This is a genomic window from Kitasatospora sp. NPDC001225, assembly GCF_053597855.1.
In genome coordinates, this window is record NZ_JBSFJC010000040.1 from 1 (window position 1) to 53772 (window position 53772).

Sequence of the window (53772 nt, forward strand, 5' to 3'; positions counted from 1 at the left end):
GGCGGTGAAGGTGCCGTCGGCGTGCACGGTGACGGCGATGGCCGCGAGTGGAGCCCAGGTGCCGGTCACGGACAGCCAGCGTTTCCAGCCGTCCGTGCGGGCCCAGGCCTCGTTCCAGGTGGTGTCCCAGCCCGAGGGGTTGTGGACGGACTGGGTGCCGAGCATCAGGAAGGGCCGTCCGCCCAGCCCGCCGGTGGGGAACGGGTCGAAGAACTTGCCGTCCATGTTGACGCCGGCGCGGATCCGCTGGTCGGCGGCCATCGTGCTGGCCGCGGAGTTGCCGCCGATGGAGTGCCCGGCCATGCCGATCCGGTCCCGGTCGATCATGCGGGCGTGCGGCCAGGCGGGGCGGGGGCCGGTCAGCTGGTCGAGGACGAAGGAGATGTCCTTGGCCCGGCTCGGGGGGACGGCCGCGATCTTGTCGTCGTTCAGGTCCTGGCAGACGGCGCAGGTCAGGGTGCGCCCGTCCGGGAAGGTGGTGCCGGAGGTCTCGTAGGTGTGGTCGACGGCGGCGACGACGTACCCCCGGCTGGCCAGGTCCTCGGCGAGGCCGGTGAGGGTGCCGCGGGGGAGCGTGAACCCGGGGGAGAGGACGACGAGCGGGTACCTGCCCGGCACCGGGCGCGCGTCGGTGCGGGCCCACGGGTGGAGGCCGGTGGCCGCCTCGGGCGGTATGGTGCCGCCCGGCACCTGGAAGTCCAGCAGCAGCCGGGCCTCCTCGGCGGTCAGGTACGGGGTCGCCGGACCGCCCGTCCCGGGGCGGGCCGGGTAGTACATCGACACCATCAACTGCCGCGCCCCCGCGGCCGGCACCCACGGGTCCGGGCGGTCCCGGTCGACGAGGTGCAGCGTGCTGCGGCCGACGGCCTGCGACCCCGTCGGCCGGGGCAGGTCGAGCTCTGCGGCGGACACCTCCGCCGAGGCGGCGGCGGGAGCGGTGGCGGTGGCCGCGAGCGCCGAACTCGCCCCGGCGATCGGCAACGGCAGGACGAGGGCGAGCACGGCGGCCACGGCGGTGCGACGGAGTCTGGTCATGTGAGAAACGGTAGGTCGCGAACTCCGATCCGACCTCGCCGTGAAGACGGAGACACCGTCATCTCCGCGGCGTAGCAACGCATCACCTCCGCGGGTGACAGGAGCCCGCGATTCCCGGCCGTACGGCGGGCAACCGGGCAGCGGGCGTACTGCGCATGCCGTACCCCGGCAGCCGTTCAAGGTGTTGCGGGCGAAGGCGTTCGCCCGCGCCCGAGCGAGGGCGGTCGCACCGGCCGGACCGGCTGCCGGTGCTCAGCGGCGGTACGCGGCCGTCGCGATCTCGACGAAGGACCGGATCAACGGGTTGGCGTCGCCCTCGTTCCACGCCGCCACCACGCGGCTCGGCGCCATGTCGGTCAGCGGTACCACGGCCAACTCCGCGGGCAGGTCGTGTCCGAGCGGGGCCAAGCCGACGCTGCCGTTCCACAGGACGGCCTGCTGGCATTCCTGGACGGTGCGCACCACGGCGCCCTCGCGCGGCCTGCCGCCGTTCCAGTACGACTGCCAGACGGGGTCGGTGCCCTGGGGGAACTGGAACCAGCGGCGGTCGTCCAGCTCAGCGAGCCGGAGTCGGCCGCGGCCGGCCAGCGGATCGTCGGCGCGCAGGACCACGCCGACCGGGTCGCTGCGCAGTGTGCGCACCGTCAGGGCGGTCTCGTCGAACGGTGCCCGGGTGAGGGCGACGTCGACGAGTGCGGCGCACAGCCCGCAGGTGGGGTCGGTCAGATCGGTGTCGCGGATGCGGATGTCGATGCCGGGGTGGCGTCGTCGGTAGGCGGCCGCCAGCCTGGTCACGCCGGGGTCGGTGAGGTTGCCGAGGATGCCGACGGTGATGGTCGCGGCGCCGGCTGCCGAGCTCACGCGGGCACGGACGCGGTCGGCGTGGTCGAGCAGGGCCCGCGCCTCGTCGAGCAGCACCGTGCCCACCGGGGTGAGCGAGACGCCGGCGGGCGAGCGGTCGAACAGCAGGGCCCCTACCTCGGCCTCCAGCTGCTTGATCGCCCGGCTGAGCGGCGGCTGGGTCATGTGCAGTCGGGTGGCGGCCCGGCCGAAGTGGAGTTCCTCGGCGACCGCCACGAAATACCGCAAGGTACGAAGCTCCACGCTGCAACGATACCCGTCGGGTATCGATACCGCAGGACGGGTCTTGGACACCCGTGAGGCCCCGGCGGTGCACTGGTGGACATGAGCGAAGAGACCACGCCCGAAGAAGCCAGAACCGAAGAAGCCACGCCCGAAGAAGCCATGGCTGAAGGAACCAGGACCGAAGAGACATGGAGCAACGGACCGCAGGTCGGCCCCGCCCTCTCGGTGGTGGGCCCCGGCGGCGGCGAGACGCTCGTCCTGGGTACCACGCGCATGCGCGTCCTGGAGGACGGCAGCCACACCGGGCACCGCCTCGCGATCGCCGAGTCCGTCCTCGCCCCGCACACCCAGGGACCGCCGCAGCACCGCCACGCCCGGCACGACGAGGGCTTCTACATCCTCTCCGGCACCGTGCGGTTCACCGTCGGGGACGAGGACCACGACGCCACCGCGGGGACGCTCGTGATGGTCCCGCCCGGTACCCCGCACACCTTCGCCAACCCGATCGACCAACCCGCCACCATGCTCAGCACGTTCACCCCCGACCTGTACGTGCAGTACTTCCGGGACCTCCAGCAGGTGCTCACCGACGGCCGGTCGCTGACGCCGCAGGCCAATGCCGAGGCGATGAGCCGCTACGCGACCGAGCCCGCCACCGACCTCGCCTGAAGCAGTCGACCGGTCCCCGTGAGCCGGTGACACGTGAACAGGAACACCGAACGGAAACCATGAACACCGCCTACTGGCTCCTCGCGGCACCGCTCGCCCTCTTCTACGCCTACGCGGGCACGCTGAAGGCGACCCGCAGCCCCGATCAGCTCCGGCCGATGATGGCCTGGGTGGACCGCGTACCGTTGCCCGCCCTCAGGGCGCTGGGGACGGTCGAAGTGCTCGGCGCGATCGGCCTGGTCCTGCCGCCGCTGACGGGCGTCGCGCGCCCGCTGGCACTGGCCGCGGCCGTCGGCCTCGTGCTGCTCCAGGCCGGCGCGGTCGCCGTCCACCTGACCGGCGGCGACCGCCGGATCGCGCTCAACCTCGGGCTCGTCAGCACCGCGGCCGTGACTGTCTGGCTGGCCGCCGGGCTCCGGTAGGGCACTGCCCTCGACCAGTGGCACCGACCCGCCCCCGGCTCAGATCGGCAGGTTCCAGCCCGGGCCGTCGTGGCTGCCGAGCCAGACGCGTTGGCCGGCTGCCGAGACCGTGATGCCGAAGGCGTCCTGGGGCGGCTCGCCCGCGCTCTGCCAGGCCTCGATGGCGGTCTCCACCTGGTCCCACAAGCGGAGCGGTCCGCGCTGGACGACGGTCCAGCCGCCTGCCGGATCGGGTACGGTCCGGGCCTGCGATCCGGTGGCCACGTCCGAGAGGATCTGCCGACCGCCCGCCCCCATCCGTTCCGCTGAGGGTGCCGCGAGCTGCGCGACCCAGCTTCCGGTCCAGGTATCGAGCTTCGCGGGGTCGATGCGGCTCGCGCGTTCCTTGCCGGGGAGCAGGGCAAGGGCCGGACGGGGTGGCCGGTCGTGGGAGCGGGCGATCATGAAGCTGGTGTAGCCGGGCAGGAACCTGCCGGTGGCCTCGCCCGGGGCGGTCACGTCGAGCAGCGCCAGGGCGTTGGCGTAGCCCCACCCGGAGAAGGTGACCAGGATCCGGCCGCCCGGCTTCACCTGGTGGAGCCAGGCCGTCGGCAGGTACCGGACCGAGCACGTCGCGATCAGCCGGTCGAACGAGCCGCCGTCCGGGTCCCCGCCGAGGCCGTCGCCGGTGACGAGGCGCGGGGCGTAGCCGGCGGCCTTGACGGCCGCGGCCGCGCGTTCGGCGACCCGGGGGTCGCACTCGATGCTGGTGATGGCTCCGTCGCCGAGGCGGTGAGCCCCGAGGGCGGTCGAATAGCCGGTCCCGGTGCCGACTTCGAGCACCCGGTGGCCGGCGTCCGCGCCGAGCCGCTGCCACATGGCCAGCACGAGCGAGGGCAGCGTCGATGACGACGAGGGTGCCCCGGACACCGGCTGCTCCCCGGCCTCCTCCGGGCATGTGCGACCGTCGAGTTGGGTGACGAGGGTCTGGTCGGCGTAGACCCCCTCCAGGTATCCGGGGTCGCCATGGCGCACGGCCCGGTAGCCGGTGGGGGCGCTCCCGTCGATCGGGACGAAGTAGCCGCAGACGAACAGCTCACGCGGTACAGCGGTGGCGGCGTCGATCCACGCGGGGTCGGTGAGCGTGCCGTTCCCGGTGAGCTGGTCGACGAGGGCTGCGCGAAGGATGTCGGACGTGGTCATTCGTGGTGACCTCTTTCCAGTTGGTCGGCGATCGCGTGCGCGATCCGATGGGTGGTCCCGGCCGGCTGCCACGCCCACTGCCCGTTCGGGTTGCACTCCAGGAAGGACCACGTGCCGTCAGTGGTGACGGCGAAGTCGAATGCCCCGAAAACCAGTTGGACGGCGGCGAGGTAGCGGGTGATGGCCTCGGCGACCGGGGCGGGGACGTCGATCGGACTGCAACGCATTCGGTCCTGGCGGTGTCGCCAGTCGAGGTCCGGGCTGTCGATGCGGGTGCCGAAGAGCCGGTTTCCGACGGCGGTCACCCGGGTGTCGAACGCCTTGGGAACCCTGGCCTGGAACAGGTGCGGACACGCTGTCACGGCCTCGGTGATGTCCTGGCCGCGGACTTCGTGCACCCAGACGGCCTGGGCCTGCCCGTCGACCGAGTACGGGGTGTTCCACAGGGGCTTGTAGACCGTTCCGGCGACCTGGGCGGTGACGAACTTCCTTGCCTCGTGGTCGTCGTCGGTGATCAGGGTGTCGGGCACCCGGAATCCGCAGCGCTGTGCGGTGGCGAGCTGAGCCGGCTTGTACTCCGCTGCCCGGTTGAGCCACGGGTGGTTCACGTAGTGCGCCCCGGGAAGTGAGGCCAGGATGCCGCCCGCCCCCCAGAACGCCTGTGAGGCGGCGAACCGGCGGTCCTGCCCGGCGAGGTCCGGTGGCCCGCCGTAGGGCGAGGGCCTGCGCACCCAGACGGATCGCACGGCCGTGAGGTCGAGCTCGCGGCTCGACGTGCGGAGGGTGCCGCGCTGAACGCCGGTGCCGTACACGGCAGTCAGCGAGGCACCCGCGTGCAGGTCGGTGCCGGGATCGAGACGGACCACCGGTACCCGGCGCTCGGCGAGCACCCGCAGGACCACATCCGCTGTCACGTCGGAGGAGTTGGTCAGCACCAGCACCGACCTGCTTCGGTTGTCCATCAGCCGGAACTCTGGTCCTGGTCGTAGGACTCGGTCACGTCGCTGTCCGTGGCCCCGCCCGGCTTGGCCCCGTCACCGGGGCTCGTGTGGGTGGGCGTGAGACCGCTGGTGCTGGTGCCGTGACTCCCCAGCTCGACCGTTCGGCCGTTCTCGTCCACGATGACGGCGATCTGCGTCTCGGGGTCGATCACGGGCGTGAACGACGGGAGCGTGGCGGTGGCCGGGTAGGGCCCCATCCTGCTGATGCCCCACGGTGCGGGCGTCTGGGTCATGCGTTTCTCCTGGTCGTGGTCCGGATCGTGTCGTTGCGGTCCCGTCCCGGCGGGGAGGGGAGTGTCAGGCCCGGGAGGGGCTCTGGCCAGGGCTCGGCGGGACTCGGGACGCTGGAGATGCCGAGGGGGCGGAAGGCTCATCGGACGCTCGCCTCGGGCGGCGAGGAGTGGGAAGTCGGTGGGGTCGACTTCTGGTGCTTGGCGGCTTGGGTGCGGCAGTGGGTGAGGGCGTAGGTGATGCGGGTGTCGGGGTGGGTGGTGGTGAGGAGTTCGCCGGCGGTGGTGAGGGTGGTCCAGTAGCGGGTGGGGTTTCCGGTGCGGGGGTGGGGGTGGGTGGTGGTGAGGGAGAGGTAGGCGGTGGTGAGGTTGCCGGTGGTGAACCAGCGGGTGAGGCCGTGGTGGTGGCCGGGGCGGAGGCTGCCGTGGGCGTCGACGGCGGTGAGGAGGTGGTCGATGATGGTGAGTTCGGTGTCGGTGAGGGACTTGGGGATGTCGAAGACGCCGAGGGCTTCGAGGAGTTCGCCGGTGTCGGTTTCGGAGTCGGGGCGGGGGTTCGCGAGGAGGGCGTCGTAGCAGTCGTTGAGGCGTCGGGTGGTTTCGGCGTGGGGGATGGTGAGGGCGAGGCAGACGGCGCGGGCGGAGGGGAGGGGCTTGCGGGTGCGGCGGGCGAGGAGGGCGTAGGTGTCGGCGGGGGTCCGGCCGCGGGAGAGGGCGTGCCGGGCCAGGGTCGTGAGGTGCACGGGGGTTGGGTCTTTCAGGCGGTAGCGAGGGCGGGGGCGGGCGCGGGGGCGACGAGCACCCAGACGAACTTGCCGATGCCGCCGGGCCGGGACGAGCAGCCCCAGCGTTCGGCGAGCTCGTTGACGAGGAACAGGCCGCGCCCGTGCTCGTCGGAGGGGGTGGGGGTGTGGAGGGACGGTCGGCCGCTGCCGGCGTCGTGGACTTCCAGCCGGAGGCGGGAGTTGACGAGGGTGAAGCGGATCTCGATGTGGCGGTCGTCGGGGGCGTCGGAGTGCTGGACGGCGTTGGCGAAGAGCTCACCGAGGAGGAGCTCGGCGGTGTCCGCGTACCGGTCGCCGGAGGGCAGCCCGGAGAGGTACGCGCGGAGCAAGTACCGGGCCAAGGGCGTGGATTCGATGCAGGAGTCGAGGCACGCGACGAACGCACGGGGCCGACGGGACGAGAGCATGGGGGAGCACCTCAAGGGGGCGGAGGGGCGTGTGAAGGATGTGAGGTCTGACCGGCTCGGTCAGCTTCGAGCGGTGGCCTTCGGCGTCTGCTGGGCCCGCACATGACGACGTCAATCCGGTCCGTAGTTATGTGACTACCCAGGGCACTCACTGTGGCCTAGCATTGGCCATGTCTTCAACTTTTCGAATTGGAAGGGAGAGTTGCTAGCGATCATGAATCGGAAGGAACTTGACCCCGACTCCTCGCCCACCGCGAAGTTCGGCGTGCTTCTTCGCCAGGCCAGAGAGGCGAGGGGCTGGACGCAGGAACACCTGGGTGGCCTTGCCGGGTACTCTTCCGTCCACATCTCCGCCGTCGAAACTGGACGGAAACCTCCAACCGGTCGATTCGTGAAGAGAATTGATGAGGCATTCGGAACGGATAAGTTCGAACGGGAGTGGCGTCAGGCTGGACAGAGGGTTCTGTTCGAGGGTTTCGACCAGTACGCGGCCAAAGAGCGGGAGTCCGTAGCCATTCGGATCTTCGAACTGGACATGGTGCCCGGCATACTCCAGCACCCGGACTACAGTGCGGCGTACGAGATGGCGCCGGTCCGGCGCGGTGAAGCCACACAGGAACAGGCGGACAAGCGGCTGCGGGTTCTGGCCGGACGCCAGCGCCTGCTCGACCGTCCTGCGACGGTCCACGTGGTCCTCGACGAGTCGGTTCTACGGCGCCAGATCGGCGGACCGGATGTCATGAGCCGCCAGCTGCAACACCTGGAGGACCTGGCGGCACGGCCCCACATCATCCTCCAGGTCGCCCCGTACACGCTTGGCGAGTCGCGCCCCTTCTCGCACTCGGTCACCTTGTTGACCCTGCCCACTCGCACGATGGTCGGCTACACCGAAACGCTCGGACGAGGCCTTCTGGAACGGGACTCCGAGGTCGTGGCCAGATGGGCCGCCCAGTACGATCGGCTTCAGGTCGACGCCCTGACCCGGCCGGAGAGCGTAACCATGATCCGGAAGGCACGGAAGGATTATGAACGGCATGCACGGTGACCATCCGACTGACGCCGCGTGGCGAAAGAGCTCCTACAGCAACGGGCAAGGCGGGTGTGTCGAGGTCGATGACTTGAACCCCGGAAGGGTGCGCGATTCCAAGGATCCTCATGGTCCTGCGCTGGTCTTCCGGTCGGACGCGTGGCAGTCGTTCGTGACCGCCGTCCGCTCCGGAGAGTTCGGCGACGTCTGACGCGTCCTGTGAACCGCCTCAGACCCCGCTGCCCGCAGATGGGCAGCGGGGTCTTCCGTTGCTGCTTTCGGGCACAGGGGCGATGTGGGCCCAGACGTACTTGCCGATGCCTCCGGGCCGGGACGAGTAGCCCCAGCGTTCGGCGAGTTCGTTGATGAGGAAGAGTCCGCGTCCGTGCTCGTCGGAGGGGGTGGGGGTGTGGAGGGACGGTCGGCCGCTGCCGGCGTCGTGGACTTCCAGCCGGAGGCGGGAGCCGGTGAGGGCGAAGCGGATCTCGATGTGGCAGTCGTCGGGCCCGTCGGAGTGCTGGACGGCGTTGGCGAAGAGTTCGCCGAGGAGGAGTTCGGCGGTGTCGCGGTAGCGGTCCCCGGAGGGCAGGCCCGCGAGGTAGGCCTGGAGCAAGTACCGGGCCAGGGGCGTGGATTCGATCTGCGAGTCGAGGCGCGCGACGAACGTGCGGGGCCGGTGGGTTTTGAGCATGACGAAGTACCTCGGGGGAGGGGTGCGTGCGAAGGGAGTGCGCCGTGCGCTGGGCTTGCCCAGGCGGCCGGACGGCGCTTGCCCGCAAGGGGGAGAGGCGTACCGGGAGTGTGACACGGGCGGCTGTGGATGGAGCGGACAGCCTCCCTACGGGCGAATCGGGAGCATTCGGGCGCCAGTGGGAGCGGACAGTGTGGGAGGGTGGCCCGGCAGTCGGCCCGTCCCGGCCGGCACGCGCGGCGGCGCGCGCCCCGGCTGCGGTGTCGGCGAGATCATGAAGGTTCCTCACGGTTGGGTTGAGTGCGATGGGCGTCACGCTGGGCGTGGTGGTGCTGACGATGGGAAACGGGCCGGCGGAGCTGACGGCTTTGCTGGACTCGGTGCGGGCCCAGGATGGCGGCAGCGACGGCGTGCGGACCGTGCTGCTCGGGCAGGGCGTGGAGCTGCCCGAACTGCCGGACTGGGTGGACCCCGTGGAACTGCCGGAGAACCTCGGCATCCCCGGCGGCCGTAACGCCGGCGTCGAGCGGCTGCGCGAACTGGGCGATACGGACGTGCTGGTCGTCCTGGACGACGACGGCCTGTTGCCCCGCACCGACACCTTCCGGTTGGTCCGGGAAGCCTTCGAGCAGGACCCGCAGCTCGGGATCGTGTCCTTCCGCATCGCGGACGAGACCGGGTTCACCCAGCGCCGGCACGTTCCCCGCCTCGGTGCCAGTGACCCGATGCGGTCCGGGCCGGTGACCACGTTCCTGGGCGGCGGCCACGCCATCCGGATGAGCGTGATCGACCAGGTCGGGCTGTTCCCGGGCGCGTTCTTCTACGCCCACGAGGAGACCGACTTCGCCTGGCGCGCCCTGGACGCGGGCTGGCACATCGACTACCGCGCCGACATGGTGCTCCAGCACCCCCGCACCGACCCGGCCCGGCACGCCACCTACTACCGCCTGACGGCCCGCAACCGGGTCTGGCTGGCCAAGCGCCACCTGCCGGCCATCCTGGTGCCGGTCTACCTCACCTCCTGGGCGGCCTACACGGTGGTCCGCCGGCCGCCGTTGTCCGGTCTCAAGGCGTGGTGGTCCGGCTTCTTCGAGGGCGTGCGCACGCCCTGTCCGCCGCGACGGCCGATGCGGTGGAGCACGGTGTGGCGGATGGCGAAGCTGGGTCGGCCACCGGTGTTCTGACAGCCGACCCAGGAGCTCGTGTGGGCGTCGGCGGGGGCGATAGCAGGTTTTGACCATGGCGAAGTACCCCAAGGGAACCAGTGTGTGCGGATGGAGAGACTCGTCGTGCCTCACGTTCCTGCTGCGACGCCATCCAGCGGCCGGGTGGCACGACTCGGCCATCTCCTGTAAATGAGACCACACCATGCACTTATGTACATGAGTAGCGAATAGAAGAGTGCCCTACTCCTGTGCATGAGTCAACCCGTCGCGAGAAGAATCTCGCGACGGGTTGAGGGAGTTGATGGCTAGTCAGTCATGGGCGGGGAACCGGTAGTCGAGAACGAACTGGTCGGCGGCCATGACGGTGTCGCATACCTCCACTACCCGGCCATCTGTAGTGATGGCATCGCGAACGAGATGGATCACTGGCGCGCCGGGGCTCAGGGTGAGCGCTCTGGTCTCGGGCTTGGTCGCGAGCCGGGCCCGAACGGACTCGGTGAACTCGGCCAGAGAGTAGCCGTGCTCTTCGAGACGGGCGTAGATGCCGCCGCCGCCAGGGTTCTCGGCGAAGACTTCAGGGATGTCCTTGGCCACATCCCACGGCAGGTACGACGTGGCTTCCTCGGTGGGTGTCCCATCGCGGAAGTACCGGCGCTTGCGAGCCAGTACCTGGGTGCCGGTGGGAAGGCCCAATCGATCGGCGATCTCAGGAGGCGCTTCTGTCGGGCCCACGAACAGCACGGTCACGGATGGGATGCCGCCAGAGGTCTCAGCCTCGGCGAGGTACGCGGCCTTGCCGGCCTTGCGATGGGCGCGGCGGAATCGGTCTGCGGACTTCCGCTGTACCGGCGGGCGGGACCGGACGAACGAGCCTCGACCGTGGTGCGTCTCGATGAGTTGAGCTGTTCGGAGTTCGGCGACAGCCTTGCGTGCTGTCCCGGACGCGACTCCGTATCGCTGCATGAGTTCGGCCTCGCTCGGCACGATCGCGCCGGGAGGCAGGGCACCCGACTTGATCTGTGCGGCGAGGTCGGCCGCTATCTGTAGGTACTTCGCTGTGGCCGACGAGGCCACCTCACCACTCGCCATAGTCCTATTCTCCTGCACATGAGTAACAGTGCAGGGAAGGCCCGGTCAATGCCACTCCACTCGGTGTCCGTCGCCGGAGTGGTGGTGCGCGAGGACGGCTGCGTGCTGGCGATTCGTCGGGCTGACAACGGAACTTGGGAACCCCCGGGTGGCGTGCTGGAACTGGGCGAGACCATCGAGGACGGCGTGCGCCGCGAGATCTACGAGGAGACCGGGATCAAGGTCGGCGTGGAGCGGCTGACCGGCGTCTACAAGAACGTGAGCCGAGGGATCGTCGCCCTCGTCCTTCGCTGCCGACCGGAGAGCGAGGCGATGCGGCTCTCGGAGGAGTCGGTCGAGGTCGCTTGGCTCTCGCCGGCCGAGGTCTCCGAACGCATGGCCGAGGTCTATGCCGTACGCGTCCTGGACGGGCTTCGGGGCGACGCTGCGCCAAGTGTCCGGGCTCATGACGGTCGTCACCTGCTGTGACAGGCCAGGCGGCGGAGGTGGTGGGCCATGTCCAGGTGTGTCTAGGAGGGTGCCCCGGACGCTCCGCGGCGGACTCACTGGTTTTGGCCGCTTCCATGGTCGTCCCGACATCCGGAAGCGGTTGGCTGACTGGCGCTCCGGGGCGATTCTCGTGGTGCGCCAGCCACTGTTCGTTGTTCGGCCGCAGGTCCAACGCGCTGTGAAGGCTCAGAGCTCGGCAGGGAATCCCAGCAGAGCTGCGATCCGGGCGGGAGTGCCAGGCTGCCCGTCGGCGAGGATGGTGGTGATGCCGAGGGCTTCGGCCGGGGGCAGGTTCCTCGGGTGGTCGTCCACGAACAGGCAGGCCTCGCCGGGCAGTTCGAGCCGGTCCAGGGTGAGCCGGTAGATCGCCGGATCGGGCTTGGCCACACCCTCCCGCTCGGAGATCACCGTCACGTCGAACAGCTCCCACACGCCCAGGGCCTCGTACGGGTCGTACGGGTCGAGGCCGAAGGAGTTGGAGAGCAGCGCGACCTTGAGGCCGGCCCGTCGTGCCGAGCGGGCGAGCGTGATCATGTCGTCGGCGGGCCGGACGCCCGACCATGCCCGGCCCATCAGGTTCTCGTGCTCCGGCACGCCGAGGATGGGAGCCACCCGCCGGTTCCACTCCGCCTGGCTCAGCCGGCCGGCTTCGAGTTCGGTGTACAGGCGGCTGGCTTCCGGCTCGTACCCGAGCGTCTGCCGCCACGCCCCGGCATCGAGGCCTTGCGCGAGGCACCACTCTCCGTGTGCGGGGCCGGCATTGGCGGTCAGTACGCCGACGAAGTCCAGGATCAGAGCTGCGAAGGGGAGTCCGGCCTCGCCGGGGCGGGTGACGGTCGGGGCGGTCAGTGCCATCTGGGTGTCGTCCTCCGGGTGAGTGGCCTCCTCGGGAACGTACCCGCCGCCGGGTAGCGGGATGGCACTGTATCCGGCTGTCGGACAGGCAGCCGGAGCGGAACGGTCAGGATGCCTCCGCCGGTATCCCGTTCACCGAGCAGGGGTGTCCTACAGTTCATCGGAACAGAGCCCATGGTGCCGCTGGGCGCGGCACGCTTGGCTCCTGCCTGGAAGTACCGAAGGAGCATCGTGCCCAGCGCGCCCGTGGCAGATGACCAGCCCACCCCATCCTCCAGTGTCGAGCAGTGGCGACGGGTGCGCGGCTTCCTGAACGACCAGCGTTACGCGTTGACCGGGCGGCTGCTGGTAGAGAGCACGCCCGGGAGTCTCATCCCGGGGACACCCCTTCTGGCCCGACAGCACTGGATTCCGGAACAGCCGGTGCCGCTGGAGCACGTCCGGCTGAGTTGGAAGCCGGACGCGCCCGCGGCACCGTTGGACGGCGGTGGGCCCGAGCTCGATCACATCAGACCGCACCGGGAGGACGGGACCCTCTACCGTACGTACGCGGACGCGGTCCGGGATCTCGCCAAGCCGAGGCTCTTCGAGAACCGAAACTGCTATCGCCTGCTCGACGTCGAGGGATCAACCACGGGTCCGAGGCTGACCTTCGGTCGGGGCCGGTACTTCGACGTGATCAACATCTGCGAGGCTGCCGCGCACGAGTACGCCGCGGCAGCCCTGGCGAGCCCGGACCAGCCAGTGGATCCTGCGGCAACGCCCTTCCGCGCATTCATCGCCGATCCGACCGACCTCATGCATCGACCCGTCATGGCGGCAACGAGCACGCTCACCATCCGGAGCGATCGGGCAACCGGCGAGGCCGAGTTCGTGCTGCATTGGCGCGACCCCGAGAAGGTCGCCAGTGGTGGAGGCCTCTACCAGGTCATGCCGGTCGGGATGTTCCAGGCGTCCCATGACGCACCATGGAACGAGGGGAACGACTTCGATCTCTGGCGGGCGATCCTCAGGGAGCTGAGCGAGGAACTGCTCGGTGACACCGAGGACTACGGAAGCGACCGGGCGCCCATCGACTACGCGGCCTGGCCGCTCAACAAGACGCTCACCACTGCTCGCGAACACGGGAGACTGCGGGTCTTCTGGCTGGGCCTGGGCATGGATCCGCTGACGTTCGTCACCGACATGCTGACCGTGGCCGTGTTCGACGCCGACCTGTTCGATGAGACGTTCCAGCGGATCGTCTCGACCAACGACGAAGGCCATCGGGTCGGACCGGAGGACGCGACCGGGTGCTCAGTCGGGATTCCGTTCGTTGCCGAGCAGGTGGACCGCCTCACGGGCACCGAACCGATGCAGCCCGCCGGTGCGGCCCTTCTGCGGCTTGCCTGGCAGCACCGGGAGGCTCTGCTGGGAGAGGCCTTCCGGTAGGAACCCGCTGGGTGTCTGTCACTTCCGGGCGTTGAGGCGGCGGGTGGGTTCGGCGGTGGTGGGGTCTTCGGGCCAGGGGTGGCGGGGGTAGCGGCCCCTGAGGTCGGCGCGGACGGCGCGGTAGCCCTCGCGCCAGAAGGACTCCAGGTCGCCGGTGACGGCGGCGGGGCGGCCGGCGGGGGAGAGGAGGTGGATGGTCAACGGTATGCGACCACCGGCCAGGGTGGGGGTCTTGGTCCAGCCGAAGAGTTCCTGCAACTTGGCGGCCAGCACTGGGCGTTCGGTCGTGTAGTCGACTCGTATCTTCGATCCGCTGGGCACCGTGATGCGCTCGGGGGCCAGCTCGTCCAGGCGGCCGGCTTCTCCGCTCGCCCAGGGGAGGAGGCGCTGGAGGGCAGCGGTCGTGTCGATCCTCGCGAGGTCGGTGCGGCGGCGGGCGCGGGAGAGTTCGGGCTCCAGCCACTCGTCGGCACGGTCGAGGAGGGCCTCGTCGCTGACGTCCGGCCAGGGGGCGCCGATGGCGCTGTGGAGGAAGGCGAGGCGCTCGCGCAGGTTCGACCGGAACGTCAGGAGGGCGCTCACTCCCTCGCGGGCGAGGCCTTCGAGGAGAGCAGACCGGACGAGCAAGGGGTCGGGGCGGTTGAGCGGCTTCTCGGCGAGTTCGATGGCGCCCAGTGACTCGACCCGGCGGGAGACGACTTCGCCCCGCCGGGTGTCCCAGCGGACCTCGGCACGGTTGCTGAGCAGCGGCGCCCCGGCGGCCAGGGCGGTGGCCTCGTCGAGCGCCGCCGCGTGCAGGATGCGCGCCGAGTGCGACCCCGCCGGGCGGTCGGCGACCGCGACGGCGAGCCAGGGCAGGGCGCCGAGCACGGTGCCGGGGGCGAGTTCGGCGGCCGTGCCGGAGGCCATCAGGTACGGGCTGCGCTCGCCGGGGGCGGGCCGTTCGACGCGGGCGCGGGCGATCCGCTCCGGGAAGGCGAGGGCGACGACGAGTCCGGCGGCGGCCGCGTCGGGCAGGTCGGTGGCGGGTTCGTCGGAGGTGGCGCGGAGCAGGCGGCGGACTTCGTCGCGCCAGCGGCCGGCGTACGGGTCCTTCGCGGAACGGACGGTCCGCCAGACCGCGCCGAGGTCGTCGCCCAGGGCCCGCGGCGGCTCCTCGGAGAGCAGTGCGACGACCTCGGCCGCCCGCCGCGCTCCGACCGCCGCCGCCCCGTCGACGAGGGCGCGCCCCAGTCGGGGGTGCAGCCCGGTGCGGGCGAGCCGGACGCCGCGCGGTGTGGCCCGTCCGTCCGGGGAGACCGCGCCGAGGGCGGTGAGGGTCTGTCGGGCGGCGGCCATCGCCCCGGCGGGCGGGGCGTCGGGCAGGGCGAGGCCGGTGGCGTCCGGGTCGCCCCAGCAGGCGGCCTGGAGGGCGAAGGGAGTGAGGTCGGCGAGCGCGATCTCGGGGGTGGGGAAGCGGGCGGCGAGGGCGTCCTCGGCCTCGTTCCAGCAGCGGTAGACGGTGCCGGGGGCCTCGCGCCCGGCGCGGCCGGCGCGTTGGCGGGCGGCGGCGAGCGAGGCGCGGACGGTGACCAGCCCGGCGAGCCCGCGGGCGTGGTCGGTGCGGGGTTCGCGGGCCAGTCCGGCGTCGACGACGACCCGGACGCCGGGCACGGTGAGCGAGGATTCGGCGACGGCGGTGGTGAGCACGACCCGCCGCGAAGGGGACGGGGTGAGGGCGGCGTCCTGGACGGCCTGCGGGGCGCGGCCGTGCAGTTGGAGGACATCAACGGAAGGCAGGCCGCCCAGCTGCCCGGCGACCCGGGAGATCTCGCCGACGCCGGGCAGGAAGCAGAGCACGTCCCCGTCCCGCTCGCTCAGCGCTCGCCGCACCACCGCCGCGACGTGGTCGAGCAGCGCCGGGTCGACCCGGGTGCCGTGGGCGGGTCGGACGGCGCGCGGCGGCGGTGCCCAGACCACCTCGACCGGGTGGGAGGTGCCGTGGGCCTCCACCACCGGGGCGCCGCCGAGGAGTTCGGCCCAGGCCTCGGTGTCGGAGGTGGCGGAGGCGCAGACCAGGCGCAGTTCGGGCCGCAGCGCCGCCCGGACGTCCAGCAGGAAGGCGAGCGCGGTGTCGGCGTCGAGGTGCCGTTCGTGGCACTCGTCCAGCACCACCACATCGACGCCGGGCAACTCCTGGTCCCGCTGGAGGCGTTGCAGCAGGACGCCGGTGGTGACGACCTCGACGACCGTGTCCGGCCCGGTGCGGCGCTCTCCGCGCACCGTGTACCCGACCTCGCGGCCCACGGACGAGCCGAGCAGCCAGGCCATCCGCCGGGCGGCGGCCCGTACGGCGAGCCGGCGCGGTTCGGCGACCAGCACCCGGCGTACGGGCCGGCCGTCGGCGAGCAGTCCGGCCAGGGCGAGCGGCACCAGGGTGGTCTTGCCGGTGCCGGGCGGCGCGGCGAGGACGGCGGTGCCGGTCCCGTCCAGCGCGTCGTGCAGGGCGGGCAGGGCGGTGCGGACGGGCAGTTCGCGCCAGGCCGGGTTCAGCAAGACATCAGCCCCGTTCGGCGACGAAGATCGCGGTCCCGGGGATCAGCCGCCCGCGCAGCGGGGACCAGCCGCCCCACTCCTGCTCCAGGCCGGCCGGCCACTCGGGCTCGACCAGATCGACCAGCCGGAAGCCGGCGGCGACGAGTTCGCGGACCCGGTCGCCGACGGTTCGGTGGTGCTCGACGTAGGTGGCCCGGCCCTGCTCGTCCTGCTCGACGTAGGGGGTGCGGTCGAAGTAGGAGGAGGTCGCGGTGAGGCCCTCGACGCCGGGCTCGTCCGGGAAGGCCCAGCGGATCGGGTGGGTCACCGAGAACACCCAGCGCCCGCCGGGCCGCAGGACCCGGTGGACCTCGCGCATCAGGGCGGCGGTGTCGGCGCTGAACGGGACGGCGCCGTAGGCGGAGCAGGCGAGGTCGAAGGAGGCGTCGGCGAAGGGGAGGACGGCGGCGTCGGCCTGGACGACGGCGACGGGCGTGGTGCCGCGGCCGAGGTCGATCCGGCGGGAGTGCTGGAGCTGGCGGTAGGAGATGTCGAGGGCGACCGGCCGGGCGTCCCGGGCGGCCAGCCAGCGGGAGCACTGGGCGGCGCCGGCGCCGATCTCCAGCACGTCGCGGCCGGCGACGTCGCCGAGCAGGCGGGCGTCGGCCTCGTCCAGGCCCTCGGGGCACCAGGTGAAGCGGTCGTCGCCGAGGAACTCGCCGTGCTCGTCCTGGTACTCGTCGGCGTTGCGGTCCCACCAGTGCCGGCTGGCCCGGCTGCTCTCCCCGGTGCCGGCCGCGCGGCGCACCGCGTCGTCGCCCTCTTCCTCGACCCGCGCGGCGGAGGTGTCAAGATCGTGCAGGTCTGCTTGGGGGGTGGTGGCCACGGTGACAATGCCCATCGCGTAGGGTATGGAGTGCGGAAGCGCCGCTGCCGCGAACCGGCCCGTCAGGGTCCGGATCCTGGCGGTGGCATCCGGGGACGTGGCCCCTTCGGGCGCCGCCGCGAGGCGCGCATTCGGAGGATATGGCCTGATCCGTACCGGGCTCCACCGTCTTGCCGTCCTTCGGCATTGACCGTGCCTGGCCGTCCCCGTATGCTACAAGTTGCGCTGCGGGCCTGCGCGCCTCGGACGGAGCAGGTCGCGCTCGCATCTGTCGAAGACCCCACGGTCGCAAGACGGACGCCGGTTCTCGTTGTTACGGGACCACCGGTGTGCCGTGTTCTTGGCTGTCCGGCTTTCGGTGGGAGCGATACGGGCCCTCCGCGTGGCATTACCTACGACTTTCATGTCCGTACCGGAGCCCTTTTCCTAATGACGAGCCCCACCGACTCCTCCCTCAGCACCACCCCGCAGGTCGCGGTCAACGACATCGGCGACGCGGAGGCCTTCCTCGCCGCCATCGACGAGACCATCAAGTACTTCAACGATGGCGACATCGTCGAGGGCGTCATCGTGAAGGTCGACCGTGACGAGGTCCTCCTCGACATCGGTTACAAGACCGAGGGCGTCATCCCGTCCCGCGAGCTCTCGATCAAGCACGACGTTGACCCGCACGAGGTCGTCGCCGTCGGTGACAACATCGAGGCCCTGGTTCTCCAGAAGGAGGACAAGGAGGGTCGTCTCATCCTGTCCAAGAAGCGCGCTCAGTACGAGCGTGCCTGGGGCACGATCGAGAAGATCAAGGAAGAGGACGGCATCGTCACCGGTACCGTCATCGAGGTCGTCAAGGGTGGTCTCATCCTCGACATCGGCCTCCGTGGCTTCCTTCCGGCCTCGCTCGTCGAGATGCGCCGCGTCCGCGACCTCCAGCCCTACGTGGGCAAGGAGCTCGAGGCCAAGATCATCGAGCTGGACAAGAACCGCAACAACGTGGTCCTGTCCCGCCGTGCCTGGCTGGAGCAGACCCAGAGCGAGGTCCGCCAGACCTTCCTCACCACCCTCCAGAAGGGCCAGGTGCGCTCCGGCGTCGTCTCCTCGATCGTCAACTTCGGTGCCTTCGTGGACCTGGGTGGCGTCGACGGCCTGGTGCACGTCTCCGAGCTGTCCTGGAAGCACATCGACCACCCGTCCGAGGTTGTCGAGGTCGGCCAGGAGGTCACCGTCGAGGTTCTCGACGTTGACATGGACCGCGAGCGCGTCTCCCTGTCGCTGAAGGCGACCCAGGAGGACCCGTGGCAGCAGTTCGCCCGTACCCACCAGATCGGCCAGGTCGTTCCGGGTAAGGTCACCAAGCTGGTTCCGTTCGGTGCGTTCGTCCGCGTGGACGAGGGCATCGAGGGTCTGGTCCACATCTCCGAGCTGGCCGAGCGCCACGTCGAGATCCCGGAGCAGGTCGTCCAGGTCGGCGACGAGATCTTCGTCAAGGTCATCGACATCGACCTCGAGCGTCGCCGCATCAGCCTGTCGCTCAAGCAGGCCAACGAGGCCCTGGGTGCCAACCCGGCCGAGGTCGAGTTCGACCCGACCCTGTACGGCATGGCCGCCTCGTACGACGACCAGGGCAACTACATCTACCCGGAGGGCTTCGACCCCGAGGCGAACGACTGGCTGCCCGGCTTCGAGAAGCAGCGCGAGGAGTGGGAGCGCCAGTACGCCGAGGCGCAGTCGCGCTTCGAGCAGCACCAGGCGCAGGTCATCAAGAGCCGCGAGGCCGACGCCCAGGCCGCCGAGGAGGGTGGCGACGCCGTCGCCGCTGCCGCCGGTGGTTCCTACTCGTCCAGCAGCGACGAGGGCTCGGGCGCCCTGGCTTCCGACGAGGCCCTGGCCGCTCTGCGTGAGAAGCTGGCCGGCGGCCAGAGCTGAGGCTCTCGCTTCCCGCTAGCCGATAGCTAGACGGTGGGCCCCACCCGGATTTCCGGGTGGGGCCCATTTGTTTTTCCCATGCGCTTTCCGTCATTTGCTTTTCGCTATGACTTATCACGCCCTGACTTATGTGTGGTTTATGTGAAGGAAAGTGTGAGATGGGGCTCATTGCCCATCTATAGGCCGTAGTTCGGGTTGCCCCTAGATTGAGGGGAGCCGCCCGAAAGGCTCCTCATGCGCACTCCCTCTCCCGCCGCCCCCACCGCCGTGGTCGGCGGCAGGCTCGCGGCCGTCGGCCGGTTCTGCTTCCGCCACCGCCGCTGGGTGCTCGGCCTGTGGGCCGTCGTCCTGGTGGTCGGCGTCCTGATCGGCGGCCGGGTCTTCGAGGGCTCGGTGGCCGGGGCCTCCTCCGCCAGCGCCGAGGCCGACCGGGGCGGCGCGGTGGTCGCCGCGGCCGACCCGGCCAAGGGCACCGTCACCGCCGTGGTGGACGGCCGGCCGGTGGACGATCCGCAGGTGAGGGCCGCCGTCGAGCGGGCCACCGCCGAGATAGCCGCCCTGCCCGGGGTCTCCTCCGCCCTCGACGCGTACGGCACCGGACCGGCGCCGGCCGCGCTGCGCTCCGCCGACGGGACGGCGAGCCTGGTCACCGTACGGATGGCCGACACCGCGAGCACCGCCCAGACCGACGCCGTCACCCAGCGGCTCGCCGCGCTGAACGGGGCGGGCGGCGCCCACGTCACGGTCGGCGGGGACCTGGTGCTCCAGCAGGAGGTCAAGAAGCAGACCGAGAAGGACACCCGGTTCGGCGAGCTGGTGACGCTGCCGCTCACGCTGATCGTCATGGTGCTGGTCTTCGGCGGGCTGGCGGCGGCCGCGCTGCCGGCGATCGGGGCGGTCGCCTCGGTGGGCGGCGCGCTGCTGGCGATGTTCGGGTTCAGCCGGATCATGGACATCGACACCAGCGTGCTGCCGATCGCCACGGTGCTGGGGCTCGGCCTCTCGATCGACTACGCGCTGCTCATGGTGAATCGTTTCCGCGAGGAACGCGGCCACGGCGCGGACATCGCCGCCGCCGTCGAACGGACCGCGGCGACCGCCGGACGCACCGTGGCCTTCTCCGGGCTGACCGTCGCCGTCGCCCTCTCCGGCCTGTTCGTCTTCACCAGCCCGGTGCTCGGCGCGGTGGCCGCGGCCGGGGTGAGCGTGGTGGTGATCGCCGTCGCCGCCGCGCTGACCCTGATCCCCGCCCTGCTCGGCTTCGCCGGCGCGCGGATCAAGGCGCCCGCGGCGCCCGTGGCCGACGAGGGGTTCTTCAGCCGGACCGTGCGCCGGGTGCGCAAGCGGGCGGTCCTGGTCACGCTCGCCTCGGTGGCGCTGCTGCTGGCGGCCGGGGCGCCGTTCCTCCACGCCGAGATGCGCAGCTCCGGCGCCGCCGTCCTGCCCGCCTCCTCGGCCGGACGGCAGGTCGCCGAGACGATCGACCAGCGCTTCCCGCAGGCCTCGGCCGCGCCGATCACCGTGGTGGTCGAGGGCGGGGCGCCGGTGGCGCAGGCGTACGCGGACGAGGTGGTCGCCAAGCTGCCCGGGGTGAGCGGGGTGCGGGCCGTGTCGCCGGTGGGCGACGCGGTCTCCACGATCGACGTCCTGGTGCCCGGGGACCCGCAGGGCGGGCAGGCCAGGCAGGTGGTCGAGGAGCTGCGGGCCGACCGCGGCGGGCTGACCACCTACGTCACCGGCGGCGCGGCCTCGGTGGTGGACTTCCAGGACGAGCTGCTCTCGCGCGGACCGTGGGCGCTGGGCCTGGTCGCGGCCGGGACGCTGGTGCTGCTCTTCCTGATGACCGGCTCGGTGGTGATGCCGGTCAAGGCGCTGCTGATGAACCTGCTCTCGCTGGGCGCCTCGCTCGGCGCGCTCACCCTGGTGTTCCAGGACGGCTGGTTCAGCGGGCTGCTCGGGTTCAGCCCGACCGGCGGGCTGGAGACCTTCATACCGGTGCTGGTCTTCGCCTTCGCCTTCGGGCTGTCGATGGACTACGAGGTGTTCCTGCTCGCCCGGATCAGGGAGCTGACCCTGCGCGGGCACGACTGCGTCCGGGCGGTGGAGCTGGGCGTGCAGCGCAGCGGTCGGATCATCACCTCGGCGGCGCTGCTGATGGTGATCGTCTTCGCCGGGTTCGCGCTCGGGGACATGCTGATGGTCAAGCAGATGGGCATCGCGCTGGCCGTCGCCGTCGCGGTGGACGCCACCCTGGTGCGGTGCCTGCTGGTGCCCGCCGCGATGAGCCTGTTCGGCGAGTTCAACTGGTGGGCGCCCGCCCCGCTGCGGCGGCTGCACCGGCGGTTCGGGCTGAGCGAGCATGTCGACCTGCCGGAGATCGGGTCGGCGGACGTCCCGGCGCCGCGGCCGGTGGGCCCGGCGGCGGAGATCGGGGCGGCGGTGGTCCCGGCGCCGAGGCCGGCCGACGGGGAGGCAGCGGCCCGCGACGGCCTGGTGGGCTCAGCCCAGCCGGCGTAGCAGGTCGACCGCCGCGCGGAGCCGGTCCCGTTCGGCGGGGTCGAGGCGGGACTCGATGGCGGTGGCGATCCGGTGTTCGCGGCGGGCGCGCTGGTCGAGCAGGGCGGTGCGGCCGGCCCCGGTGGCGGTGACGAGCAGCTTGCGGCCGTCGGTGGGGTGGGGCTGCTGGACGACCAGTCCGGCCTCGGTCATCAGCGCGACGGTGCGGGCCATCGACTGGTGGCGGACCCGCTGGAGGGCGGCGAGTTCGGCGATCGTGCAGGAGCGTTCGTCGCGGACCAGCAGGCCGAGGACGGCGGCCTGGTTCTGCGGCAGTTCGTCGCTCTCGCGCAGGGAGCGGACCAGGCTGCCGAGGGCGGCGCGCAGGTCGGCGGCGAGTTCCAGGGTGTCCGGGTGCGGGGCTTCGCTGGTCATGGGGGAAGTCTATCGGCACAATGTCCAGCACCGCTGTACAGCCTTGCTGTAGGGTTTCGAGCATGCGAATCACCAAGTTCGGACATGCCTGCGTACGCGTCGAGCACGGCGGCAGCACGGTCGTCGTCGACCCCGGGAGCTTCACCGACCCCGCCGCCCTGGCCGGGGCGGACGCCGTCCTGATCACCCACGAGCACATGGACCACTTCGAGGAGTCCCGGCTGCGCGCCGCGCTGGAGGCCGACCCGGCGCTGCGGGTGTGGACCAACCGGGCCGTCGCCGACCAACTGGACGGCGTGGCGCAGCGGGTCGGCGTGGTCGGCGAGGGCGACGCCTTCGAGGTCGGCGGGCTCGGCGTCTCGGTGCACGGCGAGTGGCACGCGGAGATCCACCGGGACCTCCCGCCGGTTCGGAACATCGGCTTCCTCTTCGACGGCCGGCTGTTCCACCCCGGCGACGCGTTCACCGTGCCGCCGCACGCCGTGGAGACCCTGCTGCTGCCGATCGCGGCCCCCTGGAGCAAGGCCTCCGAGGTGGTCGACTACGTCCGGGAAGCCTCGCCGCGCCGGGCGGTGCCGGTGCACGAGGCGGTGCTCAGCCCGATCGGGCTCGCCGTGCAGACCCGGCTGGTCGGGCCGGTCGGGCCGGGGACGGGTGCGGAGCTGTTGGTGCTGGGGGAGGGCGAGAGCCTGGAGCTGGGCTGACCGGGCCTGTGCTCGACCGGGTCCGGGCTTCGCCGGGCCTGTTCGGATCGGAGCCGGGCCTGTTCGGATCGGAACCGGGCCGGCCGGGCCTCTGCTGACGGGTTCGAGGGGGCACCGGTAGCCTGACGCCATGCTGAAGATCGGACTGACGGGCGGCATCGGTGCGGGCAAGAGCGAGGTGTCCCGGCTGTTCGCCGCGCACGGCGCGGTGATCGTGGACTCCGACGTGATCGCCCGCGAGGTGGTCGCCCCCGGAACGGACGGTCTGGCGGCCGTGGTCGCCGAGTTCGGACCGCGGGTGCTGAGGGAGGACGGCTCGCTGGACCGTCCGGCGCTCGGCGCGGTCGTGTTCGCCGACCCGGAGCGGCTGAAGGCGCTGAACGCGATCGTCCACCCGCTGGTGCGGACCCGCTCCGCCGAGCTGGAGGCGGCGGCCGCGCCGGACGCGGTCGTGGTGCACGACGTGCCGCTGCTGGCCGAGAACGGCCTGGCGCCGCTGTTCGACCTGGTCGTGGTGGTGGACGCGGCCGACGACGTGCGGCTGGACCGGCTGGTGCGGCTGCGCGGGATGGCCGAGGAGGAGGCCCGGGCCCGGATGGCCGCGCAGGCTTCCCGGGACGGGCGGCTGGCGATCGCGGACCTGGTGATCGACAACGGCGGCGGCCTGGCGGAACTGGAGGCGCGGGTGGCCGAGGTCTGGGCGGAGCTGGTGCGGCGCGCGGCGGCCTGACGCCGGGTCGGCCCCCGGCGGCCGATCGGGGCGGCCGGCTGCCCGGCGCCCGGCGGCCGTCGGCCGGCGGACCGAGCAGTCGTCGGACCGAGTGGCCGGGAAGGGACTGGTGGAAGGCTCCGGCGGGAGGGGAGCATGGCGGGATGGATGATCGTTTCTCGCCCGCGCCGCCGCTCGCCGGACAGCCTCCCGCCGGACAGTCTCCCGCCGAACAGCCGCTCGTCGGAGCGCCCGTGGTCGAACGGCTCGCGCAGTACGGCCGCGCCGAGCAGGCTGAGATCCTCGGCCCCGGGGACGACCCGTACGGCGTCGCGTACACGGGGCTGACCTTCCGCCCCAAGGAGATCCACTTCGGCATCCGGGCCGCCGACGGCCGGCTCGTCGCCCACACCGGACTGGTGCCGCTGCCGCTCACCGTGGGCGGCACCGACCTCGCCGTGATGGGCGTCGGCGGGGTCTGCGTCGCGCCCGACCGGCGCCACGGCGGCCTCGCGCAGGCCGTGGTCGGGGCCGCCCTCGACCACGCGCGCACGCTCGGCCACCGGTACGCGCTGCTGTTCTGCCGCCCGCCGCTGGCCGCGTTCTACCGGGGGCTCGGCTTCCGGGAGGTGGCCGAGGGCGTGACGGTGGAACAGCCGGAGGGGCGGCTGGCGGAGATGCCGCTGCGCACCATGTGGGCGCCGCTGGCCGTCGGGGCCGGGTGGCCGGAGGGGCCGGTGCGGCTGCGGTCGCTGCCGATGTGAGACGCGCTCGCGCATGAGGCGCGCTCAGGTGCGGGGCTTGATCAGGCCGTTGTGACCGTCGCGGCCGGGGTGCCCGCGTCCGCGTGCGCCACGGCGGCGCCGGCCAGGGCACGGATCATGGGGTGCGCCCGGGTGCCGTCGCCGGACAGCTCGGGCTGGAAGAGCGAGGCCAGGAAGAACGGGTGGCCGGGCAGTTCCAGGACGCGCACCTCGCCCGACTCGTCCGCGCCGCTGAACCGCAGGCCGTGCGCGGCCAGCCGCTCCAGGTAGGCGCCGTTGAGTCCGTACGCGCAGTGGTAGCGCTCCAGGGTGCGGGTGGCGCCGAGGACCCGCTCGGCGAGGCTCCCCGGGGTGACGGTGACGGCCCCCTCGTGGCCGACCAGCGAACAGGCCAGCGGGACGATCACCTGCTGCTCCGCGTCCGGGTGGTCCTCGCCGTTCACGGCCCCGGCCAGGCCGCAGACGTTCCGGGCGTACTCCAGCACCGCGTGCTGGAACCCGGCGCAGGTGCCGAGGAAGGGGATGCCGCGCTCGCGGGCGGTCCGGACGGCGGCCAGTGCGCCGGCCTCGCTGCGGTACGGGCTGCCGGGCAGCAGCCAGACCGCGTCGAAGCCGTCCAGGGCGCCGGGCGCGGCGGCGTCCCCGGTCGGGATCCAGTAGGCGTCCAGGACGAGGTGGTCGTGCTCGGCGAGGGCGTCCAGCAGGCCCGGGATCCGGGCGTGCGAGCGGACGGCGGGGGAGCGGTCGCCGACGAGGGCGACCCGCGGGGTCTGATGCGTCATGCGGCTATCCTGACCCCGCACCCGAGATCAGCGCCAACGATGATTCCTTAAGCTTCGATCAGATCGGTTGATGTCCGCCGTGGACCCGCAGCAGCTGCGCACCTTCGTCACCGTCGCCCGCCTCGCCTCCTTCTCGGAGGCGGCACGGGAGCTCGGCTACACCCAGTCCGCGGTCTCCCAGCAGATCGCCGCGCTGGAGGCGGACCTCGGGACCGCGCTGCTGCTCCGCCGCCCGGTCGGCCCGACCGGGGCCGGTCAGCGGCTGCTGGAGCACGCCGCACCGCTGCTGGTCCGGCTGGAGGCGGCGCGCGCCGACGTCGCACGCCTGGCGGGCGCGTCGAACACCCGGCTGGTGCTCGGGGCCACCGCGCTGGCGGTCGGTGCGGCACTGGGGCGCGCGCTCGGCGAGGTGCGCCGCGCGTACCCGCGGGTGGAACCGGTGGTCCGGGTCCTCGCCCAGGACGTGCTGCCCGCCCAGGTCGCCACCGGCGAGGTCGACCTCGCCCTGGTCGACGGACTGGCCGCGCCCAGTGACCCGCTGCCGCTGCCCGACGTCGGGCCGCTGCGCACCGTCGCGGTGGCCGAGCGGCCGGTCGCCGTCGCGCTGCCCACCGGCCACCCGCTGGCCGGGCGCGCCGGCCTCGCGCTTGCCGACCTCTCCGCCGCCCGCTGGCTGGACGCCCCCGACCTCACCCCGCCCGCGGCCCGGCTGCGCGCGGCCGCGGGCGTCGACGGCTTCCGGCCGGCCACCCGCTACCAGGGCACTGACCTGCACGGACTGCTCGCGCTGGTGGCGGCCGGGCACGGGCTCACCCTGCTGCCCGAGCCGGTGCTCGCGGCGGCGCCCGGGGTCGGGTACGCGCCGATCGCCGCGCCCCGGCTGGTGCACCGCACCGAACTCGTCCACGGCAGCCTGCCGGAGGGGCCGGCGGCGCTGCTGGCGCGGCTGCTGGAGTCGTCCCGGGGCTAGAGGTCTGCGGCCTTGGAAATCGGTTGCGCGGGCCAATGGTGCCGATGGAATGATCAGGCGATGAGCACCGGAATCATCATCAGACGGGTACGGGTCGAGGACTGGCAGCGGGCCCGGGACCTCCGCCTCGACGCGCTGCGGGACCCGGTCGCGGCCGTGGCCTTCCTGGAGGTCTACGAGCAGGCCGTCACCAAGCCCGACGAGTTCTGGCAGGACCGCACGACCCGGGCGGCGACGGACCCGCACGCGGCGCAGTTCATCGCGGAGGCCGAGGACGGGCGCTGGCTCGGCAGCATGACCGGGGTGGTCGAGCCGGCCGGCGGGAACGGCGCCCTGGAGGGCGACGTCGTCGAGGTCGACCAGGTGCACGTGGTCGGGGTGTTCGTCCGCGCGGAGGCGCGGGGCACCGGGCTGGCGCTCGACCTGATCCGGACCCTCCAGGAGTGGGCGTGGTCGCTCACCGGGCCCAGGATCGAGCGGGTGCGGCTGTTCGTCCACGAGGACAACCCCCGGGCCGAGGCGATGTACCGGAAGGCCGGCTTCGAGCCCTCCGGGGTGACGCTGCCGGTGCCCGGCGGCCTGGCCGGCCGGGAGGTCGAGCTGGCGGTCCTGCGGGGCTGACCGCACGGGCCGGGGGCCGGGAGACGGGGGCGGGGCGCTCGCGCGGGGTCCTCGCGCGGGGCGCTCGTCGGGGCGCGGTTGTGGAGACGCGGTCACCAGGCGTTCACGTCACGGATCTGACGGTGGTCGGCCGGGTGGTGCTGTCATGAGCACAGTCGCCCGGCGAGAGGCCGGGCCGGACCAGGAGTGCTTCCCCCATGATGCTCCGTCACCGTCTCACCGTCACCGCCTCGGCGGCCGCCCTCGCCGCCGCCGGGCTCGCCGCCGGCACCGCGCAGGCCGCCGCCCCGGCCCACGGTACCGCCCAGAAGGCCCGTACGCTCGCGGCGAGTTGTTCGCAGGCGTACCTGCCGCTGCCCGACCCGTCCTGCACCCCCGGCGCGTACAACCCTGACGTCACCCAGGCGACCATCGGCCAGACCATCTGCGTCTCCGGCTGGACCGCCACCGTCCGCCCGCCGACCAGCTACACCAACGCGCTGAAGGTGCAGCAGATCGCGGCCTACGGCTACGCGGACACCAGCACGGCGGACTACGAGGAGGACCACCTCGTCCCGCTGGAGCTCGGCGGCGCCCCGCGCGACCCGGCCAACCTGTGGCCCGAGCCGCGCTACGGCAGCCAGCCGGCGCAGAGCAAGGACTCCGTCGAGACCAAGCTCAAGAACGCGGTCTGCGGCGGCCGGGCCGGCCTCGACGACGCGCGCGCCGCGATCGCGAAGGACTGGACCACCGCGCTCAGCGTCCTGGGGCTGTGAGCCCGGGCCTGATCTGATCGGGCCGCCCGGTCCGTCCGCCCCCGTCCCGGTCCTCGGGAGGGGACGGGCGGACCGGGCGCGCGCCGGACGTCAGCGCCCGTCGCAGCCGGGGAGCGCCTCGCACATCGCCGCCGTCATGCCGGTGCCGACGGCCTTGTCCTCGGGGGCCTTCCAGGCGTCCTTGGGCTGGGCACCGGCCTTGGTGGTGGCCCAGACGGCCAGCTCGCTGACCGTACCGCCGTCGCCGACCACGTACTCGTGCAGGGTGACGGTGCCGCCGTCGGCCTGCGGGACGGTCAGGACGGCGGCGAAGTACGGCGCGTCCGGGGCGCTTTCGACCTTCACGGTGGCGCCGGGAGCGGTCTTGGCACAGGACTTGAGCGCCTCCGCCAGGCGCGCCTCGGCCATGTTGGTGGACTGCTTGGCGGCGCTGCTGTGGACCGGGTCGCCGTGGAACAGCAGGGTCTGCTGGGCCGCCCAGCGGTCCCCGCCGAAGCCGACCTCGGACTTCGCGGCGGCGGTGCCCGTGAACAACGGCTCGTCGTCCTTGGCGATCGCGGCGCGGCACAGCTCCAGGCCCTTGAACTGGACCGGCCCGGAGACCTGCTTGGCGTTGGCCGCCAGCGGCGTGTAGTGGTAACTCTCGTCCATCGGGATGTTCTTGGTGTCCATCCAGGCCTTGTCCGGGATGCCCTTGTCGGAGCCGGCGGGCTTGGTGGGGTTGGTGCTGGGCGTGGGGGCCGCGGCGGGGAGGGCGGTCTGGCCGCCGTCCCCGTTCTCGGGCCCGCAGGCGCTGAGCGCGCCCAGGCAGACGAGGGCGGCGGCGGTGGCGGTGACGACTCTGGTGGTGCGCAACTGACTGTTCCTCGGGTGTCCGGTGGCGTGGAACGGGGTCGGCCGCGCACCGCCCTGCCGTTGGGGGCGAAGGGCGGGGTCGGCCGCGGGCCGCTGGTGCGCGGCGCCGGCCGTCCGTCCTCGCCGCCCGCGCGACGCGCGGTCGCGGGCACTCGGCATGGCGGGCCTCCCCCTGTGCGTTAGGGCCGTCGGCTCCTCGGCCCGCCGCCCGCCTCGGAGATGAGGGGCGGTCAGGGTCGTGGCGGCGCATCGGCGGCGGTCGAAACCTATGCCACCGAACGGCCGCTCGCAAAGCCGGGTTCCGGCCGGAGGCCCGGATTCCCTTTGGGGTTGGTGGGTCCTGTGGGGCAGGTGGTGTCGGACGGCGGACGGCGTGCGGGGGATCCCCGGGACGCGCGACCGGCACCGCGCGGGCCGGGTGCGGCGCATCCGGGCTGGTGGGGGCGGGTGTGCCGGGCCCGGCGACCGGCGGCGGAGGGGTGCGCGATGACAACACCCGGAGCTGAACCGCGCGACGGGCGGCGGCCGTCGAACGGGGAGGAGAGCACGTGCCGTGGTGCGGGTGAGCCGTTACGCGTGGGTGCCGTTACGCATGGGTGCCCGGGACGCCGAGCTGCTGGGCGAGCCAGGGGAGGGCCTGGGCGAAGGACGCGGCGCCGGTCTGCCAGGTGTGCCTGCCGGAGCCGACCACGTTCACGGTGCGGATGCCGTCCTTCCGGGCCGCCGCCTCCAGGGCCTTGGCGGAGTCGATCTGGCCGTGCTCCTCGTCGCCCTGGGCGAAGTAGCCGGAGACGCCCTGGTACTTGGAGTGGTGGGCGAGCACGGTCAGCGGGTCATGGGCGGCCCAGGCCGCGGCGTCGCCCCCGTACAGCTCCTGGACGGTGTGGTCCTTGTCGCCGGTGGACGGGCCCTTGTCGCCGGAGAAGTCGCCGAAGTGGGTGAAGACGTTCGGGTGCTCGACGGTGAGGTCGACGGCGCAGGTGCCGCCCATCGACCAGCCGGCCACGCCCCACTTGTGCGGGTCGGTGGCGGCGTTGAAGGTCTTCTGGACGAACGGCGGGACGTCCTTGAGGAGATGGCTCTCGGCCTGGCCGTGCGGGCCGTCCACGCACTCGGTGTCCACCCGGAAGCCGCCGGTGGCGTCCACGAACACCAGGATCGGGGCGAAGCCGTTGTGCCGGGCGGCGAAGGCGTCGGCGGTCTTCACGGCGTTGCCCGAGCGGATCCAGTTGTCGGGCGCCGCGAACTCGCCGCCGATCATCTCCAGGACGGGCAACTTGGGCCGGGTCTGGCTGCGGAACCAGGCGGGCGGCAGGTAGACCAGCTCCTGGCGGTGGGCGAAGCCGCTGGCGGTGTCCGGTATGTCGACCTGGACGATGCGGCCCGTGCCCGTCCGGCCGTGGATCGACTTCAGCTCGTCCAGGGTGATCTGCTCCGGCAGCGGCTGCCCGCCGAGCTCGCCGATCGCGTCGTCCAGCGTCGGGTAGTAGCCGGTGGCGATGTTCACGCTGTTCGCCGCGCAGAACAGCGCCAGCAGCACGGTCGGTGCCACCAGTGCCCGGCGCCACCACCGCGCGCCGTTCCAGCCGAAGCCGAGCACGCACAGCGCCGCGACCGCCACCCCGCTCCACAGCCAGACCCCGAACGGGACCGGGTCGGTGATCCCGCCCAGCGTCGGCATGGCGACGGCGCCGGCCGCGGTGAGCGCCAGCGCCGTCCCGAGCGCGACCGGCCCCCGCCTCCGCAGCCACGCCCGCTCCCGGCGGGCGGCGGTGGCCAGGAGCAGCGCGAGGGCCGCGGCCTGGACCGTCCACGGGAACCAGCCGTCGAGCAGGGAGACGTTCATAGGGCCGGAGGCTAGGGGCGGAGGATGAGAGGCTGGTTAGAGGCTGGCAGTTCGCTGGAAGAGCGCTGTGAGGAGGAAGGGGACGCCGAAGGCCTCGGAATCCGGGCCGTGCGCCGCCATCGGGCGGATCTCCAGCGGCTCGAACTCGCGGAACAGCGAGCGCAGTTCGGCCGGAGAGTAGGCCAGCCCGCCCTCCAGTGAGCCGAGCCGGTAGAGCTCCTCGTCGGGCCGCTCGGAGCCCATCGCCCCGGCCGCGAAGGCGGTGACGGCGAAGTGCCCGCCCGGGGCGAGGACGCGGTCCAGGAGGGCCAGGTAGCCGACCCGGCGGTGCGGCGGCAGGTGGTGCAGGCAGCCGGAGTCGTAGACCAGGTCGTAGGTGTCGCAAGGGAGTTGGACCTCGAAGATGCTCGCCCGGTGGAAGCGCGGGCGGGCTCCGGGGCCGGCCTCGCGGGCGCGCTCCTCGGCCCAGGCGAGGGCGGTGGCGGAGAGGTCGACGGCGTCCACCTCGAAGCCGAGCGAGGCCAGGTGGATCGCGTTGCGGCCGGTGCCGCAGCCCAGGTCGAGCACCCGGCCGGGGGCCGGCGGCAGCAGGCCGCGGTCCAGGTAGGAGACCAGGTTCTCGTCCGGCTTCGGCGCGAAGAACGGGCGCTCGGCGGACCGGTCCTCGTAGAACCGGTCCCAGAACGGTTCGGCCGGCCGGAAGAAGCCGTCGAGGAGGGCGAGGACGTCTTCGGTGGTGCGGATCGTACGGTTCATACGGCCGAGCGTAGGACGCTCGAGGGGTGGGCGCGATCGTGGCAAAAGCCGCTGGGTGGTGGGCTGTTGGGGGCACTCTGGCTCTGGTGTGGACGGGTGCCTCGGGGGCGTGGAGGAGGGCGGCGTCGCTGTCGCCGGAGGCCGGGACGGGCCGTTTCCGGCGGGCGGGGAGAGGCCCCGGGGAGGGGGCCGACATCACGCTTCGATCAAGGATTCCCGGCGGGGATTCCCAGGCTTCCGCCAGTGAGGTGGTGTACGTTCGAAAAGTTTTGCCCGCTCGAAGTTCCGTCCGCCATGCCCGCCGCTCACCCGGAAGACCAAGTGCCTGCTGTGATACAGCCGACGACCGCCCAGACCCACGAAGCCCGACCGCTGCGCCCCTCCCGCCGGAGGCGGGCGACCGCCCTCGCCGCCGCCGCGCTGGCCGCCACCCTCCTCGCGGCCGGGTGCAAGGCCTCGGCCGACGAAACGTCGTCGGCGGCGACGCCGATTCCGATCCCGAGTGTGGTCGGAATGCACGGGGACAAGGCCAAGGACGCCCTCCAGCAGCCGGACGCCCGGGCCGCCAAGACCGTGACGTTCCAGGACGTCCACGCGGGCGAGTCCCACACGCGGTCGGTCCTCATGCCGAGCCACTGGAAGGTCTGCTCCCAGCAGCCGGCCGCCGGGGAACCCTCGGCGAAGGACACGACGGTGACGCTGTCCGTGGTGAAGAACGAGGAGGACTGCCCGGGAGGCGCCGCGCCCGCCCCGGCGGACCCCGCCCCTGCCCCGGCCTCCCCGACCGCGACCGCACCGGCCGATCCGGCGGCGCCGAGCGCCCCTCCGGCGGCCCCCGCCCCGGCCGCCCCTGCTGCCCCCGCTCCCGCCGCCCCGCCCGCCCCGGCCCCGACGCACGCCCCGCCGGCGCCGCAGCCCGCCGCACCCTCGGAGCACCAGGCGTCAGCCTGCACCACGGATTCCAAGGGCAACTGCATAGTCCGGGGTCGCATCTGCCCCAACAGCGCCCACGGCGACACCGGCAGCGACGCCAACGGCCGTGTTCTCACCTGCCGGGACAACAACGGCTGGCGCTGGGAGTAGCCACCCGACCAGCCGGGGCGGTTTATCGGCCGCCCCGGCTCGGTCGCGCGCTACGGCACCCGGGCGACGACGGCGGTCGGCTCGTCGAGGAAGACGAGCTGTTCCTCGCCGGTGATGCGGAGCCCGAACCGGTCCGGGCCCGGCCGGTTCTGCTTCTCCCACCAGGCGTGGGCGTCCTCGATCTCGGTCCAGAGGCGGCGCGGGCCGTACTGCCGGACGGCGAAGCGGTCCTCCTGCCGGCCGTCGTGGTCGACGGCGGCCCACGAGCGCGCGTCCGTCGTGGCCACCCAGAGCCGGGAGGCCACTCCTTCGGCATCGGGCTCGTGCTGCCAGGCCGTCCACACGTCGCCGAGCTTCAGCCCGAGGGCGAACCGCGCGTCCAGGTCCTCGCCGCTCACCTGCCACGGTGAGAGCCGGGTGGTGGACTCCTCGGGTTCGTGGTCGTCACGGACGATGTCCCGGAAGATGCGCAGGTCGATCCGCTGGCCGCGCATCAGCATGAACGAGGCGTCCGGGCTGAACCTCCCGGTCGCGCGCCCGCCTTCGACGGTGAGGGTGAGCAGTCCCCAGGAGAGCATCGGGCTCTCCCACGGCGTCACGATGGTGCCGCCGGGGCGGGTCTGCTCGATCCACGCCGTCGGCACCCGGCTGACCGAGCAGGTGGAGACGACCCGGTCGTACGGCTGCCGCCGGGCCCAACCGTGGGCTCCGTCCCCGCAGACGACCTCCACGTCCACGCCCGCCGCGTTCAGGGACGAGTGGGCCCGCCAGGTGACTGCGGGGTCGATCTCGATCGAGACGACACGGCCGGGACCGGCCCGGTGCGCGAGCAGAGCCGCGTTCCAGCCGGTGCCGGTGCCGACCTCCAGGACGGTCTGGCCGGGGCGGGCATCGAGTGCTTCGAGCATTCGCACGACCATCGCCGGTGAGGACGCCGAGGACGACGGCCAGGCGTCGGAGCCGTCGGCCGGCTCCTCGCCGTCATTGACCTGGGTGACGACCGGAGCGTTGTCGTAGGCGGCCGCGAACCAGCGGTCGGGCTCGGAGCGGATGTCGCACGGTTCGAGGTCGCCGCTGTCGTCGGAGAGCCAGATCCGCTCCGGGAGGAAACGGTGGCGCGGGACCGCCGTGATGGCGTCCTTCCACTCCGACGGGACGGGACGACCGAGCTCTTCGCTGATGGCCCGCAGCAGGCCGCGCGAGGCGGCCTGCTGCGGGTGGAGGCTCTCCGTCACTTGTCCTTCTTCTCGTGCTTCGGGGCGGGCGCCGGGCGCGAGGTGTCCTTCGACGGCTTGTCCTTGCCCGGGTCCTGGTCGCCCGCGTGCTTCCCTGCCACCCCGATCGCGGGTCCGCGGTGGCCACTGCTGCGGGTGTGCGGCCCGGTGGGCCGGTACCGGTCCGGCGGACGCGGTGTCGTCGGCCTGGGCTCGGACTTCGGTTTCGGCTGTGGTGGGTCGGTGACCTGCAAGGCACTGCTCCGCTCAGCTCGTAGGAGTGACAAGGCCTCTCCTTGTGCTCGTGGACGCTCCGCATGGCGGAGCACTCATGACGCTACGGAGCAACAGATCGCTCTTTCAAAGAAGTTGCGCCATCTTGCGCCGATTCACCCGAGTGCGTCGACCGCCGAGATGATGACCTGCCGAGCCTTCGTGCCGTAGACGGCCATTCCTGCCAGGGCGGTGTAGGTGCGCAGGTAATCGGCGATCTCGTGAGGTCGTGTGATGCGCAGATACCCGGAGGTCAGTTCGACGGCGACCTCGGCCTCGTCGAACATGTAGAAGTCCTCGACCGGAAGTTGGGATCGGTGGCAACCGGTGGGGATGATGCCCAGGCTGACGAAGGGGCTGGCAGCCGCTGTGATGAGGTGGTCGAGTTGGTCCGCCATCGTCCTGGCGTCGCACACGGCGGCGCGGAGCACGTACTCTTCGACCAGCAGCCCGAGTCGATGCCGGCCGGAGAACAGCATGCGCTGGCGGTCCAGCCGCGCCGCCACGGCCTCCTCTACGTCATCGACGGGCACTCGGTCGCGTTGGATCGAGCGCAGTACGGCAGCGGTGTAGTCGGTTGTCTGCACCATGCCGGGAATGACTCGGCTCGCGTACACACGGAAGACCTCGGTGCGCTGGTAGAGCGTGCCGACGGACTCCTGCGCGGCCCGCAGCCCGGCGTGCTCCATCCGACGCCACTCGGTGTACATCGATTCGACGGCGCGGGCGGTGGCGATGACGTCAGGGAGCTGCTCCTCGGCATCGCACGCAGTGCACCAGGCGCGGAGATCGTCCTCGGAGGGTGCGGACTTGCCGCTCTGGATACGACTGGTCTTGGCGGGGTGCCACCCGCACCGGGCAGAGAGCTCGTCGCCGGTGAGTCCGGCGTCCTTGCGGATCACGACCAGCCGATTGGCGAGGGCCTTGCGGGCCTCGACGACACTGGACGACGGAGACGACGACATGTGATGGACTGCCCGGTGCTGACGGTGAATCAGACGGTGTACTGCGCGTGCGGCCTGGCGCGATCCCACACCGCTTCGAATGCCGTGGTGACCTGCTTCACTGTGGCAGGGTCCTCGGTGAACTCGTGGCCCGCCCAGTCGCCGTCGCCGGTGAACCAGTGGAAGAGGACCAGGCGGTCATCGATCAGCCAGAGATCATTTCCAGGCAGTGAGAGATCGGACGCCAGGCGACGGGGGAGCCAGCGCACGTGCTCGCCGAGGGCGATGTTGTGCCGTTCGGTGATGGCGTGTTCCCAACGGATGTAGTCGGTGACGGGTTCGGAGACGATCCGGGCACGACGCATGATCACGCCCCGGGCCACGGTCTCCTTCACCAGCTCAGCCCAGGCCTGGTACTCCTCGGGAAGCTCGTAGGCGTCGGGGCGGTCGACCGGTAGCCCCGCGCGCCAGTCGGCGAAGACCGGGTCGTCCGCATAGGAGTCCCGCATCTCCAGGTGGACTGCCGAGCGCTCAGCGCTCCGCAGCAGGGCGCCAAAGTCCGGCACGTTCTGCGTCATCGCACACCTTCCGCAAAGCCGGAATCATCCGAACAGGGATACGGACGACGCCCTCGTGGTCCGGGATGCCGACGGGGTGATCAGGAACCCACTCGGTCTCGCTGATGGTGCGGAGCGTGTCCGTGGAGGGGAGCAGCCCCTGTACGACGATCTCCGCGGCTTCGTCTTCGAGCCAGACTGTCGGAGAGCCACCGTTCGGCGAGTCCGGGTCGATCCCGATGAAGCGAAGTGTCATGACTGCCCCTTCCGCGAAGTTGGCTGCAAGTCCGTGTGGGTAACACCGTGTCGTGACACCGCTACAGACGTCAAGTGAGGGTGGCCTCGTGCTCGGTACGAGGCCACCCGAAAAATGACGGTCGGATACCTGCCGGAATGCTCTCGCCGAGCGGGATGCCGGCGAGCCGGGATCAGACGGTGTACCTGTCGTGGTCGATTCCGCGCTCCCAGACGGCCTCGAAGGCCGAGGCGCAGAGAGCCAGGGCGTGAGAGTCGGTGCTGACTTCGTCGTCCACGAAGTCGCCCTCGCCGCTGAAGTGGTGGACCAGGAGGTACTGGCCGTCGATGAGCCAGAAGTCGTTGCCCGGGAGCGCCAGATCGGTCGTCTGGCGGCGGGGGAGCCACCGGACCTGTTCGCCGGAAGCGAGGTTCCGGAACGTGATCTCGTGCTCGAAGCGGATGTACTCGCTCGCCGGTTCGGAGACGATGCGGGCTCGTCGCACATCGACTCCGCGACCGGTGGTCTCCTCGATCAGCTGCAGCCAGGGGCTCCACCATGACGAGCGGTCGGTCGGATCGTCCCGGTGCCCGCTGAGCCAACGGAGGAGCAACGGGTCGTCGCGCATGTAGCCGTCGCGCATCTCAAGGTGGAACGCCGACCTGGTGCAGCTCCGCAGCAGGTCCTCAAGCGTGGGGGCCGCCACCGTTCACCTCCGGGAAGGACTGCATCGTGTGCCTGGGGAATTCGAGCACGGTCTTGCCGTGCGACGCAGCGCGCTAGGAGGCGGGCGGCCCCGCGGGGTGTGCGGGGCCGCCCGGGGGAGGCGGGTCAGGGGGTGGTGGGGAAGTCGTTGGTGCGGATGCCGGCGAGGAAGGACTGCCAGGCCTCGGGGGTGAAGCCGAGGGCGGGGCCGTGGGGGTCCTTGCTGTCGCGGACCGGGATGATGCCGGTGATGCTGTCGGCGACCTCGACGCAGTTGTCGTTGGGGTTGCTGGCGGTTGCCTTCTTCCACTGCACGAGGAGTGCGGAGGCGACAGGGAAGTGGGTCACTTGAGCGTTTCTCTCTTCTGTGTGATGAGGTTGCGCGACTCGTCGAGGGACAGGGCGGTTGCCATGATTTCGTCGAACGCCGCTCGATAGATGTCGACTTGGCCTGGATCCTCCACCCAGTCGCTGCTGAGCATTCCGCTGAGCAGGACCAGATCGAGATCGCGCTGTCGAAACTCCAGGAGCGCGAACGGCCCGGTCATTCCGGGGTGCGGCGGAGCCATCGCGGGCATGATCTGGACTTTGATGTTGGGGAGTTGGCTGAACTGGAGCAGCTTGTCCAACTGGTCGGCCATCACGCCCGGGGCGGCAGTCATCGTCAGGGCCGATTCATGGATCACGGCCCACAGCTTCAGCGGGTTCTCGGACCGGGTGAGGACGGACTGCCTGTTGATCCGGACTTCGACGCGCTCTTCGACGCTGGGCTTGTTTATCACGCCACTGGCGATGATGGCGTGGGCGTACTGGCGGGTCTGCAGGAGTCCGGGGATGTAAGCGGACTCGTACGATTTGTTGCCGACGGCCGTCTCTTCGAGGCGGATCAGATCCGTGTAGAGCGGGTTCAGCTGCTCGTAGCCGGCCATCCAGCCGGGCCGGCGCTTGTCCCGAAGAATCTCGACCAGGACCTCCTTGAGCTCCGGGTCGCACTCGTAGAAGTCGAGCAGCGCCCGGACGACGTCGGGCTTCAGCTGGACCCGGGCGTTCTCGTACCTGCTGAGCTTCACCAGGTTGACGCCGTCGACCTTGCTGGCCACCTCTTCGGCCGACAGGTTCTTCAGCTCGCGGAGCCTCCTCAGCTCGGCGGCGATGCGTCGATACCGCACGGCTGGCACTGCGACTGCCATCTACGTAACCCCTCCAGGACGTTCAGCTACCAGTGTGCATGCGAGTGGTGACGGTTCGCCACCACCGACTGGAGCGTAGGGCAGGCACCTTGCTGCCAGGGATGAAAGTTTTCATATTTAGCTGATCTGCCTTGCGATGCACTCTCGATGTACTGCATGCTGTGCGTGACCGAATGATGGCTATGTGTCACAGGCTTGTCGCGTGACTGTGCCGCACTCTCGTTTTGGCGCTTCGTCCGATGCGTACGGGCTGCCATGTCGGCTGCTCGACCTTCTCCGCTCCATGCCTGGAAGGTGATTCGCCATGTCCACCCCCACCAGTGCCGCCTCTGACGCCTGGCTGCCGCGCAGCCGGCGCTCGCCCGGCAAGGCTCGCCACCTCCTCTCCTCCCTCCTCTCCGCCTTCCCGGGCGGGGAGCGGTTCCATGACCCCGGGCTCCTGGTCGTCTCGGAGCTCGTGACCAACGCCCTTCTGTACGGGACGCCGCCCGGGCACCGCATCTACCTCGCGCTCGACGTCGACTCCACCCGCCTTCGGGTCGAGGTGCACGACGCCATGCGCGACCGGCCGCCTGTCCTCGTCGCGCCCGGCCTCCATGTCGAGGCCGGGCGCGGTCTGCACCTCGTCAAGTCCATCGCCAATTCGTGGGGTTGCAGTCCGCGTGAGCCGATCGGCAAGATCATCTGGTGCGAGGTGGCCGCATGAGGGCCGATCACGACATCCGAGTGGAGATCCCCGGGCTCCGCCCGCCGGGCGTCCACACCCTCAACCCCGGGACCCTCGCGATGATCTGGGACGCGATCCGCCGTGTCCCGATGCCCCGCTTCGAGTACTGGCGGCTGGAGCGCCGCCTCACCGGCCCCTGTGCCGAGCGGGATGCCATCCGAGACCTCGCCGAAAGCCCGGTGGTCGTCATCCCGGTCGGCGACCGCGAGGTGCGGATCCGCTGGGCGAACTCGCCCACCGGGGAGCCCTTGTGATCGACCGCATCCTGGGCTGGTGGTTCCTGCGCTGCTCCCGCACGCGCCTCGCCCGGCTCCTCCGTGCCGAACGGCGGCGTCTCGAAGCGGAGTTGGCGTACTGGCTGCCCGAGGCCTCGGCCACAGTCCGGCGGCGGATCCTGGCGGCGATCGAGGCTGAGCGGTCGCCTCGGTAGCCCGTGTCCCTGCGTGCTCGTGGCCGTTCGGGCTGTGAACGGCCCGGCTGATCCCCCCGGCCTTCGCCGGTCAGTGGGGGATCAGGCGGTGCAGGAGGCGGACGTACGGGCTCCAGTGGGCGGGGTGGGGGACGGTGCCGCCGACTGCCCGTACCGCCCGGTCGAGGCAGTCCTCCAGGAGGGCGTCGTGCAGCCAGCGGAAGGCGAGGGGCCAGGCGAGCAGGGCCGGGCCGTGTAGGCGCATGGCGATGGTGTGGCGGAGGACGGTGGTGTCGCCCGCCGGGTGGACGGTGAACTCGTGGTGGCCGTCGAAGCCGCGTGGGCCGTCGAAGCGGAAGCGCACCCGCTGGCCCGGTGCGTAGTCGGAGACGGTGTAGCGGACCGGGCCGTGGCCGCCGGTGGCGCCGGGGGCGAGCGGGCGGTCGAACCGCATCCGGGGCCAGCGCGGGCCCGGCCAGAGCCGGTCGTCCGGGCTCGCGAGGCTGTCGATGAGGGCGCCGACGGTCTCCGCCGGTGCCGGGACGGTGCGTTCGTGGATGTTGAGCACGGCCATGCCGGGGCTCCCCTCCTGGTTTTGGATGATCCCCTCCAATTGAACTGGAGAGTACTCTCTACTACATGCCCAGGCCACCCCGCTATGACGAATCCGCCCTCCTCGACGCCGCCGTTCGGCTCGCGGCCGCCGGTGGGCCGGCCGCCGTCACCATGTCCGCCGTCGCCCGGGAGAGCGGCGCGCCCAACGGGTCCGTCTACCACCGCTTTCCCCAACGCGCCGCGCTGCTGGCCGAGTTGTGGCTGCAAACGGTCGAGGAGTTCCAGGGCGCCTGCCTGCCCGCCATTGACGCGCACGAGGAGCCGCACCTCGCGGCGGGCGCGCTCGCCCGGCAGGTCGTCGCCTGGTGCCGGGCCCACCGGGAGCGGGCCGTCGTCCTGCTGCACGGCCCGGAGGCCTTCGGTCGGGCGGAGTGGTCCGAGGAGCAGCGGCTGCGCGACCGGCAGGGCGGCCTCCGGGTGCGGGAGGCCCTGGCCGGGCTGGCCGGGCGGCTCGGCGCCGCCACGCCGCTGGACCTCGACCGGGTCACCCTGGCCGTCACCGGCCTGCCGCTCGCCGTCGTCCGCGGCCCCCTGCACGCGGGTGCGCCGCTGCCGCCGCACGCGGAGGAGCTGGCCGAGCAGTCCGCGATCGCCCTGCTGCGGGGCGCCGCCTAGGATCGGTGGATGATCACCGTTCCGGCCGGCCGCGTCACCCTCTCCGACCGTCGTACCCAGCGCAGTTGGGCCGTCGACGTGGCCGCGTACGAGCTGGCGGCCTGTCCGGTGACCCGCGAGCAGTACGAGAGGGCGAGCGGCGACCGGCGGCCCGCGCACAGCGTCTCCTGGTTCGACGCCGTCCACTACTGCAACGAGCTCTCCCGGCGCGAAGGCCTCGCCCCCGCCTATCAGGTGGACGGCGAGGAGGTCTCCTGGGACCGCGCCGCCGACGGCTACCGGCTGCCCACCGAGGCCGAGTGGGAGCACGCCTGCCGCGCCGGCACGGACGGCCCGCGCTACGGCCCGCTGGACGAGATCGCCTGGCACCGCGGCACCTCGGACGAGCGGCCGCACCCGGTGGGCGAACTGCTCCCCAATGCCTACGGGTTGTACGACCTGCTCGGTAACGTCTGGGAGTGGTGCTGGGAGCGCTACGACCCCGAGGTGTACGGCGACTACCGCGTCCTGCGCGGCGGCGGCTGGTTCGACGAGCACTGGAGCTGCCGCGCCTCCGTCCGCCGCCGCAGCCACCCGACCCTGCGGATCGACGACGTCGGATTCCGGCTCGCCCGCTCGATCGTCAGGTGAAGGCGGCGCCGAAGTCGTGCCCGGCGCGGTGAATCGCGAGGCGATGGGACGGGCGCGGGGCAGGCGCGCGGAATTTCCGACGGAATGAGGAACCGATGCCACCGGATCCTGCGTTGACGCCGACATGAGCGAAGAAAGCGTCACCCTGCGCCCGATGGTCGAGGCCGACCTCGGCGCCCTCGAGGAGCTGGTGAACGATCCGCAGGCGCTGGGTGAATTCCAGTGGTACGGCTGGCGGGACCCGCAGCGGCACCGTCGTCGCTGGGCGGCGAGCGGGCTGCTGGAGGACGAGCAGGTGATGCTCGCGGTCGTCGTCGATGGCGGGTTCGGCGGCTTCGTCGCCGCCAACCGCAGCGGGGTGCGGCCGTCCGCCCCGTACTGGAGCCTGGGTGTGCAGCTGGTGCCGGGGGCGCGCGGGCGGGGGATCGGCACCCGGGCCCAACGGCTGCTGGTGGACTACCTGTTCGCGCACTCGCCGGTGATGCGGCTGGAGGCGGACACCGAGGCGGGCAACCTGGCGGAGCAGCGCGTGCTGGAGAAGCTCGGCTTCACCCGGGAGGGCGTGCAGCGAGCGGTGACCTTCCGCGGCGGCGAGTGGCGCGACGTCGTCCGGTACAGCCTGCTGCGCACCGACCCGCGTCCCTGACCCGCGTCGCAAAGCGTCCGCAAGACGTCCCTAGGAAACCCCGAACCACTCCTCGGCGAGGGCGTCCAGCGTCCGCGCCGAGGGCTTCAACTCCCGGAGGTACCACGGCAGGTTGCTGTAGACGTGGAGCAGCGTGTACGCCATCAGCAGGCGCGGGTCGACGGCGCGGCCGTAGGCGTCCAGCAGGTGGCCGAGCAGGTGCGGGTCGGCCCGGGTGGTGAAGAGGCCGACGGCGACCAGGTCGTAGGCCGGGTCGCCGATCATCGCGGGCTCGAAGTCGAGCAGGCCGGTGAGGCGCCAGCCGTCGGCGGGGTCGGTGAGCAGGTGCTCGCGCATGAACTCGGTGTGCAGCAGCGCGCGCCCGGGGGCGGTGGGGAGCGGGGCGGCGGCGAGGAAGTCCGGGATCTGCTCCAGCCACTCCTCGGCCAGCCCGCGCTCGCGCTGGCGGTCCACCGCGCCCGCCCGTTGGCGCGCGAGGAAGGCCGGCCAGTCGCCGGGCCCGAGGGTGTCGGCGAGCGGTTCGGGGTCGAGGGCGTGCAGGGCGGCGAGCGCCTCGCCGCAGCGGCGGGCGATCCGTTCGCGGTCGGGCCGCGGGATGCGCGGCCAGGCCGGGGCGAGGCCCTGCCCGGGCAGCCGGGACATCAGGAGGTAGCGCCAGCCGTTGGCGTCCTCGCCGGCCTGGTGGAGGGACGGGGTGGGGATCGGCAGGGCGCCGTCCAGCCGGGTGAGCACACGCTCCTCGACGATGCCGTCCCGGGCGCCGGCCGCCGGGAACAGCTTGAGTACGAGCGCGTCGCCGACCGCGTACACCGGGACGGAGCCCTCCGGGAAGCGCTCCAGGGGCAGGCCGGCGAGGCCCAGCCGGGCGCAGAGCGCCTCCGCGCCGGGGCGCATCACCGTCTCGTCGGGGACGACCGCGTCCCACTCCTCGTCCGTCAGCACCAAGGGCAGCACGGCGGCACCGTAAGCAGGCGGGCGCCCGTGGCGCAAAGGCTTTTCAGCGCCGGCTCCGGCGGTCAGCGCCCGCTCCGGCGGGTGCCGCAGGTCTCGACGGCCGGCGGGACCGGCTCGGGCCCGGTGTCCGGGTCGCGGGTGAGCAGGTAGCGGGCGCCGGGGCCGGCCTCGCCGGCGCGGTCGGCGGCGTTGTAGAGGGCGCAGCGGGTCAGCGAGAGGCAGCCGCAGCCGATGCAGCCGGTGAGCTTGGCCTTCAGCCGCTCCAGTTCGGCGATCTGCTCGTCGATCCGGCTCTGCCAGGACCCGGCGACCCGGTCCCACTCGGTGCCGCTGGGGGCCGGGCGTTCGGGGAGGCGGTCGAGGGCGACCCGGGCCTCGTCCAGGGAGAGGCCGACCCGCTGGGCGGCGCGGATGAAGGCGATCCGGCGCAGCGTGCCGCGGGTGTAGCGGCGCTGGCCGCCGGTGGTGCGGGTGGCCTGGATCAGGTCGAGGCTCTCGTAGTAGCGCAGCGCGGAGGGGGCGAGTCCGCTGCGGTCGGCGAGTTGGCCGATGGTGAGCAGGTCGGTGTGGTGCGGGCCGGGGGTCCGACGGCCGTCGGAATGGGCGGTCATGGGAGCCCACTGTAACCGCTTGACCTCAAGCTGGCTTTAAGTTGCACCATCGTGGTCATGACGACGAACGCGACTGCGGGCACCGCCACCGGGGCCCGGTTCGAGGACCTCTCGGCCCTGATGGGCCTGATGACCGGCGACGAGAAGCACGGCCCCGCCGCCACCTCCACCCTGGACGCGCTCTGGGTGCTGTACGACCGGGTGCTGAGGGTCACCCCCGCCACCGCCGAGGCCCAGGACCGGGACCGCTTCCTGCTCTCCAAGGGCCACGGCCCGATGGCCTACTACGCGGTGCTGGCGGCCAAGGGCTTCATCTCCCCGGAGGTGCTGCCGAGCTTCGGCGGCTACGACTCGCCGCTCGGCCACCACCCGGACCGCACGCTGGTCCCCGGCGTGGAGATCGCCTCCGGCTCGCTCGGGCACGGCCTGCCGCTGGCCGTCGGCACCGCGCTCGGGCTGCGGGCGCAGGGCCTGACCGACCCGGCGGTGTGGGTGCTGGTCGGCGACGCGGAGTTCGACGAGGGCTCCAACGCCGAGGCGGTGGCCTTCGCCGGGGCGTACGGACTGGACCGGCTGCACGTGGTGGTGATCGACAACTCCTCGGCCACGCACGGCTGGCAGGGCGGCCTCGCCCAGCGGTTCGCGGCCGAGGGCTGGTCGACCGCGACGGTGGACGGCCGCGACCACGAGGCGCTGCACCGCGCCTACACCGCCGAGCACCCGGGCCGCCCGCACGTGGTGGTCGCCCGGGTCGAGCCCAAGGACTCCTGAGCGGGCGGCCCGCCCCCGCCGGACCCGACCACCGACCACCCCTGCAACGAAAGGCACTTCACCGATGGACACCATGCGCGACCGCTTCGTGGACGTCACCACCCGCCTGCTGGACGAGGACCCCCGGCTGGCCGTGGTGCTCGCCGACATCACCGCGGCCGCCTTCGCCCCGGCCCAGGAGCGCCACCCCGACCGGGTCGTCAACGTCGGCATCCGCGAGCAGCTGCTGGTCGGCGCGGCCGGCGGCCTGGCCCTCACCGGGATGCGCCCGATCGCCCACACCTTCGCCAGCTTCCTGATCGAGCGGCCCTTCGAGCAGGTCAAGCTGGACCTCGTCCACCAGGGCGTCGGCGCCGTGCTGGTGAGCGCGGCGGGCTCGTACGACTGGCCGGCCGGCGGCCGTACCCACATGTCCCCGGGCGACGTCGCCCTGCTGGACACCCTGCCGGACTGGACGGTCCACGTCCCCGGCCACCCGGACGAGGCCGAGCGGCTGCTGCGCCACGCCTACGCGGACGGCGACCGCAACGTCTACGTGCGGCTCTCGGGGCACCAGAACGCGGCCGCGGTGCCGGTCGAGCCGGGCCGCTTCGCCACCGTCCGGACGGGCTCGCGCGGCGTGGTGCTCGCCGTCGGGCCGATGCTGGACGCGGTGCTCGCGGCCACCGGGGGCCTGGACGTCACCGTGCTGTACGCGGCGACGGTGCGCCCCTTCGACGCCGCCGGGCTGCGCGCGGCGCTGGGCGACCGGGCGGACGTGGTGCTGGTCGAGCCGTACCTGGCGGGCACCTCCGCCAACGAGGCGCACGAGGCGCTCGCCGACCGCCCGCACCGGGTGCTGGGCCTGGGCGTGCCGCGCGAGGAGCACCGGCACTACGGCTCGATCGAGGAGCACCTGGCCGCCTACGGCCTGGACGCCCCGTCGCTGCGGGAGCGGATCGGCACCTTCCTCTGGTAGCCGGCCGGGTGAGCCGGTCAGGTCAGCACGATCGCCACCGCGTCCGCCGCCACCCGCACCGCCGTCCCCTCCAGTTCCGCCGCCCCGAAGGCCGCGACCACCTCGCGCCCGGCGGCCCCCAGCGGCAGCGCGGCCTCCCGCGGCCCGAGGTTGACGGCGATCCGGTACGGCCCCCGGTGCACCACCAGCAGGCCCGCCGCCTCGTCGTACGTCACCCGCACCGCGCCGAGGTCGGGGTCGGACAGTTCCGGTCGCTCGCGCCGCAGCCGGATCAACGTCCGGTACCAGGCGAGGAGTTCGCTGTGCGGGGCGCGCCGGAGCTCCGTCCAGTCGAGGACCGAGCGCAGTACGGTGGCGGGTTCCTGCGGGTCGGGGACGGCCTCGGCGGCCCAGCCGTGCTCGGCGAACTCCCGCCGCCGGCCCTGTCGGACGGCCTCGGCGAGGTCCGGGTCGGTGTGGTCGGTGAAGTACTGCCAGGGGGTGGCGGCGCCCCACTCCTCGCCCATGAAGAGCATCGGGGTGAACGGCGAGGTGAGCACCAGGGCCGCGCCGCAGGCGAGCCGGCCGGGGGAGAGGCCGGCCGAGACGCGGTCGCCGAGCGCCCGGTTGCCGATCTGGTCGTGGGTCTGGAGGTAGCCGAGCAGCCGGTGGCCCGCGTCGAGCGGGGTGAACGGGCGCCCGTGGGTACGGCCGCGGAAGGAGGACCAGGTGCCGTCGTGGAAGAACCCCCGGGTGAGCGTCCGGGCGAGGGCGGCGAGCGGCTCGCGGGCGAAGTCCCGGTAGTAGCCGTGGGATTCGCCGGTGAGCGCGCAGTGCAGGGCGTGGTGGAAGTCGTCGCTCCACTGGGCGGTGAGGCCCTGCCCGCCCGCCTCGCGCGGGGTGGTGGTGGCCGGGGTGTTGCGGTCGGACTCGGCGACCAGGAACAGCGGCCGGTTGGTGGCGACCGCCAACGTCCCGACCTCGGTGGAGAGTTCCTCCAGGAAGTGGACGGCCCGGTCGTCCGCGAGGGCGTGCACGGCGTCCAGCCGCAGCCCGTCGATCCGGTAGTCGCGCAGCCAGGCCAGCGCGCTGCCGATCAGGTAGGCGCGCACCTCGTCCGAGCCGGGCGCGTCCAGGTTGACCGCCGCGCCCCACGGGGTGTGGTGCCGGTCGGTGAAGTACGGCCCGTACGCGGGAAGGTAGTTGCCCGACGGGCCGAGGTGGTTGTGGACGACGTCCAGCACCACCCCGAGGCCCTTGCGGTGGGCGGCGTCCACGAAGCGCTTGAGCCCCTCGGGCCCGCCGTAGGGCTCGTGGACGGCCCAGAGCGAGACCCCGTCGTAGCCCCAGCCGTGCTTGCCGGGGAACGGGCAGACCGGCATCAGCTCGACGAAGTCCACCCCCAACTCGACCAGGTGGTCCAGGTGTTCGGCGGCGGCCTCGAAGGTGCCGCGGGGGGTGAAGGTGCCCACGTGCAGCTCGTACAGCACCGCGCCGGGCAGTGCCCGGCCGTGCCAGCCGGTCCGCGACCAGCGGAACCCGGCGTGGTCCACGGCGCGGCTGGGCCCGTCCGGGCCGTACGGCTGCCGGGCCGAGCGCGGATCGGGCAGCGGCGGGCCGTCGTCCAGCCGGAAGGCGTAGTCGCCCGCCGGGGCCTCGCCGGACCACCAGCCGTCCCGGTCCGGGCAGCGGGCCAACTCGTGTGCCGTACCGTCGACTTCGACCCGTACCCGGGTGGCGGCGCGGGGCGCCCACACCTGGTAGACCGGCATCAGCCCCTCCTCGTCAGCAGCGCCACCGGCAGCGCCGTCAGCAGCTCCGCGACCGGCACCGCGCCCGCCGGGAAGCCCCGCCCGGTCAGCTCGTCCGTCCACGGCCCGCCCGCCGGCAGCTCCAGCACGGTGTCGCGCCAGCCGCCGGCCCGCTCCAGCCCGTACGGCAGCCGGGTGACGGCGGTGACCACGTCCGCGCCCCGGGCGAAGGCCAGCAGGTGGTCGGCGGCCGGGCCGGCGGCGGGCAGCGGGCGGTAGGAGCCGAGCGGCCGGGAGCGGCGCAGGTGCAGCGCGGTGGCGGTGAGGTGCAGCTTCTCCCGGGCGAGGTCGCCGGGGCGCGGCGCGGCCGCGTCGGTGAGCCGCACGGCCAGCGCGCCGAGGTCCACCACGCCCCGGTTGTCCGGGTCCACCAGGGTGTACAGCGGCTCCTCGCCGCCCTGGTAGAGGTCCGGCACGCCCGGCACGGTGAGGTGCAGCAGCGCGGCGGCCAGGGTGTTGGCGCGGGCGTACGGGGCGAGGGCGTGCACGGCGCCCTCGACCCGGGGGAGCAGCCCGGGGTTGCCGTGGACGGAGCGGGCGCGCTGCTCCAGGGCCCGCTCGTAGCGGGGGTCGGGGGTGGTCCAGGAGGTGTGCAGCTTGGCCTCGCGGACGGCCTTGAGCAGGGCGGCGACCAGCCGGTTCGGGTCGATCGGCCAGGCGGCGACCAGGGTGTGCCAGAGCAGCCAGTCGGCGTCCCGGTCGAGGCCGGGCGCGGCGGGGCCCGCGGCGGTGGACCAGGCGTCGACCTCGGCGGCCCAGGCGTCCGGCCGCTCGGCGAGCACGGCGAGCCGGGCCCGGGCGTCGGCGCTGCGCTTGGTGTCGTGGGTGGAGAGCACCGTCATGCCGTGCGGCCAGGTGCGTTCCTGGGCGCGGCACCAGTCGTGGAACTCCGCCGGGTGCAGTCCGGGCCGGGCCGGCTCGCCGCCGACCTCGTTGAGGCCGGGCAGGGCGTTCCAGCGGTAGAAGGCGGTGTCCTCGACGCCCTTGGCGGCCACCGCGGCGGCGGTCTGGGCGAAGCGCGCGCAGAACTCGTCCTTGTCCGCGCCGCGGCCCAGCTCCCCGAGCGCGAGCGCGGCCACCAGCCGGTCGGTCGGGTCGGCGGAGCCGTCCAGGGCGGCCCGCAGCTGCCGCGCCGAGGCGGCCGGGACGGCCTCGCCGGGCCGGGCGTACGGCCGGTACGCCGGGTAGCCGGTGAGCAGCCGGCCGAGCGCCGCGCGCAGCTGCCCCGGCGCGTGGTCGGCGTGCGCGGGCTCGGCGGCGCCGATCCGCAGCGCGATCCGGACCAGCCGCTCGACCTCGGCGGCGAGTTCGCCGTCCGGCCCGGTCATGTCGGCCCGCCCGCGGCGGGCCTCGGCGACCGCGGGGTGCGGGTCCGCGCAGAGGTCCCGGACCGGGCCGCCGTGCAGGAAGGACTCGTACGCCCCGGCCAGCCGGCAGGCGCCCGCGTGGTCGAGGAGCACGCCGTCGATCCGGCGCAGCGCGTCGTAGCCGGTGGTGCCGGCCACCGGCCAGTCCTCGGGCAGCCGCTCCTCGCCGGTGAGGATCTTCTCGACCACCACGTACGCCCCGCCGGTGGCGTCGGCCAGGCGCCGCAGGTAGCCGCGCGGGTCGGCGAGCCCGTCGGGGTGGTCGATCCGGAAGCCGTCCAGGACGCCGTCGGCGTGCAGGGCGAGCAGGACGGCGTGGGTGGCGGCGAACACCTCCGGGTCCTCGGCGCGCAGCGCGATCAGCTCGTTGACGGTGAAGAAGCGCCGGTAGTTGAGCTCGGTGCGGGCCAGGCGCCACCAGGCGAGCCGGTACCACTGGCGGGCGAGCAGCTCCTCCAGCGGGAGCCCGGCGGTGCCGGGGCGCAGCGGCAGCTCGTGCTCGTGGTAGCGCAGGGTGTCGCCGTCCACGGTGAGCCGGTCCAGCACGGCGCCGAGCCGGTCGCCGAGCAGCGGCAGCAGCACCCGTCCGCGCCCGGGGGCGTCGGCGGGGCCCGGCTGGGCGGTCCAGTCGATGTCGAACCAGTGCGCGTACGGCGAGTCGGGCCCGTCGCGCAGCACCTGCCACAGCGGCCGGTTGAGCCGTTCGGGGGCGGGCACGGCCATGTGGTTGGGCACCACGTCGGCGATCAGCCGCAGGCCGTGGCGGTGCGCCTCGGCGGCCAGCGCGCGCAGCGCCGGTTCGCCGCCGAGCTGCTCGCTGATCCGGGTGTGGTCGACGGTGTCGTAGCCGTGGGTGGAGCCGGGGACGGCCTCCAGCAGCGGGGAGAGGTGCAGGTGGGAGACGCCGAGGGCGGCCAGGTAGGGGACGGCGGCGGTGGCGTCGCGGAGGGTGAAGCCGGGCTGGAGCTGGAGGCGGTACGACGACGAGGGGACGGCGGCGGCCGGGCGGGGCTGCGCGGGCTCGGCGGCGGGGGTCATAGCTCCATAGGTACCCGGGGGAGGCCGCCGCCAAGACCCGCTGCTGACCCGAACAGGTGACCGCCCCGGCCGTCCGACGGCGCCGCGCGCCCCCGTACGAGCCGGTCCGGCGCCGCCGTCACCGTGCTACGCGGGCCGTTGCAGCACCATCAGCGAGCGGTCGGTGAGCCAGAGGGAGTCCCCGGCCTTGACCCGGGCGCCCGTCCCCGGGGCGGGCAGCCGGGACCGGGCGGTGTCGACCACGACCTGCCACTCCTGCCCGTGGCCGGCGGGCACGGTGAACTCCAGCGGCTCGAAGTGGGCGTTGAACAGCAGCAGGAAGGAGTCGTCGACGATCCGCCCGCCGCGCCGGTCCGGCTCGGAGATCGCGTAGCCGTTGAGGAAGACGGTCAGCGACTTGGCGTAGCTGGCGCCCCAGTTGCGCTTGGTCATCTCCTCGCCGGCCGGGGTGAACCAGGCGATGTCGGTGAGGTCGTCGAACCCGCCGACGGCCGGCCCGCCCGGGCCTCGCGCGCCCGGGCCGTGCCCGCCCCGGCCCGGTACGGCGGAGGCGGGCCCGGCCGCCCCCGGCCGCCCGGACACCGGCCGGCCGTGGAAGAACCGCCGCCGCCGGAACACCGGGTGGTCGCGGCGCAGCCAGATCATCCCCTGGGTGAACTCCAGCAGCCGCGCCTGCGGCCCGTCGTCCTCCGGCCAGTGCACCCAGGTGAGCTCGTTGTCCTGGCAGTAGGCGTTGTTGTTGCCCAGCTGGGTGCGGCCGAGCTCGTCGCCGTGCGAGAGCATCGGCACGCCCTGGGAGAGCATCAGGGTGGCGATGAGGTTGCGCTGCTGGCGCGCCCGCAGCTCCTCGACGGCCGGGTCGGCGGAGGGGCCCTCGACGCCGCAGTTCCAGGAGCGGTTGAAGGACTCGCCGTCCCGGTTCTCCTCGCCGTTGGCCTGGTTGTGCTTCTCGTTGTACGAGACCAGGTCGCGCAGGGTGAAACCGTCGTGGCAGGTCACGAAGTTGATCGAGGCGATCGGCCGGCGGCCGTCGTCCTGGTAGAGGTCGGAGGAGCCGGTGAGCCGGGAGCCGAACTCGGCGAGGGCGGCGGTCTCGCCGCGCCACAGGTCCCGCACGGTGTCCCGGTACATGCCGTTCCACTCCGTCCACAGCGGGGGGAAGTTGCCCACCTGGTAGCCGCCCTCGCCGAGGTCCCAGGGCTCGGCGATCAGCTTGGCCTGGGAGACCACCGGGTCCTGCTGGACCAGGTCGAAGAAGGAGGAGAGCCGGTCCACCTCGTGGAACTGCCGGGCGAGGGTGGCGGCGAGGTCGAAGCGGAAGCCGTCGACGTGCATCTCGGTGACCCAGTAGCGCAGCGAGTCCATGATCAGCTGGAGCACGTGCGGGCTGCGCATCAGCAGGCTGTTGCCGGTGCCGGTGGTGTCCTCGTAGAAGCGCTGGTCCCGGGCGAGGCGGTAGTAGGAGACGTTGTCCAGGCCGCGCAGCGACAGTGTCGGCCCCAGGTGGTTGCCCTCGGCGGTGTGGTTGTAGACGACGTCCAGGATCACCTCGATCCCGGCCGCGTGCAGCGCCTTGACCATGGACTTGAACTCCTGCACCTGCTGGCCGCGGTCGCCGGTGGAGGAGTAGGAGGAGTGCGGGGCGAAGAAGCCGACGGTGTTGTAGCCCCAGTAGTTGGCCAGGCCCAGGTCCCGCAGCCGGTGGTCGCGGACGAACTGGTGCACCGGCATCAGCTCGATCGCGGTGACGCCGAGCTTGGCCAGGTGCTCGATCACCGCCGGGTGGGCCAGGCCCGCGTACGTCCCGCGGATCTCCTCGGGGATGCCGGGGTGCAGCCGGGTGAGGCCCTTGACGTGGGCCTCGTAGATGACGGTGCGGTGGTAGTCGGTGCGCGGCGGGCGGTCGGTGCCCCAGTCGAAGTACGGGTTGATGACCACCGAGTGCATGGTGTGCGGGGCGGAGTCCAGGTCGTTGCGGCGCTCGGGGGCGCCGAAGTGGTAGCCGTAGACCGACTCGTCCCAGTCGATGTGCCCGCTCATCGCCTTGGCGTACGGGTCCAGGAGCAGCTTGGCGCTGTTGTGCCGCTGGCCCAGGCCCGGGTTGTACGGGCCGTGCACGCGGAAGCCGTAGCGCTGGCCGGGCTGGATGCCCGGGAGGTAGGCGTGCCGGACGAAGGCGTCCGTCTCGCGCAGCTCGACGGCCGTCTCGGAGCCGTCCTCGGCGATCAGGCACAGCTCGATCCGGTCGGCGCTCTCGGAGAACACCGCGAAGTTGACGCCGGCCCCGTCGTAGGTGGCGCCGAGCGGGTAGGGAGTACCGGGCCAGACCTGCATGACTCCTCAACTTCCTTGCTGCCGACGGAAACTGACGTGTAGTCCGATGAATGGCCCAGCCGTCTGCCCGGACCCGGACGCTCTCTTCCCGGCCGGACGGCCGGGCATGTGCGCAAGCGTGCGCCGTGACGCACGGCACAGTCGCCGTGACGCGCGGCACAGCGCATACTCCCCGAGCCCTCCCCCGGCGTCCGGGAGATCCGGCCCGGGTTGGGCCGAACGAGCGCCCGTCGGGCATTCGTGTGAAGAGTGCTCCCGGTGGTGCGGGAGAGCCCCCGGGCATCCGGCTGCGGGCGGCTCGCGACGGGCAGTACCCTTGATCGTCCGGCCGCCTGGGCCGACTCCCGACAGCCCGTCAACGGTCCCCGCGCCCGCGGGGGTCGGTGCGGCGACCAGATGAGGTGGCGCATGGTGTTCCCCGCCGGCGGCCGCGGCACCGGGCCCGACGGGCCCGGCCGGGGCGCGGCCCGCAGCGAGGCGCCCACGGTGGTCATGCGCCCCACCCTGACCGGCCGGGCCCTGGTGCCCGCCCAGAGCGGCCCCGTCGAGATACCCGCCCTGGCCTGGTCGGCCGCCGAGTGGGAGGACGCCTACCAGCGGGTCCGGCTGTCCGGCCGCGCCTACGTCTGGCTCAACCTGGTCGAACAGCGGCTGCGCGCCCTCGTCGACGAGGTGCTGCACCCGATCTACGCCCCCGCCCACGGCGAGGACTGGGTCACCGCCGCCGCCGGCCCGGCCGGCGAGGAGTGGGCGCACCGGGCCGGCGCCGTGCGCGAGGTCAGCCGCCGCAAGGGCTACCTGCTCGACCCCGCCGACGACGACCCGCTGGTCTTCCTCACCCTGCCCCAGCTGCGCGAACTGATGGTGCAGCACTGGCCCTGCTTCGAGCCGTACCTCGCCGACCGGCGCGAGATCGAACTGGCGCTGGACGAACTGGAGGTGGCCCGGCACGTCGTCTCCCGCAACCGGGTGCTCACCCAGACCGTGCTGGCCCAGACCGAACGCGCCGCCGCCCGGCTGCTGGCCGTGCTGGACGGCGGCGCCGGCGGGGTGCCCGCCGACGTCGTCGAGTCCCTGGTGGCCGGCCGGTACGCGGACGTCGTCGCCGTCCACGCCGACCGGGTCCGGCTCCAGCGCGACCTGCCCGTCGAGGACCTGCTGGACGGCGCCCGGCGCCTGGACGCGCTCGGCATCGGCCTCGGCATGCTCTGCCAGAACTACACCGGCAAGCGACTGGTGCGGCTGGCCGGCGAAGGCTGCCGGGTCCGGCTGCTCTTCCTCAACCCGGCGAGCAGCGCCGTCCGCCGCCGCGAACGCGAACTCGGCCTCGGGCGCAGCGAGTTGTCCCGCTCCATCGAGATGAACATCATGCACGTACGGCGGGTCCGGGCCCGGCTGCGGGACCAGGGCGGCTTCGAGATCCGGGTCTTCGACGAGACCCCGCGCTTCACCGCCTACCTGGTCGAGGGCCCCCGCACGCCCGGCCAGGCGGGCGGCCGCCGCCAGGGCCGCGACCTCGGCGTCATCCAGCCCTACCTGCGCCGCGCCCGCGGCATGGAGTCCCCGGCCCTGGTGCTGCGCGGCGGCGCCGGCCAGCAGCTCGGCGGCACCGAGCCCGGGCTGCTGGAGGTCTACCGCGAGGAGTTCGAGGGCATCTGGGCCGACTCCCGGTCCGTCTCCTAGGCCGGTTGGTCGGGGCGGCGGCGCGGCTGCCAGACTGCGGGCCGTGAACAGCGACCCCGCCTGGAGCCTGCGCCCCGCCACCCCCGACGACCTCGAACCCGTCACGGACCTCAAGGCCCGGGTCATGCGCGCCGACCTGGAACGCCTCGGCCGCTGGGACCCGGCCCGCTCCCGCGAGCGGGTGCGGGCGTCCTTCTCGACCAGGTACACCTCCGTACTCCTGGTCGACCGGGCCTTCGCGGGCTGCGTCACCGTCCGCCCCGACGAGCGGGGCGGACGCCACCTGGAACTGTTCTACCTGGCCCCGCACCTCCAGGGCCGGGGCCTGGGCACCGCCGTCCTGCGCCACCTCCTCGCCGAGGCCGACGCCGCCGGAGAACCGTTTCGCCTCGTCGTCCTCCGCGGCAGCGCCGCCCAGCGGCTGTACGAACGCCACGGCTTCACCGTCGTCCACGAGGACCCGGTCGACGTCCACCTGCACCGCCCCGTCGGCGGGACCGGAGTCCGCGAAGCCGAAGCCCGCGCCGAAGTCCACGTCGGGGCACGGCGGCTGACGGCGTAACCGACGGCGTAGCTGACGGCATAACTGGCGGCATAACGATTCCCCCAAACGCCCTGGTCAGGGCCGTGACCCCCGTGGTAGGTGTAGCCCCCGTGAAGATCACGGGGGAGAGCGGGGCCGTACTGCGCCTCGACGACGTACACCGCACCTACGGAACCGGGCCGGAGGCCGTACGGGCACTCAGAGGGGTGGACGTCGAGTTCGCCCGCGGCGGCTTCACCGCCGTCATGGGCCCCTCCGGCTCCGGCAAGAGCACCCTGCTCCAGTGCTGCGCCGGCCTCGACCGGCCCGACAGCGGCCGGGTCACCCTGGACGGGACCGACCTCTCCGGGATGGGCGAGACCGAACTGACGGTGCTGCGCCGCGAACGGATCGGCTTCGTCTTCCAGGCCTTCAACCTGGTCGGCTCGCTCACCGCCGAACAGAACGTCGGCCTGCCGCTGCGGCTGGCCGGCCGCCGACCCGACCCCGCGCAGGTGCGCCGGGCCCTCGCCCAGGTCGGCCTCGGCGAGCGCACCGGACACCTGCCCTCCCAGCTCTCCGGCGGCCAGCAGCAGCGCGTCGCCATCGCCCGCGCCCTGATCACCCGGCCCCGGATGCTGTTCGCCGACGAGCCGACCGGCGCCCTCGACTCCGCCAGCAGCCGGGACGTCCTCGCCCTGCTGCGCGACCTCGTCGACCGCGAGGGCCAGAGCACCGTCATGGTCACCCACGACCCCGTCGCCGCCGGCTACGCCGACCGCGTCCTCTTCCTCGCCGACGGCCGGATCGTCGACGACCTGCCCCACCCCACCGCCCAGCAGGTCGCCGAGCGGATGACCGCCCTGGAGACGGCGGCATGACCTCACCGCTCACCCTGCTGCCCGTCGCCGCCGCGAGCCTGCGCCGCCGCAAGGCCGCCTTCGCCGGCTCCTACGTCGCCCTCACCCTCGGCGTCCTGCTCGTCGCCACCACCGGCAGCCTGCTGAACGAGACCGCCGGCGACGACTCCCCGCTCGGCGCGCCCTCCCTGCACAAGGTGCTCCAGTTCACCGCCGCGATGGCCGCCTTCGTCGCGGTCTTCGTCGTCGCCGGAACCTTCGCCTTCGCCGTCGCCCAGCGCCGCCAGGAGATCGCGATGCTGCGCGCCGTCGGCGCCACACCGCGGCAGATCGTCCAGCTGATCACCGGCGAGGCCGCCGTCGTCGCCCTCGCCGCCGCCCTCAGCGGCTGCCTGCTCTCACTGCCCGGCGCCCCCGCCCTCGCCGCCTGGCTGGCCGCCCGCGGCGCCGCCCCCGACGGGT

58 protein-coding genes (1 of these 58 only partly in view) are annotated in these 53772 nt (G+C 72.6%); 28 read left to right on the forward strand and 30 right to left on the reverse strand.

What is annotated here, in order from left to right; genetic code table 11:
- Positions 1-1035: alpha/beta hydrolase family protein (locus ACWDCZ_RS16335; protein WP_449816213.1), on the reverse strand; the 1035-nt coding region annotated here is incomplete at its 3' end.
- A 252-nt stretch (positions 1036-1287) separates the two neighbouring features.
- On the reverse strand, positions 1288-2139 hold the full coding sequence (locus tag ACWDCZ_RS16340; protein ID WP_449816214.1) for a LysR family transcriptional regulator: 852 nt from the start codon (positions 2137-2139) through the stop codon (positions 1288-1290).
- Positions 2140-2280: 141 nt separating this feature from the next.
- On the opposite strand from ACWDCZ_RS16340, the gene ACWDCZ_RS16345 reads away from it, so the two are divergent.
- The gene (locus ACWDCZ_RS16345) at positions 2281-2790 is read left to right on the forward strand and encodes a cupin domain-containing protein (protein ID WP_449816215.1); all 510 of its coding nucleotides are present in this window, start codon (positions 2281-2283) and stop codon (positions 2788-2790) included.
- A 59-nt stretch (positions 2791-2849) separates the two neighbouring features.
- Positions 2850-3212, forward strand: a complete 363-nt coding sequence (locus ACWDCZ_RS16350; protein WP_449816216.1) for a DoxX family protein — start codon at positions 2850-2852, stop codon at positions 3210-3212.
- 39 nt (positions 3213-3251) lie between these two features.
- Here the strand turns inward: ACWDCZ_RS16350 and tgmC are convergent, their stop codons facing one another.
- From tgmC to ACWDCZ_RS16375, 5 genes are all read right to left on the reverse strand, one after another.
- Positions 3252-4394 carry an ATP-grasp peptide maturase system methyltransferase gene (gene tgmC, locus ACWDCZ_RS16355; protein WP_449816217.1) on the reverse strand — a complete coding sequence of 381 codons (1143 nt, stop codon included), beginning with the start codon at positions 4392-4394 and terminating at the stop codon, positions 3252-3254.
- A complete protein-coding gene (tgmB, locus tag ACWDCZ_RS16360; RefSeq protein ID WP_449816218.1) occupies positions 4391-5356 on the reverse strand; it encodes an ATP-grasp ribosomal peptide maturase in 966 nt (321 codons plus the stop codon). Before tgmB ends, tgmC begins: the two co-directional genes overlap by 4 nt.
- Positions 5356-5628 carry a putative ATP-grasp-modified RiPP gene (gene tgmA / locus ACWDCZ_RS16365; RefSeq protein WP_449816219.1) on the reverse strand — a complete coding sequence of 91 codons (273 nt, stop codon included), beginning with the start codon at positions 5626-5628 and terminating at the stop codon, positions 5356-5358. Before tgmA ends, tgmB begins: the two co-directional genes overlap by 1 nt.
- Before the next feature lie 137 nt (positions 5629-5765).
- The gene (locus ACWDCZ_RS16370) at positions 5766-6368 is read right to left on the reverse strand and encodes a hypothetical protein (RefSeq protein WP_449816220.1); all 603 of its coding nucleotides are present in this window, start codon (positions 6366-6368) and stop codon (positions 5766-5768) included.
- A gap of 14 nt (positions 6369-6382) precedes the next feature.
- The gene (locus ACWDCZ_RS16375; RefSeq protein ID WP_449816221.1) at positions 6383-6751 is read right to left on the reverse strand and encodes an ATP-binding protein; all 369 of its coding nucleotides are present in this window, start codon (positions 6749-6751) and stop codon (positions 6383-6385) included.
- A 280-nt stretch (positions 6752-7031) separates the two neighbouring features.
- Here ACWDCZ_RS16375 and ACWDCZ_RS16380 point away from each other — a divergent pair, with 280 nt between their 5' ends.
- Together ACWDCZ_RS16380 and ACWDCZ_RS16385 are read left to right on the forward strand one after the other, a co-directional pair.
- On the forward strand, positions 7032-7862 hold the full coding sequence (locus tag ACWDCZ_RS16380; RefSeq protein ID WP_449816222.1) for a helix-turn-helix domain-containing protein: 831 nt from the start codon (positions 7032-7034) through the stop codon (positions 7860-7862).
- Complete coding sequence (locus ACWDCZ_RS16385) at positions 7852-8055, forward strand: DUF397 domain-containing protein (RefSeq protein ID WP_449816257.1); 204 nt, start codon at positions 7852-7854, stop codon at positions 8053-8055. Before ACWDCZ_RS16380 ends, ACWDCZ_RS16385 begins: the two co-directional genes overlap by 11 nt.
- Positions 8056-8073: 18 nt before the next feature.
- Here ACWDCZ_RS16385 and ACWDCZ_RS16390 read toward each other — a convergent pair whose 3' ends face one another.
- On the reverse strand, positions 8074-8535 hold the full coding sequence (locus ACWDCZ_RS16390) for an ATP-binding protein (RefSeq protein ID WP_388043601.1): 462 nt from the start codon (positions 8533-8535) through the stop codon (positions 8074-8076).
- 305 nt (positions 8536-8840) lie between these two features.
- On the opposite strand from ACWDCZ_RS16390, the gene ACWDCZ_RS16395 reads away from it, so the two are divergent.
- Positions 8841-9719 (forward strand): glycosyltransferase family 2 protein, encoded by an 879-nt coding sequence (locus ACWDCZ_RS16395; RefSeq protein WP_449816223.1) that lies wholly within the window; start codon positions 8841-8843, stop codon positions 9717-9719.
- 291 nt (positions 9720-10010) lie between these two features.
- On the opposite strand, the gene ACWDCZ_RS16400 is transcribed toward ACWDCZ_RS16395, so the two are convergent.
- Positions 10011-10790, reverse strand: a complete 780-nt coding sequence (locus tag ACWDCZ_RS16400; RefSeq protein WP_074000970.1) for a GntR family transcriptional regulator — start codon at positions 10788-10790, stop codon at positions 10011-10013.
- A gap of 6 nt (positions 10791-10796) precedes the next feature.
- On the opposite strand from ACWDCZ_RS16400, the gene ACWDCZ_RS16405 reads away from it, so the two are divergent.
- The gene (locus ACWDCZ_RS16405) at positions 10797-11258 is read left to right on the forward strand and encodes an NUDIX hydrolase (protein ID WP_416873557.1); all 462 of its coding nucleotides are present in this window, start codon (positions 10797-10799) and stop codon (positions 11256-11258) included.
- Positions 11259-11465: 207 nt separating this feature from the next.
- Here the strand turns inward: ACWDCZ_RS16405 and ACWDCZ_RS16410 are convergent, their stop codons facing one another.
- Positions 11466-12134 (reverse strand): HAD family hydrolase, encoded by a 669-nt coding sequence (locus ACWDCZ_RS16410; protein ID WP_449816224.1) that lies wholly within the window; start codon positions 12132-12134, stop codon positions 11466-11468.
- Positions 12135-12365: 231 nt separating this feature from the next.
- Between ACWDCZ_RS16410 and ACWDCZ_RS16415 the strand changes: the two genes are divergently transcribed.
- A complete protein-coding gene (locus tag ACWDCZ_RS16415) occupies positions 12366-13565 on the forward strand; it encodes a hypothetical protein (RefSeq protein ID WP_449816225.1) in 1200 nt (399 codons plus the stop codon).
- An 18-nt stretch (positions 13566-13583) separates the two neighbouring features.
- Here the strand turns inward: ACWDCZ_RS16415 and hrpB are convergent, their stop codons facing one another.
- Positions 13584-16100 carry an ATP-dependent helicase HrpB gene (hrpB, locus tag ACWDCZ_RS16420; RefSeq protein ID WP_449816226.1) on the reverse strand — a complete coding sequence of 839 codons (2517 nt, stop codon included), beginning with the start codon at positions 16098-16100 and terminating at the stop codon, positions 13584-13586.
- A gap of 4 nt (positions 16101-16104) precedes the next feature.
- Positions 16105-16980, reverse strand: a complete 876-nt coding sequence (locus ACWDCZ_RS16425; RefSeq protein ID WP_079271777.1) for a class I SAM-dependent methyltransferase — start codon at positions 16978-16980, stop codon at positions 16105-16107.
- A gap of 414 nt (positions 16981-17394) precedes the next feature.
- Here ACWDCZ_RS16425 and rpsA point away from each other — a divergent pair, with 414 nt between their 5' ends.
- Together rpsA and ACWDCZ_RS16435 are read left to right on the forward strand one after the other, a co-directional pair.
- Positions 17395-18885, forward strand: coding sequence for a 30S ribosomal protein S1 (gene rpsA, locus ACWDCZ_RS16430; RefSeq protein ID WP_049653883.1), 1491 nt, complete (start codon positions 17395-17397; stop codon positions 18883-18885).
- Between the two features lie 234 nt (positions 18886-19119).
- Positions 19120-21402, forward strand: a complete 2283-nt coding sequence (locus tag ACWDCZ_RS16435) for an MMPL family transporter (protein ID WP_449816227.1) — start codon at positions 19120-19122, stop codon at positions 21400-21402.
- Here ACWDCZ_RS16435 and ACWDCZ_RS16440 read toward each other — a convergent pair.
- Positions 21385-21816, reverse strand: coding sequence for a MarR family winged helix-turn-helix transcriptional regulator (locus tag ACWDCZ_RS16440; RefSeq protein ID WP_449816228.1), 432 nt, complete (start codon positions 21814-21816; stop codon positions 21385-21387). The genes ACWDCZ_RS16435 and ACWDCZ_RS16440 overlap by 18 nt on opposite strands.
- A gap of 62 nt (positions 21817-21878) precedes the next feature.
- Between ACWDCZ_RS16440 and ACWDCZ_RS16445 the strand changes: the two genes are divergently transcribed.
- From ACWDCZ_RS16445 to ACWDCZ_RS16455, 3 genes are all read left to right on the forward strand, one after another.
- A complete protein-coding gene (locus ACWDCZ_RS16445; RefSeq protein WP_449816229.1) occupies positions 21879-22520 on the forward strand; it encodes an MBL fold metallo-hydrolase in 642 nt (213 codons plus the stop codon).
- A 130-nt stretch (positions 22521-22650) separates the two neighbouring features.
- On the forward strand, positions 22651-23250 hold the full coding sequence (gene coaE, locus ACWDCZ_RS16450) for a dephospho-CoA kinase (protein WP_449816230.1): 600 nt from the start codon (positions 22651-22653) through the stop codon (positions 23248-23250).
- A 143-nt stretch (positions 23251-23393) separates the two neighbouring features.
- Entirely contained in the window at positions 23394-23993 is a 600-nt protein-coding gene (locus ACWDCZ_RS16455; protein WP_416873489.1) for a GNAT family N-acetyltransferase, read from the forward strand.
- A 41-nt stretch (positions 23994-24034) separates the two neighbouring features.
- Here the strand turns inward: ACWDCZ_RS16455 and ACWDCZ_RS16460 are convergent, their stop codons facing one another.
- Entirely contained in the window at positions 24035-24775 is a 741-nt protein-coding gene (locus ACWDCZ_RS16460) for a CTP synthase C-terminal region-related (seleno)protein (RefSeq protein ID WP_449816231.1), read from the reverse strand.
- Positions 24776-24845: 70 nt separating this feature from the next.
- On the opposite strand from ACWDCZ_RS16460, the gene ACWDCZ_RS16465 reads away from it, so the two are divergent.
- From ACWDCZ_RS16465 to ACWDCZ_RS16475, 3 genes are all read left to right on the forward strand, one after another.
- Positions 24846-25745 (forward strand): LysR family transcriptional regulator, encoded by a 900-nt coding sequence (locus ACWDCZ_RS16465; RefSeq protein WP_449816232.1) that lies wholly within the window; start codon positions 24846-24848, stop codon positions 25743-25745.
- A 60-nt stretch (positions 25746-25805) separates the two neighbouring features.
- Positions 25806-26366, forward strand: a complete 561-nt coding sequence (locus ACWDCZ_RS16470; RefSeq protein ID WP_449816233.1) for an N-acetyltransferase family protein — start codon at positions 25806-25808, stop codon at positions 26364-26366.
- Positions 26367-26563: 197 nt separating this feature from the next.
- A complete protein-coding gene (locus tag ACWDCZ_RS16475) occupies positions 26564-27121 on the forward strand; it encodes a hypothetical protein (protein WP_049658561.1) in 558 nt (185 codons plus the stop codon).
- A gap of 90 nt (positions 27122-27211) precedes the next feature.
- Here the strand turns inward: ACWDCZ_RS16475 and ACWDCZ_RS16480 are convergent, their stop codons facing one another.
- The 3 genes from ACWDCZ_RS16480 to ACWDCZ_RS16490 all read right to left on the reverse strand — a co-directional run bounded on the left by ACWDCZ_RS16480 (position 27212) and on the right by ACWDCZ_RS16490 (position 30578).
- Positions 27212-27976 carry a hypothetical protein gene (locus ACWDCZ_RS16480; RefSeq protein ID WP_449816234.1) on the reverse strand — a complete coding sequence of 255 codons (765 nt, stop codon included), beginning with the start codon at positions 27974-27976 and terminating at the stop codon, positions 27212-27214.
- A 586-nt stretch (positions 27977-28562) separates the two neighbouring features.
- A complete protein-coding gene (locus ACWDCZ_RS16485) occupies positions 28563-29822 on the reverse strand; it encodes an alpha/beta hydrolase (RefSeq protein ID WP_449816235.1) in 1260 nt (419 codons plus the stop codon).
- Positions 29823-29858: 36 nt separating this feature from the next.
- The gene (locus ACWDCZ_RS16490) at positions 29859-30578 is read right to left on the reverse strand and encodes a class I SAM-dependent methyltransferase (protein ID WP_449816236.1); all 720 of its coding nucleotides are present in this window, start codon (positions 30576-30578) and stop codon (positions 29859-29861) included.
- A 321-nt stretch (positions 30579-30899) separates the two neighbouring features.
- Here ACWDCZ_RS16490 and ACWDCZ_RS16495 point away from each other — a divergent pair, with 321 nt between their 5' ends.
- On the forward strand, positions 30900-31661 hold the full coding sequence (locus ACWDCZ_RS16495) for a hypothetical protein (RefSeq protein WP_449816237.1): 762 nt from the start codon (positions 30900-30902) through the stop codon (positions 31659-31661).
- A 50-nt stretch (positions 31662-31711) separates the two neighbouring features.
- Here the strand turns inward: ACWDCZ_RS16495 and ACWDCZ_RS16500 are convergent, their stop codons facing one another.
- From ACWDCZ_RS16500 to ACWDCZ_RS16530, 7 genes are all read right to left on the reverse strand, one after another.
- Positions 31712-32896, reverse strand: coding sequence for a methyltransferase domain-containing protein (locus ACWDCZ_RS16500; RefSeq protein WP_449816238.1), 1185 nt, complete (start codon positions 32894-32896; stop codon positions 31712-31714).
- 368 nt (positions 32897-33264) lie between these two features.
- Complete coding sequence (locus tag ACWDCZ_RS16505; RefSeq protein WP_449816239.1) at positions 33265-34113, reverse strand: helix-turn-helix domain-containing protein; 849 nt, start codon at positions 34111-34113, stop codon at positions 33265-33267.
- A gap of 29 nt (positions 34114-34142) precedes the next feature.
- Positions 34143-34670, reverse strand: coding sequence for a DUF6879 family protein (locus tag ACWDCZ_RS16510; protein WP_449816240.1), 528 nt, complete (start codon positions 34668-34670; stop codon positions 34143-34145).
- Positions 34624-34905, reverse strand: a complete 282-nt coding sequence (locus tag ACWDCZ_RS16515; protein WP_380738746.1) for a hypothetical protein — start codon at positions 34903-34905, stop codon at positions 34624-34626. Before ACWDCZ_RS16515 ends, ACWDCZ_RS16510 begins: the two co-directional genes overlap by 47 nt.
- A gap of 172 nt (positions 34906-35077) precedes the next feature.
- Positions 35078-35590 carry a DUF6879 family protein gene (locus ACWDCZ_RS16520; protein ID WP_449816241.1) on the reverse strand — a complete coding sequence of 171 codons (513 nt, stop codon included), beginning with the start codon at positions 35588-35590 and terminating at the stop codon, positions 35078-35080.
- A gap of 125 nt (positions 35591-35715) precedes the next feature.
- Positions 35716-35937, reverse strand: coding sequence for a DUF397 domain-containing protein (locus tag ACWDCZ_RS16525; RefSeq protein ID WP_449816242.1), 222 nt, complete (start codon positions 35935-35937; stop codon positions 35716-35718).
- Entirely contained in the window at positions 35934-36779 is an 846-nt protein-coding gene (locus tag ACWDCZ_RS16530; protein ID WP_449816243.1) for a helix-turn-helix domain-containing protein, read from the reverse strand. The genes ACWDCZ_RS16525 and ACWDCZ_RS16530 overlap by 4 nt, the downstream gene beginning before the upstream one ends.
- A gap of 304 nt (positions 36780-37083) precedes the next feature.
- Here ACWDCZ_RS16530 and ACWDCZ_RS16535 point away from each other — a divergent pair, with 304 nt between their 5' ends.
- From ACWDCZ_RS16535 to ACWDCZ_RS16545, 3 genes are read left to right on the forward strand one after another with little or no spacing between them, the layout of a single operon-like run.
- On the forward strand, positions 37084-37485 hold the full coding sequence (locus tag ACWDCZ_RS16535; RefSeq protein ID WP_449816244.1) for an ATP-binding protein: 402 nt from the start codon (positions 37084-37086) through the stop codon (positions 37483-37485).
- Positions 37482-37760, forward strand: coding sequence for a hypothetical protein (locus ACWDCZ_RS16540; protein ID WP_449816245.1), 279 nt, complete (start codon positions 37482-37484; stop codon positions 37758-37760). The genes ACWDCZ_RS16535 and ACWDCZ_RS16540 overlap by 4 nt, the downstream gene beginning before the upstream one ends.
- Positions 37757-37936 carry a hypothetical protein gene (locus ACWDCZ_RS16545; RefSeq protein WP_117487371.1) on the forward strand — a complete coding sequence of 60 codons (180 nt, stop codon included), beginning with the start codon at positions 37757-37759 and terminating at the stop codon, positions 37934-37936. The genes ACWDCZ_RS16540 and ACWDCZ_RS16545 overlap by 4 nt, the downstream gene beginning before the upstream one ends.
- Before the next feature lie 70 nt (positions 37937-38006).
- Here the strand turns inward: ACWDCZ_RS16545 and ACWDCZ_RS16550 are convergent, their stop codons facing one another.
- Positions 38007-38489: an SRPBCC family protein gene (locus ACWDCZ_RS16550; protein WP_117487370.1), complete on the reverse strand. Its 483-nt coding sequence runs from the start codon at positions 38487-38489 to the stop codon at positions 38007-38009.
- Positions 38490-38554: 65 nt separating this feature from the next.
- Between ACWDCZ_RS16550 and ACWDCZ_RS16555 the strand changes: the two genes are divergently transcribed.
- The 3 genes from ACWDCZ_RS16555 (at position 38555) to ACWDCZ_RS16565 (ending at position 40421) form a co-directional block, all read left to right on the forward strand.
- Positions 38555-39145 (forward strand): TetR/AcrR family transcriptional regulator, encoded by a 591-nt coding sequence (locus ACWDCZ_RS16555; protein ID WP_449816246.1) that lies wholly within the window; start codon positions 38555-38557, stop codon positions 39143-39145.
- A 9-nt stretch (positions 39146-39154) separates the two neighbouring features.
- Entirely contained in the window at positions 39155-39775 is a 621-nt protein-coding gene (locus ACWDCZ_RS16560; protein WP_449816247.1) for a formylglycine-generating enzyme family protein, read from the forward strand.
- 124 nt (positions 39776-39899) lie between these two features.
- On the forward strand, positions 39900-40421 hold the full coding sequence (locus ACWDCZ_RS16565) for a GNAT family N-acetyltransferase (protein ID WP_074000991.1): 522 nt from the start codon (positions 39900-39902) through the stop codon (positions 40419-40421).
- Between the two features lie 30 nt (positions 40422-40451).
- On the opposite strand, the gene ACWDCZ_RS16570 is transcribed toward ACWDCZ_RS16565, so the two are convergent.
- Positions 40452-41375, reverse strand: coding sequence for a phosphotransferase family protein (locus ACWDCZ_RS16570; RefSeq protein WP_449816248.1), 924 nt, complete (start codon positions 41373-41375; stop codon positions 40452-40454).
- Between the two features lie 62 nt (positions 41376-41437).
- A complete protein-coding gene (soxR, locus tag ACWDCZ_RS16575; protein ID WP_074000993.1) occupies positions 41438-41986 on the reverse strand; it encodes a redox-sensitive transcriptional activator SoxR in 549 nt (182 codons plus the stop codon).
- 57 nt (positions 41987-42043) lie between these two features.
- On the opposite strand from soxR, the gene ACWDCZ_RS16580 reads away from it, so the two are divergent.
- Together ACWDCZ_RS16580 and ACWDCZ_RS16585 are read left to right on the forward strand one after the other, a co-directional pair.
- A complete protein-coding gene (locus ACWDCZ_RS16580) occupies positions 42044-42757 on the forward strand; it encodes a thiamine pyrophosphate-dependent enzyme (protein ID WP_049654931.1) in 714 nt (237 codons plus the stop codon).
- A 64-nt stretch (positions 42758-42821) separates the two neighbouring features.
- Positions 42822-43715, forward strand: a complete 894-nt coding sequence (locus ACWDCZ_RS16585; protein WP_387966472.1) for a transketolase family protein — start codon at positions 42822-42824, stop codon at positions 43713-43715.
- Between the two features lie 17 nt (positions 43716-43732).
- Here the strand turns inward: ACWDCZ_RS16585 and treZ are convergent, their stop codons facing one another.
- From treZ to glgX, 3 genes are all read right to left on the reverse strand, one after another.
- The gene (treZ, locus tag ACWDCZ_RS16590; RefSeq protein WP_449816249.1) at positions 43733-45466 is read right to left on the reverse strand and encodes a malto-oligosyltrehalose trehalohydrolase; all 1734 of its coding nucleotides are present in this window, start codon (positions 45464-45466) and stop codon (positions 43733-43735) included.
- A complete protein-coding gene (treY, locus tag ACWDCZ_RS16595) occupies positions 45466-47910 on the reverse strand; it encodes a malto-oligosyltrehalose synthase (protein WP_449816250.1) in 2445 nt (814 codons plus the stop codon). Before treY ends, treZ begins: the two co-directional genes overlap by 1 nt.
- A gap of 126 nt (positions 47911-48036) precedes the next feature.
- Positions 48037-50244 (reverse strand): glycogen debranching protein GlgX, encoded by a 2208-nt coding sequence (gene glgX, locus ACWDCZ_RS16600; RefSeq protein WP_117487364.1) that lies wholly within the window; start codon positions 50242-50244, stop codon positions 48037-48039.
- Between the two features lie 408 nt (positions 50245-50652).
- On the opposite strand from glgX, the gene ACWDCZ_RS16605 reads away from it, so the two are divergent.
- From ACWDCZ_RS16605 to ACWDCZ_RS16620, 4 genes are all read left to right on the forward strand, one after another.
- Positions 50653-51927: an SAV2148 family HEPN domain-containing protein gene (locus tag ACWDCZ_RS16605; RefSeq protein WP_449816251.1), complete on the forward strand. Its 1275-nt coding sequence runs from the start codon at positions 50653-50655 to the stop codon at positions 51925-51927.
- 43 nt (positions 51928-51970) lie between these two features.
- Positions 51971-52489 (forward strand): GNAT family N-acetyltransferase, encoded by a 519-nt coding sequence (locus ACWDCZ_RS16610; RefSeq protein WP_449816252.1) that lies wholly within the window; start codon positions 51971-51973, stop codon positions 52487-52489.
- A gap of 98 nt (positions 52490-52587) precedes the next feature.
- A complete protein-coding gene (locus ACWDCZ_RS16615) occupies positions 52588-53331 on the forward strand; it encodes an ABC transporter ATP-binding protein (protein ID WP_449816258.1) in 744 nt (247 codons plus the stop codon).
- Positions 53328-53772 carry the 5' end (the start) of an FtsX-like permease family protein gene (locus ACWDCZ_RS16620; protein WP_449816253.1) on the forward strand. The gene runs 1502 nt beyond the window's last position, so only the first 445 of its 1947 coding nucleotides appear in the window; the start codon lies at positions 53328-53330; its stop codon lies off the right edge, out of view. The genes ACWDCZ_RS16615 and ACWDCZ_RS16620 overlap by 4 nt, the downstream gene beginning before the upstream one ends.

Bases quoted from the DNA above. Each gene is read 5' to 3' on its own strand.
- ACWDCZ_RS16485 (WP_449816235.1), bottom strand. From the start codon at position 29,822: ATGAACGTCTCCCTGCTCGACGGCTGGTTCCCGTGGACGGTCCAGGCC.
- soxR (WP_074000993.1), bottom strand. From the start codon at position 41,986: ATGACCGCCCATTCCGACGGCCGTCGGACCCCCGGCCCGCACCACACC.
- ACWDCZ_RS16380 (WP_449816222.1), top strand. From the start codon at position 7,032: ATGAATCGGAAGGAACTTGACCCCGACTCCTCGCCCACCGCGAAGTTC.
- ACWDCZ_RS16580 (WP_049654931.1), top strand. From the start codon at position 42,044: ATGACGACGAACGCGACTGCGGGCACCGCCACCGGGGCCCGGTTCGAG.
- ACWDCZ_RS16350 (WP_449816216.1), top strand. From the start codon at position 2,850: ATGAACACCGCCTACTGGCTCCTCGCGGCACCGCTCGCCCTCTTCTAC.
- ACWDCZ_RS16490 (WP_449816236.1), bottom strand. From the start codon at position 30,578: ATGAACCGTACGATCCGCACCACCGAAGACGTCCTCGCCCTCCTCGAC.
- ACWDCZ_RS16440 (WP_449816228.1), bottom strand. From the start codon at position 21,816: ATGACCAGCGAAGCCCCGCACCCGGACACCCTGGAACTCGCCGCCGAC.
- ACWDCZ_RS16460 (WP_449816231.1), bottom strand. From the start codon at position 24,775: ATGACGCATCAGACCCCGCGGGTCGCCCTCGTCGGCGACCGCTCCCCC.
- ACWDCZ_RS16605 (WP_449816251.1), top strand. From the start codon at position 50,653: ATGGTGTTCCCCGCCGGCGGCCGCGGCACCGGGCCCGACGGGCCCGGC.
- ACWDCZ_RS16535 (WP_449816244.1), top strand. From the start codon at position 37,084: ATGTCCACCCCCACCAGTGCCGCCTCTGACGCCTGGCTGCCGCGCAGC.
- ACWDCZ_RS16505 (WP_449816239.1), bottom strand. From the start codon at position 34,113: ATGTCGTCGTCTCCGTCGTCCAGTGTCGTCGAGGCCCGCAAGGCCCTC.
- ACWDCZ_RS16410 (WP_449816224.1), bottom strand. From the start codon at position 12,134: ATGGCACTGACCGCCCCGACCGTCACCCGCCCCGGCGAGGCCGGACTC.
- ACWDCZ_RS16475 (WP_049658561.1), top strand. From the start codon at position 26,564: ATGATGCTCCGTCACCGTCTCACCGTCACCGCCTCGGCGGCCGCCCTC.
- ACWDCZ_RS16345 (WP_449816215.1), top strand. From the start codon at position 2,281: ATGGCTGAAGGAACCAGGACCGAAGAGACATGGAGCAACGGACCGCAG.
- ACWDCZ_RS16470 (WP_449816233.1), top strand. From the start codon at position 25,806: ATGAGCACCGGAATCATCATCAGACGGGTACGGGTCGAGGACTGGCAG.
- ACWDCZ_RS16540 (WP_449816245.1), top strand. From the start codon at position 37,482: ATGAGGGCCGATCACGACATCCGAGTGGAGATCCCCGGGCTCCGCCCG.
- ACWDCZ_RS16425 (WP_079271777.1), bottom strand. From the start codon at position 16,980: ATGGGCATTGTCACCGTGGCCACCACCCCCCAAGCAGACCTGCACGAT.
- ACWDCZ_RS16390 (WP_388043601.1), bottom strand. From the start codon at position 8,535: ATGCTCAAAACCCACCGGCCCCGCACGTTCGTCGCGCGCCTCGACTCG.
- ACWDCZ_RS16445 (WP_449816229.1), top strand. From the start codon at position 21,879: ATGCGAATCACCAAGTTCGGACATGCCTGCGTACGCGTCGAGCACGGC.
- ACWDCZ_RS16585 (WP_387966472.1), top strand. From the start codon at position 42,822: ATGGACACCATGCGCGACCGCTTCGTGGACGTCACCACCCGCCTGCTG.
- ACWDCZ_RS16395 (WP_449816223.1), top strand. From the start codon at position 8,841: ATGGGCGTCACGCTGGGCGTGGTGGTGCTGACGATGGGAAACGGGCCG.
- treZ (WP_449816249.1), bottom strand. From the start codon at position 45,466: ATGCCGGTCTACCAGGTGTGGGCGCCCCGCGCCGCCACCCGGGTACGG.
- ACWDCZ_RS16465 (WP_449816232.1), top strand. From the start codon at position 24,846: ATGTCCGCCGTGGACCCGCAGCAGCTGCGCACCTTCGTCACCGTCGCC.
- ACWDCZ_RS16400 (WP_074000970.1), bottom strand. From the start codon at position 10,790: ATGGCGAGTGGTGAGGTGGCCTCGTCGGCCACAGCGAAGTACCTACAG.
- treY (WP_449816250.1), bottom strand. From the start codon at position 47,910: ATGACCCCCGCCGCCGAGCCCGCGCAGCCCCGCCCGGCCGCCGCCGTC.
- ACWDCZ_RS16530 (WP_449816243.1), bottom strand. From the start codon at position 36,779: ATGGCAGTCGCAGTGCCAGCCGTGCGGTATCGACGCATCGCCGCCGAG.
- rpsA (WP_049653883.1), top strand. From the start codon at position 17,395: ATGACGAGCCCCACCGACTCCTCCCTCAGCACCACCCCGCAGGTCGCG.
- ACWDCZ_RS16555 (WP_449816246.1), top strand. From the start codon at position 38,555: ATGCCCAGGCCACCCCGCTATGACGAATCCGCCCTCCTCGACGCCGCC.
- ACWDCZ_RS16455 (WP_416873489.1), top strand. From the start codon at position 23,394: ATGGATGATCGTTTCTCGCCCGCGCCGCCGCTCGCCGGACAGCCTCCC.
- ACWDCZ_RS16550 (WP_117487370.1), bottom strand. From the start codon at position 38,489: ATGGCCGTGCTCAACATCCACGAACGCACCGTCCCGGCACCGGCGGAG.
- ACWDCZ_RS16515 (WP_380738746.1), bottom strand. From the start codon at position 34,905: ATGACACTTCGCTTCATCGGGATCGACCCGGACTCGCCGAACGGTGGC.
- tgmB (WP_449816218.1), bottom strand. From the start codon at position 5,356: ATGGACAACCGAAGCAGGTCGGTGCTGGTGCTGACCAACTCCTCCGAC.
- tgmC (WP_449816217.1), bottom strand. From the start codon at position 4,394: ATGACCACGTCCGACATCCTTCGCGCAGCCCTCGTCGACCAGCTCACC.
- ACWDCZ_RS16385 (WP_449816257.1), top strand. From the start codon at position 7,852: ATGCACGGTGACCATCCGACTGACGCCGCGTGGCGAAAGAGCTCCTAC.
- glgX (WP_117487364.1), bottom strand. From the start codon at position 50,244: ATGCAGGTCTGGCCCGGTACTCCCTACCCGCTCGGCGCCACCTACGAC.
- coaE (WP_449816230.1), top strand. From the start codon at position 22,651: ATGCTGAAGATCGGACTGACGGGCGGCATCGGTGCGGGCAAGAGCGAG.
- ACWDCZ_RS16565 (WP_074000991.1), top strand. From the start codon at position 39,900: ATGAGCGAAGAAAGCGTCACCCTGCGCCCGATGGTCGAGGCCGACCTC.
- ACWDCZ_RS16435 (WP_449816227.1), top strand. From the start codon at position 19,120: ATGCGCACTCCCTCTCCCGCCGCCCCCACCGCCGTGGTCGGCGGCAGG.
- ACWDCZ_RS16560 (WP_449816247.1), top strand. From the start codon at position 39,155: ATGATCACCGTTCCGGCCGGCCGCGTCACCCTCTCCGACCGTCGTACC.
- tgmA (WP_449816219.1), bottom strand. From the start codon at position 5,628: ATGACCCAGACGCCCGCACCGTGGGGCATCAGCAGGATGGGGCCCTAC.
- ACWDCZ_RS16510 (WP_449816240.1), bottom strand. From the start codon at position 34,670: ATGACGCAGAACGTGCCGGACTTTGGCGCCCTGCTGCGGAGCGCTGAG.